This window comes from Vibrio sp. 10N.222.49.C9 (assembly GCF_041474985.1).
In the GTDB taxonomy this organism is placed as follows: Bacteria; Pseudomonadota; Gammaproteobacteria; order Enterobacterales; family Vibrionaceae; genus Vibrio; species Vibrio crassostreae_C.
Map to the genome: position 1 here is coordinate 57,672 of NZ_JBFRVD010000025.1, position 57,671 is coordinate 115,342.

Sequence of the window (57,671 nt, forward strand, 5' to 3'; positions counted from 1 at the left end):
CTTGACAGAACATCCTAGGAAGAACAAAAGCCCTAGTGAACTTAGAGCCTTTGAACGAAGCACCTAGCATTGATGTATCCGCTAAGGTGCTTCTCCCGATTCAATAATATCAATGCTTCATAGTACTGAGACTAGCTTGAGACATTAATCAGCGTGACACTGCCATCGTCGTTTACTTCGGCGATTTGACCGTTAGGCTCTTCCATGAACAGTAGAGTTACAAAGCCAAGTACCGCTGTTGCAGCAATCACTAAGAAGAAGGTTTGGTAGCTCACGAATGACAACACAGTTAGGTAAACTACCGCACCCACGTTACCGTAAGCGCCCGTCATACCTGCAATTTGACCTGTCATACGACGCTTGATTAGAGGAACCGTTGCGAATACCGCACCTTCACCCGCTTGCACGAAGAAAGAACACGCCATTGCCGCGACAACCGCTAGCCATACAGGCCATGTGCTGTCGACTTGACCCATTGCGAAGTAACCCACAGCAAGGCCAATCGTTAGAATAAGCAGTGTTGGTTTACGACCGAATTTATCTGAAATCCAACCACCACCTGGGCGAGACATTAGGTTCATAAAGGCATAAGCTGATGCAACCATACCTGCAAGAACCGGTGTTAATTCAAAGGTTTCAGAGAAGAACAGTGGCAGCATAGAAACCACAGCCAGTTCAGAACCAAATGTCGCGAAGTACAATACGTTAAGTACCGCAACTTGCTTGAATTTGTACTGGTGAATCTCTGGCACTTCTTCTTTAAATACGTTCTTGTTTACTTTCCAAACTTGCGACACTTCGTACACGTAAAGCGCAGCTAAACCGGCATACACAGAGTAAACCGCCATGTCAGACAACATGTTGATGTTGCTTGGTGATAGCTTCCAAGTCAGTAGCGCTAAAGCGGCATACATAGGGATCTTCATAATAAGTAGGAAGAAAAAGTCACCCTTTGATGTCACTTCCATTGCTGTTACTTGAGCAGGCTTGAAGTAAGTCGAACCTTTTGGTGTATCTGACACGTTTTTGTAGAAGATAAACGAGAACGCTAAGCTCATTACGCCAGTAATACCAACCGCATAACGCCAGCCGTCTTCACCACCAAACGCTAAAGCCAGAGTTGGAAGCGTGAATGCTGCCGCTGCTGAACCGAAGTTACCCCAGCCGCCGTAAATACCTTCTGCCGTACCCAGTTCATTGTGTGGGAACCACTCAGACACTAGACGAATACCGACAACGAAGCCTGCACCGATGAAGCCTAATAGGAAACGAGCAATCGCCGCTTGAATAAAAGAGTCTGCCATAGCAAACATAAAACAAGGGATTGAACAGACCGCGAGTAGCGAAGAGTAGACCAATCTTGGGCCGTATCGGTCGGTTAACATACCAATGGCGACACGCGCCGGAATGGTCAATGCAACGTTGAGGATCAGGAGGGTTTTGATCTCTTCAGTAGAAAGACCAAGCGTAGTTTTTACCATTTGCAGTAGTGGGGCAAAGTTGAACCACACAACAAAGGTAATGAAAAAGGCCATCCAGCTTAGGTGTAAGACCTTCATCTTACCCGTAAATGAAAGCAGCGAAAATTTAGTGTTATCCATGGTTTAAATCCTTTAAATCTGGAAAATTACCCGGTTTGTGCACCTGCGTTACTTCCGAACTTAGAACGCTTTTAATGTGCATAAACCCTGTGCCGAAATTGCGCACGCTAATAAGCGTTTGCATGATGGTGTCGGCGGTTTAGTTAACTGGCGATAGCAAGTGGTGCGAGAACTTGAACTTGTTCTCCTTGTTTGCGAACTTCAAATTTCACGAGCTTGAGCTCAGGCTGTTCAAGACATTCGCCAGTTTCTAAGTGGTAATGCTGCTTGTATAAGGGTGAGGCCACGTAAGGTTCTCCGCTTAATGAACCAATTATACCACGTGACATCACATTCGCCTTGCCGATAGGGTCGTAATTAGAGAGCCCATAAAGCGTGTCGCTGCGCTTGCAGTAAAAAATAGCCACTTGGTTATCGTCTACTTTGGCGCAAATTCCCCCGTTTGGGGTTAGATCGCTGGTGCTGCATACGGTTGTCCAATTTTCCATGACTTTCTCCTAGTCTAAAATTGAGTTTTTATTTTTTTATTGATGAACCTGATGAACCTGATGAAATTTATGAAACCTCAGTCACTTCGATTTGGTCTGCTTTAGCGAGCTTTTCATCGCGTTTTGAATTCGAAGCATCACTCAAGCTCGGCTTAGGAAAACGCTGCTCTCGCTCTTTGATGAAAGAGAGGCTAGTGTCCATTTCTTCACTGTTGATGTAGTGCTGGAAGCGCTTCATCTTCTCAGGGTTTTCAATGGTGGTTTTCCATTCACACTGGTACTTCTCGATGTTGAGTGCGATGTCCGCTTCGAGTTCTTCAGCTACGTTGAGCTTGTCTTCAATCACGACTTGCTTGAGGTATTCAATGCCGCCTTCGAGGTTCTCCATCCATACCGATGTACGCTGTAAGCGGTCTGCGGTACGTGTGTAGAACATCAAAACGCGGTCGATGTATTTAAGGAGTGTGGTTTCGTCTAAATCAGTGGCGAATAGGTCTGCATGACGAGGACGCATACCGCCGTTACCACAGATGTAGAGGTTCCAACCTTTGTCGGTGGCGATAACACCAATGTCTTTCGATTGGGCTTCTGCACATTCACGAGTACAGCCTGAAACCGCAAACTTGATCTTGTGTGGTGAACGCAGGCCTTTGTAGCGGTTCTCAAGTCGAATCGCTAAGCCAACACTATCGTCGACACCGTATCGACACCAAGTGCTACCGACACAAGATTTCACGGTACGAACCGATTTACCGTAGGCGTGGCCCGTTTCAAAACCTGCATCAATCAGCTTTTTCCAGATGATAGGCAGTTCGTTAAGCTGTGCGCCAAACAAGTCGACACGCTGACCGCCCGTGATTTTGGTGTACAGGTCGAACTCTTTAGCGACTTCGCCTAAAACAATCAATTTATCTGGAGTGATTTCACCGCCAGCAATACGCGGAACTACCGAGTAAGTGCCGTCTTTTTGCATGTTGCCAAGGTAGATGTCATTGGTGTCTTGCAGCTCGATATGTTGATCTTCAAGGATGTAATCGTTCCAGTACGAAGCCAGAATCGAACCGACAGCCGGTTTACACACAGTACAGCCCAATCCGTTGCCGTGAGAATCTAACAGCTCGTCGAAGGTCTTGATTTTGTTGACGCGAATGATGTCGGTAAGCTCTTGGCGAGAATAAGCAAAGTGCTCACAGATATCGTTAGAGACTTCCACACCCAAGTTAATCAGCTCACTATCCAGAACTTGTTTCGCAAGGGCAGAACAACCGCCACAACCTGTTGAAGCGTTGGTGGTTTCTTTTAGAGCCGCCATCGTGGTGCAGCCAGCTGAAACGGCCTCTTTAATATCGCCTTTGGTCACATCAAAACATGAACAGATCACAGCGCTATCAGGCAGAGCTTCAACACCCATTGCAGAGCCAGAATCATCGGCCACGTTAGGTAAAATTAGCACTGATGGGTTTTCAGGAAGGGGCATATCATTTTGCTTGATTTGCAGTAGCGAACCATAAGCTTCTGCATCACCGACCAATACCGCACCGACAATCTTTGTGCCGTCAGCCGAGATGATCAGGCGCTTATAAACTTGTTCAATTTCATCGTTATAAGTATACGATTGAGCGCCTTCCGTCTTGCCGTGTACTTCACCAATACTGGCCACATCAACACCCAGTAATTTGAGTTTGGTGCTCATGTCTGCACCAGTAAATGAAGCGTCGCTCGTTCCGTCCGATAAGATATGCGCAGCCGCGATTTTCGCCATTGAATAGCCAGGGGCGACTAAGCCGAAGATCTTGTTGTCCCAAAGGGCACATTCACCAATCGCATACACGTTGTCGATGTTGGTTTGGCAGTGATCGTTAATCACAATGCCGCCACGTTCACCAATGGCGATATCAGAGCTGCGAGCTAAGGCATCTTGAGGGCGAATACCCGCAGAGAACACGATCATATCGGTTTCAAGGTGGGTGCCGTCTGCAAAGTTCATACGGTAGCGAGCGTTTTCTCCGTCGACTATTTCAGAGGTCGCTTTCTCGGTGTGAACCTGCACCCCAAGGTCTTCAATCTTTCTGCGCAGTAGCGCACCGCCACCGTCATCTAATTGTACGGCCATCAGGCGAGGTGCAAATTCCACGACATGGGTTTCTAAGCCAAGGTTTTTGACTGCGTTTGCGGCTTCTAAACCCAGCAGTCCACCACCAATCACCACGCCCGATTTGCTGCCTTTACTTGAGAGCTCAATGGCGTCTAAATCTTCGATGGTGCGATAAACGTGGCAGTGTTCTTGGTCGTTACCGGGAATAGGGGGAACAAAAGGGAATGAACCGGTCGCCAAGATTAGCTTGTCGTAACTTTCAACGTGACCACTTTCAGTGATGACTTGTTGATTGGCGGTGTCTAGCTTGGCAACCTTCTGATTCAACAAGTAGTTCACGCCGTTGCTTTGGTAATATTCTTCACTGGTCAATGACAGGTCATCAGCGCTTTTACCATTAAAGTAAGCCGTCAGCTGAACACGGTCGTAGGCCAGCCTTGGTTCTTCACTGAAAGTAATCACATCAAACTCATCACTGTCTGATTGCAGGATGTTGTCGATAAATTTGTGTCCAACCATGCCGTTACCAACAACGACGATTTTCTTCTTGCTCATAATCCATTCCTTATTCTCGGCGCCACCATCACTAGCATCTAATTTCTAGTCGTTAGCAGATGAATACCGGGTTGAGATTCCACTCAATTCATAATCATCAAGAAAAACAAAAATGTTTTTTCTAAGTCTTGGTTTTTAGTGGAGCAAGGAGGATGCCAGATTGCGATTTGTTCATTTAAATAAAATTTAATATATATATTTCAGTGAGTTAAAAATTGCAGGTGGCACGTAATTACCCCTAAAGTGGTATGTAAAATTTTTGTTATATTTATATAAATGAGCGTTTGTGGTGCAACTTTCAGCAAGATGGTGCAAAAATTAAGTTTCTATCTTGGTTAAGTTCTAATTGGTTCATTGCTGATATTTGTGTTTTTATTAAGTTGTTGTTTTTAAATTAAATTACTTACTATTCATCAACTGCTATTAAGTGGCGTGTTATTTGCTTGTTTTCACTTATTACAATTATGGATAATTGAGCGAGAAACGGATGACCGATTCAAACAGCGGCTGGATAAAATCGACCTGTGCTTATTGTGGTGTAGGGTGTGGAATAGAAGCGAGACCGACATCGCTAGGAAAACTAGAAGTACGTGGTGATAAAGATCATCCATCAAACTATGGAAAGCTATGTACTAAAGGGATCGCGCTCGGCGACACCGTCACGCCTTTGGGTCGTCTTACACAGCCTGCTCATATTCAGAATGAGCAAAAACAAGAGCTGGACTGGAACAGTGCCACTCAGTTGGTCGCAGACAAATTCAATCAAACCATCGAAGAATTTGGGGCCGATTCGGTTGCGTTCTATGTTTCTGGGCAGCTGCTGACCGAAGACTACTATGTTGCCAATAAACTGATGAAAGGCTTCATTGGTAGTGGCAACATCGACAGTAACTCTAGGCTATGTATGGCTTCAACTGTGGTCGGGCATAAGCGTGCATTTGGCGCAGACACCGTACCGGTATGCTACGAAGATCTCGAGCAAGCCGATCTAGTCGTGATTACAGGCTCTAACCTAGCATGGTGTCACCCGGTACTTTTCCAAAGATTAAGAGCCGCGAAACAAGCCAACCCCGCATTGAAAGTTATCGTCATCGACCCGCGTTATACCGACACTTGTGAAATTGCAGATATTCACTTGGCATTGGAATCTGGCTCAGACGTGGCGCTGTTTAACGGCTTATTGGGCTATCTCGACGATAACGACAAGCTAGATGCAGACTACATAGAAAACCACACTCAAGGCTTTACTGAATCGATTCGATCTGCAATTCACTACCGTTATACAGAGTCAGGTTATACCGAATCAGGCTGGGGCGACAAAAGTGTTCCTGAACTTACAGGGTTAACAGAGCAGCAGCTAAAACAGTTCTACAGTTTGTTTGCATCGAACGAGAAGGTGCTGACCATTTACTCCCAAGGCGTGAACCAATCGACACAAGGGTGCGATAAGGTAAACGCCATTATTAACTGCCATTTAGCCACCGGGAAAATTGGCAAGCCGGGCATGGGGCCATTCTCTGTAACGGGCCAGCCGAACGCAATGGGTGGCCGAGAAGTGGGCGGTTTAGCCAATACCTTAGCGGCGCACTTTGAATTTGGTGATCCGCAATCACACCAAACCGTCAGCGAGTTCTGGCAAACCGATAGCTTAGCCACACATGCGGGTTTAAAAGCGATTGACCTGTTTGATGCCATGAATGAAGGCAAAATCAAAGCCGTGTGGATCATGGCAACCAACCCAGTTGTGAGCCTGCCTGATAGCGAAAAAATCAAAACTGCATTAGAGAAGTGCCCATTTGTGGTGGTATCTGACTGTATTGCCGATACTGAAACCACTCGCTTGGCCGATGTGGTGCTGCCAGCACAAGGGTGGAGCGAGAAGTCGGGCACCGTGACCAACTCTGAACGCCGAATCTCACGCCAACGCCGTATATTACCAAGCCCAGGGGAAGCTAAACCTGATTGGTGGATCTTAAAAGAAGTCGCACAAAAAATGGGGTTCAACGATCAGTTTGATTACCGCCACGAAGGTGAGATCTTCAAAGAGTATTGCGAGATGACTGCGCTTGGTAATGAAACAGGTAAAGCGCGTGACTTGTGCTTAATCGGACTCACGCAACTGGATGAGAAAGGCTATGGTGAACTCACTCCACAGCAATGGCCAGTATTAGAGTATCAACCAGAGATCATTGAGCAGCGCATGTTCACCAATGGTGAGTTCTTTACTGAATCTGGCAAAGCACAGTTTATTGCAGTTGAGCACGATAAACCGATTGCCGATACTAGCCTTGAATTCCCACTTATCATGAACACAGGGCGAATCCGAGACCAATGGCACACCATGAGCCGCACAGGCTTAGCCGCAGGCTTGGGTGAACACACCCCAGAACCGTTTGTTGCTATGCATCCAGATACGGTTGCAGAGCTTGGCTTAGACGAGTTTGGGTTAGATGCTTTTAACCATGCGACTATTAATCCAGTGGTGAAAGTGCGCAGCGCACAAGGAGAGTGCCAAGCCCGCTTAGTGGTGACCAAAGAGATGCGCCGCGAACAAGTCTTCATGCCGATTCACTGGAATGCACCGACTGCCAAAGACAGCAAACCGTGTGACTTGATCTTGCCTCATACCGATGCCGCATCGGGTCAGCCAGAGTTTAAACATACCCCAGTGGTGGTTGAACCGTGTGGCTATCGCAGTGAAGCCGCACTGGTCAGTGACAAGGTGATGGATTGCAGCGGCTTTGATTATTGGGTTCGCCAAAGAGTAGAGGGCGGTTTTCTGTATCGAATATCTTCCTCTAAGAACCCAATGGAGTTGGTGATTCAGCTTGCCAACACCCTCGATGCATTACCAGAACCTAACGCGGAGGCGATCAAATCACTCCATTATCATGGCAATAAATCATTCAAGAACTACGGCTCTGCCAAGCTGGGTCAGTCTGGCGTAAAGCAAGCCTTTGTGGTCAACAGTAAGCTAGACCATCAAAGCATCGACTGGCTGGTGGAATGCCTAACCCGAGAAGCCGATGAAGAGTTCGAAGCCGAGTTTTTGAGCACCATGGCGAAGTAGTTACTACCTCCCACTCATCATACCTATAGCAAAAACGCCGACAATCATGTCGGCGCTTTTTTTGTTTGAGAATACAACTTCCAAGATACAACCTTCATAGCCTGAACTGCGGTTTACTCACATATTGGGGAGTTTTCTGCATTTTGCCGGAACTATATGGAAAATTTCTGCTTTTCGTCATGTTTGATACAAAGATAAGTAGGTAAGATGATGTTATTAAATGAGTTATTAGACTAAGTGCAGCGAGTCTTGGAAACTAGACAGAATTGTTTCAGGGACAAAATGCAGAATTATTCTGTCTAATATAGCTGTTATAAGAATTTGGTGGGTTATGTACTATCTGAAGAAAAATGTAATTGGAAACGTTCCGGTTGTAGAAATTAAAGAAGCGGAATACTTGGAGATAATTCACTCAAATAGAGTATTAAGATGCGGTTTATCGATAGAAGAAAAATTTGAAATAATGAATTCAAACCTAAAAGAATTTGAATTGGACGTTTGTAATGAAACTATGCTCAATGATGCATTTAGGTCTATGGATTACAATGGCGTATTTAATTTTCGTATTCTAATTGAGCGTAGGCTGGCAAACCTATTAACGTCTACCAAAACATATGTAGATCAAATTCCTTCTGCGGCTAGAGATTCGTTTCATAATCAACCTGAGATATTAAAAGATGCAAAGAAGTACTTTAATGAAATGTATGATGCATCTTTTGAATATCGATTTATGGAAATGATACGTAACCATGTCCAGCACAATGGGATAGCTATCCATACTCTAGAGCACGCATCAGAGCTCACGGAACGAGGAGTACAGAATAAAGTAATGGTATTTTCCACTCAGGAACAACTTGCTCAGAATTCGAAAAATAAGAAAGCAACCTTAAAAGAAACACCCGAGTCAGTTGATCTTTTGCAAGCAAGTAAGGTGTATGTTTCTAGGCTAACTGATGTTCACCACAGGATTCGCAGTTTGACTGCTGCTAATGTCACATCCGCTAGGAAGGTGTTTGAGTCGGCTATAGCCCGTTATGAAAGTGCAGGTGGCGACTGTTTAGGCTTGACGGTATTTACTGAAGATACACATCATGAACCTATTCAAATCGCACTAGAATTCGATGATGTCCGCCTAATGTTACTTGATAGAAACAAGTTGTAAGTATGGCGTCTACATTCTTATAACAAGGCATTTAAACGGAACTAAAACAGTGGGTTACGTTCCGCTTCGCTTCACATTATAACCCACCATTTTAGTCCGCTTAATGCGGCGTTGATACCGCAATCAATCATCTAACCTTTTCATAGCTTTACGGTAAACATCGCTACGTTCGCGTTTTCCGACTGCTAAGACGGTTACAATGATGACATCGTCTTCAACTTTGTAGACGAGACGGTAGCCCGATTGGCGCAGCTTAATCTTATACATGTTGTCAGCACCAGAGAGTTTTGAAGCCGGAACATGCGGGTTATCTAAACGCTCGATTAGCTTTTTCTTAAATTGTTGTTGAAGCGTTGAGCCAAGCTTTTTCCACTCTTTGAGTGCACTCTTTTTAAAGTCGAGTTTATAGGTCATCAATATTTACCGAAATACTCTCTTCAGATTCACGCTCTTTCGCAATAGTTAGTAGTTCAAGATCTTCGAGTCTGTCCATCATCATTTCGTACGCTTCGGCTGGTACGCAATAAAATGCTGGCTCATTTCGGTTCAGTACAGCAACAGGTTCACCGTAAGCACTAGTTGCAACTTTCATAGGGTTAGCTTTCAACTCAGTAATGCTTGCAGCAACATCGGCTAAAATTCTAGTGGTCATGTAATAGGTCTCTTAAGTGGTCTTTGTTTTGGTCATTTTAGCCTCAACCAAGCGGTATAACAAGTTGCTTAAGAATAATTCGCAACGCGTGGCATTTTTACTATGCGTTGGTTTATGTGTTTAAGGTATTATGCGGAGGCTAAGGTATTGGTTTGCTCACACCTTAGCAAGGCGTAAAGTGTCGATATCTTGGGATAATAGTTCTAGATATCTAATTCAGAATAGCTGCGTAAACCTTAATTTAGAGGCTCTTGAACCATGGTATTACTTATAGTTTGGTTGGCTATTTGGGTTTCTTCAGCCAAACCACTTGCTTCTGTCGCCCGACGAACATACCGCATTAGAGTACAAAGTAGTTCGAATGGTTGGAAAAGTATTTTGTTTTCTATATTGGCTCACCTTACCTTTGTTCAACTATTTAGCTTTCCTGTAGATAGTTGGTTTTACTGGGTACTTCCAGTACTAAATGTTTTGTTTGTTATGCACATGCTCTTGCTCTTGGATTTGGTTTTAGATCGTTATAGTGTGGTTGATACTTCACGTTTTACCCATCGTTCAATTGCACCTTTTTTGGTGTCATGTAGTGCATTTATTGCAATGCTTTTCTACTCAGCTTATCTCAATGATGCAATACTGAGGGGAGTATGTATTACTGCTCTCTCAATAGGTTTGACAGGGTTTCTAGTAACTTATAGAAATGTAAAATAGGGTCATACAGCTAACAGAGTATTTTAGGTTGATAAGATTCAACCCAACCAAACAGGGCGCCAATAACGGCGCCCTTTGTGTTAGTTGGACACGCTGTAAGTGTCGTAATTGCGAAGTAAGAAGATTGCGATACAGGCTGCGAGCATTGGCCAAGAGGCGAAGAACAGTAGGTTGTTGAACGGGTCCATGTATTTTCCAAAAGAGGAAAAGGTTGAGCCTGCATGAAGGACTAAAATGGCTCCGTAGGTGTACTTTTTCCACATGCCTACAACGAATGCGCCTAAAAATCCGAGCTGCGCGACACCCAGAGCCATCATCGCATTGTTCGAGATGTCGATGCCGTAAAAGCCAGACAGTACTTTTGTTGCGTGCTCAGGGACAAGGATCTTATCCAAGCCCCAGAATAAGAAGACGATAAAAATGCCGATTCTCAGCAGTAGTAGGCTAGTCGCCAGTTTGGTTTGAAGTGTCTTTTCCATGATATCCCTTGTGATGCATTCAATGATGCGATGATTTAAATGTTCATCAAAGGAGACCCATAGCCTTCGCGTTTTCTTTCGCAGTTTTTCAGTGGCTTATGTAACAGGAAATGTCTGGTTGGTTTGTTCCTCAACGTTATCGGACTCAAAATGCTGCTGCCTGAGTAAGCTGACAGTCAGGTTTATCGGCATCGGCTTATAAAAATAGAAGCCTTGGATATAGTCGACACCGAGCTTAGATAAGATTTTCACTTGGGATTCATACTCGACACCTTCGACGATGACTTGCATGCCTAAGGAGCGTGATAGTTGAAGCATGGACTCTAGCAAAGGGAGACCAAAGCTGGATTCGTCGGATATGTTTTTCACAAACACGCGATCGATTTTGAGAATGCTGAACGGGAACTGTCTTACGAAATCTAACCCTGCGTAGCCTGTACCAAAATCATCAATCGCAACTCTTACTCCCATGTTCGCAAGCTTGGTTAGGTTGTCCCTAATTTTGACCATATCGGCATCAGAACATTCACCATCTTCGGTTACTTCAAATACCACCTGCTTGAGGATCTCAGGGTGTCTTTTAAAGATGCTGATCACCTTGTTAGAGAAGTTACTGTTGGACACAACGTTGCGGCTGATGTTGACGCTGATGTACTTTGATTCGAACACGTCTTGATTGCTTTTCAACGTCATTAATACTTTGCGCAGCACGAAGTAGGTGAGCTCCTCAATCAAGCCTAAGCTTTCAGCAAGCGGAATGAAAATAGCCGGGGAGACGTTACCTTCAATTGGATCGTTCCATCGTAATAGTGACTCACAGCCGACGATCTCGTTGGTATTTTGGTTAACGATAGGCTGCATGTGAACATGAAGGTGTTGGTTTTTTAGCGCACTTGAAAGCGAATACTCTAAGCTACGTTGGCTCTGCTTCTTATGTTTGATGGAAAGGAGAATTATGGTGGTGATTCCGGCTATCAAAAAGCCAAACCATAAATAGCTCAACATGAAGTGAAGATAAAACTGATACCCAATGTATGAGGTGATGGTCAACGGGTAGGTGTTTGATTGTATCCGCACCTTGGCGATTGATGAGTCAATATCGGTAGGGTGGATATCTCTTTTGATCACTTCAACTTTGGCCTGTATTCCATGGCTGCTCAGGTTTGTTTCAACAAGGTCATAGATGAAGTGTGGCGGAATCATCAGGCTCACTCCGGCATCTTCTTTGTTCGAGAAAATGAGCATGATGGACTGAACTTGCGTGATGGCCGAGTTGGAATACGACAGGGTTGTTAAATTCGGGTCGTCATTGAGTCGCTGCCTGATGGTGCTGTATAGGCGAAATGAAACGTCACCATCGGTGGTTGAACAGTAAAATCGGTTCTGTTTATTGAATACCGCTGCTTCTTTTACCCAATCGGCTTCAAAAACGTTTTGTCGAAGCTGTCTAACGATCGCGTCGCAAGACTGTTCAGGTCTAACTTCAGATAAAAAACGGTCGAACCTTGATTGGATCCTTTCTAACCTAGTTTCGACTAACCTTGATGTGTCTTCGGTTAATGTTTGGTAGTGATACGGTGTAAAAGGAATGAGCATTGCCATGGAAAAAAAGAAAGAGATGGCAAAGTAAAATGAAGTCTTGGCAATGTTTTGGTACTTGATATCCATAGTTGGAGAAGCGTTACCGATTTATGTGAGCATTCGATTTAATTTATAAAGTTAGCGTTTAGGTAGCAATATAAATAATTAATAGTGTGAATGCAGGCACGAATTATTGATATAAATAATATGTTTTCTAGTTTTACCAGCAAAATCTGAGCGTTATCTCATTTATTTGAGTTGGCGAGGCGTCATTTTTGATGATTTATGCGGATAACAAATGCTTATATCCTGATAAATTTTATTGTTATTTGCTCTGGCTGAATGAGCTGAATGAGCTAAATATTGAGCCACGTTTAAATAAATAAAGTCACGACACGATTCGTTTTGGTGGTGGCAGCATAAAGGATGATTATGACAAAACTGATATCGGCACTCATAGCGGTGTGCTTCTCATTCTCTGCGTTGGCCTACGAAGGTGTTGTTGATTGCGAGAATGCGATGAATACCATCGAGATCAATCACTGTGCGGCAATTGAGTTGGAATCTGCACAAGCGGAACTGGATAAATACCTTGCAGCCAGCTTTGAGCACAATGCTTATGATGCTGAGCTGGTGGCGTCAATTAAGAAGGCTCAGGAGAGCTGGCAGGCGTACATGACAGCACATTGTGATTCTGTGTACACCCAATGGCGTGAAGGTTCTATTCGAGGGGTTATGGCGCTTTCCTGCAAGATGACGTTAACCAAGCAGCGCACGCATGAGGTGTGGGTGAATTTCTTAACCTATATGGACAGCACGCCTCCCGTTTTACCAGAGCCTTAATTAGCGCCGTAGGCAGGTTTAAAATACGTACAGGACTGTGCACCTGCTTCAACCTTTGGCGGGCGAATAAGAAAGCGATAGGGGATTGCCTTACTCTTTCGTTCTTAGTTCTTAGTCTCCAGCTTGAAGCATTACAGCTTGAAGTTTTACCTAGCAAGGATTCGATTTTGAATAATGTCAGTATCACGCTTATTCAGCTTGAAGTTGAATACAAAAACAAACAAAAGAATATAGATTCGGTCTCTGATCTTTTGCAAGCGGAGCCGTCAGTCGGTGATATTACTTTACTGCCTGAACTGTTCACGACTGGGTATATTTTTAACGAGGCTGAAGAAATTCACGAATTGGCTGAAGACTTCGCCGACAGCAGTACTATTGATTCATTAACTCAGCTTGCAGCGAAGCATCACACCTTGATTGTTGCTGGTATTGCCGAGAAAGATAGCGGCTAATATTACAACAGCGTCGTGGTTGTGGATGCTTCCGGTTTACGACACAAATATAGAAAAATCAGTCAAACCAAATTCGATAAGCAGTATTTCTCGAGAGGGGAGGAACGCCTCTCGTTTGAGCACAAAGGCTTAAAGTTTGGTGTCGCGATTTGCTTTGATATTTGGTTCCCGGAGATCATGAGAGGGTATCAGTCGGTCGACGTTATTCTTCACCCTGCCAACTTCGGTGGGCATCATAGTTTTGCCATTGCTCAAGCGAGAGCCTTGGAGGAAGGGTGTCACATGGTTACTTGTAATCGCGTCGGGCAAGATGTGGTTAATGCGTTTACCGCGACCTATTGTGGTGGAAGCCGAGTCTACTCACCCAAAGGGGAGTTAATGACTCAGCTCAACGAAAGGCAATCGGTAGAAACCGTAAGTATTCAAGATCTCTCGATTGCGCCGCAATACAATGGCGTTGATGTTGAAGATGAGATGCAGCAAATCACCACTCTGTTAAACTGTTAAACTGTTAAACTGTTAAACCGTTAAATCGCTAGAACAGAGACTAGCGCGGTATAAGATCGAAAAACGCAAGGTGATTAAGCCTTGCGTTTTAGCTTGGGAGCGAAGCGTTCTTAAGCTTGATCGTTCATTTGATTCAGATGCTCGACTGAATGGGCGTTTTTCATCCGCTGAGCTTGATGGATATTGACCATAAGGCGATTGAGCAGCTTTTGCAGTCGTTCAATATCCGGCAATTGTTGATTTTTGGCTTCGACTTCTAGTTCCAATGCCTGCTTAGAAAGCATGTTAAGGCCTAAGTTTAGTGACATGCCTTTAATGGAGTGCAGGGTGCGACAAAGTGGCTCTAATTCTTTATCTAAATAGTATTCGATGACACGATCAACCGACTGTTCGAACTCAATAATGGTTGAGTCGATGAGTAAGCTGAACCCTTCCGTGTCGTCTTTCAGTATGTGTATCACTTCTGAGTGGCTGATCTCTTCTTCCGTTAACCTCAGCGTTTCAATAGGCTTACGATGAAGCTCGACAATATTTTCATTCTCACTCGAACCTTCGGCTGCGGTTTGTTTCGGTAATCGACTTGAGAACTGTTGTAGGGCGTCGAAGAAACTCTCTTGCTGCAGAGGCTTGGTCAGAATATGGTCGACACCGGCTTGAATGAAGTTGTCATGCGCCTCACGGAATACATCGGCCGTATAAGCGAATATCAAGGTATCGAGTTTCAGCTTTTCGCGGATGTAATTTGTTGTCTCGACCCCGTTCATTTCAGGCATATGATTGTCCATCAAGATAAGGTCATATTGAGTGGTTTTGAGGCGTTCAATTGCTAGTTTTCCGTTCTCTGCATGATCGACATGATGGCCGAGCTTTTCACAAAAGCCCTGTGCAACAATGGCATTAATACGGTTATCTTCCACCAACAGGATACTTAACGAGTCATAACTGAGAGTTTCTGCATCGACTGTATGGGTTGCGATGTCTTTCGCTTTGCTTTCTTGCCATGTGATAGGCAGAGAGACTTGGAATTTTGTGCCAAGCCCAACAGCACTGGTTAATGTGATTTCTCCATTCATGAGGTTGACTAGGTTCTTGACGATTGCGAGGCCAAGCCCTGTTCCGCCAAACTTCCTTGTTGTGGAAGTGTCTGCTTGTTCGAACGAATTGAATACCTGTTCGTGCTTATCTTTCGGGATACCAACTCCGGTGTCTGTCACGGTCAGAATCAGTTGATTGTTGGGGCGATTGAGGTCAGCTTGAATGGACACATGACCCTCTTTGGTGAATTTGGTCGCATTGCCGCCCAAGTTGAACATGATTTGACGTAGCCTTGCACAGTCTCCGACGAGTTGGATGTTTTTCGGTATGTTATTTTCGATCAACAGGCGAATGCCTTTTTCATCGGCTAAGGGTTTTAGAGCGCTGCATACAGGCTGCATGACTTGAACAAAATTAAAGGGTGCCACATCTAGCTCAAGCTTGTTTTCTTCGACTTTTGAGAAGTCGAGAACGTCGTTGAGTATTGTCATCAAGTGGTGACCAGAATCGAGAATGATGTTGATGTTCTCTTTTGTTTCGGGTTCTTGGGTCTGGCTTGCAATGATTTGAGATATTCCAAGAACGCCGTTCATTGGCGTTCTGATCTCGTGGCTCATGGTAGACAGAAAATCGCCCTTAGCTTTTACTGCGGCTTCAGCTTTGGTTCGTTCGGCGATTAGCTCCCGAGTTTTCGCTTTCATTTCACTGTCATTACTGATCAAATTGTCTGTCATTTTTTGAAAGCTTTGTTTGAGATGAGCGATTTCGTCTTGGGTGTTTATATTTGAACTCAATTCCAGAGTTGCAGCACCTTGATCCAAATGGCCAGCTGCAACTTGGTTAGTGGCCTCAAGTAGGGTGTGTAATCTTCGATTAATACGCTTTGACGCCCACGCAGCAACAAGGAGTGATATGAACACGGAAAACAGTGTTCCGAGGATTAATATGTAGCTGGTTTGATTGGCTGAGTTCTCCGATTTTTCGACCCTGGTAATAATAAGTTTTTGTTCAATTTCAATGAATTGAGCAATCTCTTGGCGGATCTCGTCAATCAATTTTTTTCCGGTTTGCTGCTGAGTGAGGTCGATGACACTTTGTATTTCAGCTTCGCCTTTATTGACAAGGCTGCGTTGATTGATCTCTTTCTCTCCAGACTGTTTCAGCCATGTTTTATGAATATCATCGATTCTATATAGGCGTTCTACTTGAGGTGGGTTATCACTCACTTGATTCGCAAGGGTTTGGAGTTTTTGAGGCCATACATCAAGAGCTAAATGGTAGGGTTCTAAAAAAACAGGATCACCCGTGATCAAGTAACCACGTTCAGCCGTTTCTATGTCGACTGTTAAGCTGAGAAGTTCTTGAGCCCGAGCGATGGTTTTATGTGTGTGTACAACCCAATTATTGTCTTTTACAACCGTTCGGGTGTTTTCATGGACAGAAAAAGCCACGATAAGCATCAAAGCGATAGGAATCAAAAAGCTGACTAATAGCTTTTTCTGTAGGGATATATTGTCAAACCAACCCGCGATCATAAAACAGCGCTCTCCATGTCGTTGTTATTCACTGTTAGTGTAGATGATCATTAGTTGTTAAGTGCGCAAATAGTTGCTGAGTGCGTAAATACATACTTTAGCGTGTAAGTTTCGCATATTAACGGCATTTTAGGGGCGATTAAGCGGCGTTATTATGTTTCAAAGACAAAAAAGCTAGCTCAATAAGCTAGCTTTCAACGGTGTGATGAGTGTGGCGAGTATTAAAGCGCTTTTACGCTGCTTCGTTCAACAAGAGTAGGTTCAAGTTCAACGACTTGCGGATAAGCATCTGGAGTTTGTAATCTGCTCAAAAGCGTATCCACTGCGGTTTTACCTAAACGATGTTTTGGCTGGTGGACAGTGCTTAACGCGGGTGTCATGTACTTCGACAGGTGGATGTCATCGTAGCCAATGATAGACAGATCATTCGGAATCGATGTGCCATCTTGCGCCGCAGCGTGAATCACGCCCATCGCCATCATATCGTTACTGACGAACAAGGCAGACGGCATTTCGCCACGAGTTTTCAATGTCTGATAAGAGTCAAAACCACCGTCACATTCAAAGTTGGATTCAACAATCCACTTAGGGTTGATCTCTAAATTGGCTTCTTCCATTGCTTGCTTGAAGCCTTGATAACGAGACGAAGCTTGATTACGGTGCAGTGGGCCAGTGATACAACCAATTTGAGAATGACCGTTATCTATCAAGTGCTTAGTTGCCATGTAGCCACCTTGGTGCGAGTTGTCTTGGATCTTATCGCTCGCAAACAACATAGGGCCCCAATCCATGACTACAACAGGCAGTTCTGGGTAGCGCTCGAATACATCGATATGTTCGCCTTCAAGGGTAGAACACATTAGCATCAGGCCATCGACTCGCTTTTGCAGCAAGGTATCGATAGAGGATTTCATGCGTTCGCTATCGCCTTCGGTGTTACACAAGATAAGGTTGTAGCCTTTTTCGTAGCAACGACGTTCCACACCTTTTACCACTTCGCCAAAGAATGGGTTGGTGGATGTGGTCACTAGCATTCCCAAGGTTTTGGTTTGCTTCATTTTCAAGCTGCGAGCCAATGCAGAAGGCGCATAGTTGAGTTCTTTAGCCGCACTGTTAACACGCTCAGCAATCTCTTCACTGACAAAGCGTGATTTGTTGATCACGTGGCTCACGGTAGAAGTCGAAACCTTTGCGAGCCGTGCGATGTCTTTCATTGTTGCCATAAAAAATCCTTGTGGGAATAACCTTCCACGTTGGGCGATATTCTGCCTGAAAACAGGGGCTTATTCTTGTTATTTGTTGTTACCGAATTTGAAGGCTAACATCCGTTAACCACGGTTTAGCTCAGAAGTTAGGCCTTCAAATAGGTATCAAACTAAGCAGACAGTTGCTCTGCCAAAAACGCATCGGTTTCAGCACGGCTTGGAATCGACGTTTGAGCACCAAAGCGTGTCACAGAGATAGCAGCTGCAGCATGAGCAAATTTAATCGCACGCTCAAGTGGCATATCTTCAAGCAAGCCTGTCACCAACGCGCCGTTAAAGGTGTCACCTGCGGCAGTTGTATCTGTTGCTTCAACACGGAAACCTGCGATTAATTCACCTTCGCTGGCTTCATTGCCTTGACCGCGATGACTCACCCACACGCCTTTCGCGCCTAGCGTGATCATTACCGTTTCTATGCCTTTAGCATGCAGAGCCAACGCAGCCTGATGAGCAGACGCGTTGTCCGTCACGGTAATGCCTGTCAGCACTTCTGCTTCAGTTTCGTTCGGTGTAATCACGTCAACACAAGCAAGCAGTGAATCCGATAATGGACGAGCAGGAGCCGGGTTTAGAATGACTTGCGTGCCACTCTCTTTTGCTACTTTCGCAGCGTACTCAATACCTTCAATTGGCGTTTCAAGTTGAGTTAGCAGGTATTTGGCTCCGCGAATCTTCTCTAGATGTGGTTCGATTTGGTCGCAAGTCAGCTTGTCATTAGCTTCTGCAGAAAGACAGATGCTGTTTTCACCCGTTGCGGATACTTGGATCATCGCGATGCCAGTTGGCGTGTTGTCTGCCACGATAACACCGTCGATGTTGATGCCGTCTTTAGCGAAGTCTTGACGAATGTTGATGCCGAATGGGTCGTCACCGACACAGGCGATGAAGCCGATATCTGCGTTTAATCGCGCAGCAGCGACTGCTTGGTTTGCGCCTTTACCGCCAGGGATGACCTGATAGTTACCGCCAATCAAGGTTTCACCCGGACGAGGGAACGAAGGAACTTGCAGTACGTGGTCAGCGTTAACGCTACCTAAAACAATCAGTTGAGTCATGATACGAGCCTTATGATATATCGTATTTGAAAATGCATGGGTCTTTCTCATGGTGTTAAGTGCGCTCTCTTTTGTGAGCGGAATGAGAAACAGCGATGCACTGTCGGGGTTTGCTTTTGTTTGAGTCAGCGAGCCAATCAAAGCAGGGAGATAGGGAACTCCCTGCTTTATATCGCGTTACCTAGTAACGATTACTTAGCGATGATTTTTAGAGGTACTGGTACGTACTCGTCTACTGTTTCGCCTTTCAGTACTTTGTCTGCCATTTCGATACCTAGAGAACCGATTAGGTCAGGTTGTTGTGCAACTGTAGCGCCTAGTAGGCCGCGGTTAACAGCAGCGATGCCGTCGTCTGTGCCATCAAAGCCAACGATCATCACTTCTTTACCTGACGCTTGAACTGCGCGAAGTGCACCTAGTGCCATTTCATCGTTTTGAGCAAATACTGCTTGTACATCTGGGTTAGCAGCAAGCAAGTTTTCCATTACGTTCAGACCTTTAGTACGGTCGAAATCAGCAGGTTGGCTTGCAAGAAGCTCAAGGTCGCTGCCGTTTACTGCATTCATGAAGCCTTCACCACGTTCACGAGCTGCAGAAGTACCAGCAATACCTTCAAGTTGGATTACTTTCGCTTTTTCGCCCACTTTTTCCATGATGAAGTGACCTGCCATTTCACCACCGATTACGTTATCAGAAGCGATGTGGCTTACTACGTCACCACGGCTTGCACCACGGTCTAGTGTTAGTACTGGGATGTTTGAACGGTTAGCCATGCGAATTGCGTTAGACACGGCGTCTGAATCTGTTGGGTTGATCAGGATTGCCTTAACACCACGAATGGTTAGATCTTCAATGTTCGACAGCTCTTTGCTTGGGTCGTTTTGAGAATCAAGAACGATAAGCTTGTAGCCTAGCTCTTCCGCTTTCGCTTCTGCGCCATCTTTCATGGTTACGAAGAATGGGTTGTTCAATGTAGACAGAACGATTGCCATTGTATCTTGCGCCTGTGCAGACACAGATACCGTTGTAGAAAGAAGAGCAGCAGAAATAAGAGTCGCTAATTTTTTCATGGTGTAAGTCCTTTGTGTAGGGTGAGCTAGGAGGTGAGTCCTAGCTCGTAGTTACATTATTTATAGATTCTAATATTTTAAGGTAAAACAGGGTGTTACTTGTATTAACCTAGGATGTGAATAGGTTTTATTTGTTTTTGTTGTCGACCAATACCGCCAGAAGAATAACCACTGCTTTTGCAATCATCTGGTAGTAAGAGGATACGTCTAATAGGTTTAGGGCGTTGTTTAGGAAGCCGATAATCAGAGCACCAATCAATGTGCCCATGATGCGACCACGACCGCCGGCTAAGCTTGTTCCGCCAAGAACTACGGCTGCAATGGCGTCTAATTCATAACCCATACCTGCGGTTGGTTGAGCAGATGACAAACGCGATGCCACGATGATGCCTGCCACTGCAGCTAGCAGACCACAGATTGCGTAAACGCCGATTTTTACTTTGTCTACGTCGATGCCTGATAGGCGAGTTGCTGATTCGTTGCCACCCAGTGCGTAAACGTAGCGACCAAAGCGTGTGTGGTTAAGTAGGTACCATACTGCTGCGAATACCACGACCATGATCCATACTGGAACCGGTACACCCATTGCGTAGCCAGTACCGAACCAAGCGAATGCGTCTGCTGTGTCTGTGAAGCCTGTTGAAATAGGACGACCATCTGTGTAAACCATGGTTACGCCGCGAAGTAGTGTCATGGTGACAAGCGTTGCGATGAAGGCTTGAACCTTACCCTTAGCGATAATCACACCACTAATCGCACCTAATGCTGCACCTGCTACAAGAGCGGTTGGTACTGCGATCATCACAGGGATTTCCATGCCAATCATGCTGGCTGCGAACGCACCACAAAGCGCCAGTACAGAACCAACACTCAAGTCGATACCCGCGGTTAAGATAACCAGCGTCATACCTACAGCGATAATTGCGTTAACCGAGGTTTGGCGCAGAATGTTTAGGATGTTGTCGACAGTAAAGAAGTTCGGGTTTAAGAAAGAAACGACAACAATCAGGAAGAGCAAAGCAATCAATGACTTTTGATCAATCAGCCACTCTTTGCTGATTAACGGTTTTTTCTTTGGAGCTTCAGTTGTTTTGCTCATGGTTTTAGTACTCATGCTGCGTCCTCGTTGATCTTTTTACCGACCGCACACGCCAGTAATAATTCTTGGTTTGCTTCTTTAGCATCAAATTCACCGCTTACACGGCCTTCATGCATCACCATGATGCGGTCACTCATTCCTAACACTTCTGGCATTTCAGATGAGACCAAAATAATGCTCATGCCGTCGGCTTTAAATTTATTAATGAGTTGGTAAATCTCTTTCTTGGCACCGACATCGACACCACGCGTTGGTTCGTCGAGAATCAGTACTTTTGGTTTGGTCATCAAGCCTTTCGCAATAGCCACTTTTTGTTGGTTACCACCAGAAAGGTTGCCAATAATTTGCTCGCGAGTTGGGGTTTTGATGTTGAATAGCTTGATGAAGTCATCTACTGCAATCACTTCGTCTTTATGTTGGATTTGACCGCTCTTAGTCAGCAGATCCAGTGAACATAGAGACATGTTTTCTTTAACAGAAAGCCCCAGAACTAAGCCATCGCCTTTACGGTCTTCAGAGATGTAAGCAATACCATTAGCAAGACCATCTTTCGGGCTTACAGGGTTGATGGTTTTATTTTCTAGGTTGATGACGCCGCGTTCACTTGGAAGGGCACCGTAAATCACTTTCATCAGCTCGGTACGACCTGCGCCCATTAGGCCAGATACACCCAGGATTTCACCGCGTTTTAGCGTAAAGCTCACGTCGTGAACACCAGAACCCGTCAGGCCAATCACTTCAAGACAAGTTTCACCGTGGCTCTGGCCGATACGTGGATATTGCTCGTCTAGCTTACGGCCAACCATCATTTCGATTAGGCCATCTTCGTCGGTGTCTTTTACTTCACACTGACCAATGAACTTACCGTCACGAAGCACTGTGATGTCGTCACAGATCTCGAAGATCTCTTTCAAACGGTGAGAGATGTAAACAATGCCACAGCCTTCATCGCGCAGTTCGTTAATCACCTTAAACAGAGATTCAGTCTCGGTATCGGTTAGCGCATCGGTTGGTTCATCCATGATGATGACCTTAGATTCAAACGATAGGGCTTTCGCTATCTCTACCATTTGCTGCTCACCAAGGCTCAACTGACCTAATGGTGTTTTCGAGCTGTGTTTCACGTTAAGGCGTTTAAGTAACTTGTCTGCTTCTTGGTACATCTCGTTCCACAAGATGCGACCCATGGTGCCCGTGATTTCACGACCTAAGAAGATGTTCTCGGCGATGGTCAATTCAGGGATTAGATTCAGCTCTTGGTGAATGATGCTAATGCCTGCTTGTTGAGAATCACGTGGCCCTTTAAATGCAGCAGGTTTTCCTTGGTAGGCAATAGTGCCGCCGTCCAAGTGGTAGATGCCTGTCAGCACTTTCATAAGCGTTGATTTACCCGCACCGTTTTCACCCATTAACGCCATTACGCGTCCTGGATAAACGTTGAGGCTTGCCTTATCCAGTGCTTTCACACCAGGGAAGGCTTTCTCAATTGAGCTAAGTTCTAAAATGGCTTGAGTCATGTCGGTTCCTTTACTCGGGGCCAGTTGTATTTGATTGTTCTGTCTATGTATTGTTTTGGTTCAGTGATGTCACTGAGCTGTCGTTGCGTTTTGCTTGAGCTAAAAGGTTACGCCAGCTTGGAAAATAACATTTGCGTATGGTGTGCACTCACCGGTGCGAATTACCGCGCGGCTTTCATGCGTACGCTGTTTGAATTCTTCATGAGTGATGTAAGTAATAGAAAGCGATTTGCCACAACGCGCTTCTTCTGTCTTGATTAAATCAATCAGCGCAGCGTGGTGCTCTGGGCTTACTTTCGCAAACTCTTCTGCAATCACAACACCTTCGATTTGAGATTCATCCAGCATGGTTTTTACCGTTTGCTGAAAGCTTGGGACACCGTGAGTTAAAGCAAGATCAATACGAGTTACGTGGTCTGGAATTGGTAAGCCCGCGTCACAAATCGTGATTTCATCTGTGTGGCCAAGAGTCGCCACTAGGTAAGAGAGTTCAGAGTTTATTAGAGTACTTTTTTTCATATCACGACCTATCGAAAAATAACGCTTGATGGGTTGAGAACAACTCAAGAAAAGCCATCGAAACGTTTCGATAGTGATAATAGTGTCTGATTTATCATTTGCACGTTTGATTGTTTTAGAGTGTGATAATGATCATCGAAACGTTTCGATGGGGCGTTTTTTGGTGATCTTAGTCACCGCCATTGATTGCATAAATCCTTTTACGTGGGTTCAATCGATAGCGCATATCCGAACTTACTAATGGTAATGATCTGGACGTTGGATGCTCTTAATCGCGCGAACACATTGCGTAGGTTATAGACTACGTTTGCAAGAACATGTGGTGACGAGAGTTGTCCGTCCCAACACACATCAACAATATGCTCTCTTGAAATCGGTCTTCCCACATTTTCCAATAACAAGCAGAGCACTGCTAATAGGCGAGGGCGCAAAGTGATTTTGTTTCCTTGCTGGTTGGTAATCGTTCGAGCGTCGATATCAATGATTAAGCCGTTGAAGTCTATTGTGTGGTTCATCGTGTTTTCTGTTCGTCTTATTCTAAATTGTGGAGATTGAGCAAATTGGCCTGCTGTTGGAGCGGGTAATTATTTAAGTGTGCTAATGGTCGAAGTGGGCGGGTTAACTGACACGATCAGTGAGCCTATTACTTTTAAAGCCGAAGACAATACTTACCGATTAATTGCTGGTTACAAATTTAACCGTATTGTATCGGTTGAAGCTCAATACACAGATTTTGGTGATATAGCCCTGAAAACGAAATCTGGTAATAAGGTTTTCACTTGGACACCTCAAATCTTTTCGGTAACGGCGAACCTCGGTTACACGTTTGATAATGGCATTCGTCCATTTGGCACTATCGGTCTGTCGGCTATTGATCTAGACATGAAGCTTGCTGATGGCTCTCGCCCGTCAGGAGATGGTTTTGATGATTCGGGAGATGGCATCCGTATGGGTGTTGGTGTTGAATACACGCCACCTACAATGTCTTCGTTGAGCTTTCGCTTAGCATACGAAGCCGATGCTTTTGATATCGAAGATTACGAAAACGGACACAAGACAGAAGATACTGTTGTTCTGGACTCTTTCTACTTAGGCGCAATGTACACATTCTAAGTTTCACACTTTGCTAAACGGTAAATCGGTTTCTAAATGGGGCGTCGGTTGGCTCAACCCGTTTAACTAAAGTGGAAGGCCGCAGTTTTTGACTGCGGCTTTTTTATGTTTAACTCTAGGCTTCACGAATATGAGCGGTGACAGACACGATGGCATGGTCGGTACTGAATTGGTCGTGTTCAAAACTAGGATTAATCAGGTGATGGTCTAACACTGTGTAGCTAGAGATCTCCATTAAGCTTGAAGAGTTCTGACAATCAAACTCGTTCGACATCAAAATGTAGTCCAGTACAGATCCAGAAGCGCCGTAGTAATGGGTTGGCTTTCGCTGTTCAAGCAAGTCTTCTTCATGCAGTTGATGGTAAAGATCCCAGCTGTCTTTCAAGCGAAAGTGGGATAGCCAATGCTTGCTGTTTTCGTCTCGGTTGATTGAGTAATTCAACAGCCCTTTAAACTCATCATTAAACAGTGGCTTATTAAAGTCACCCATCAACACAACAGGTTGCTCGGTTTGGTAGCGTTGGTTGGTGATGTATTGATGCAGCATCTGAGCTTCTAGACCGCGTTGGACACTTGATAGCCAAGAGCCAAGCTGTTCTTGGTGAAAACGAGTGAGCGTGTCACTTTGTGGTTTTGCACCTTGCTGAGTGTTGTCCGCATCGACAGATTCTGCTTTTGGCTCTGTCGGACGTTGTGATTTGAAGTGCACCACATAACAGTCGGTTGAACCTAAATGGGGTAACGTAATCGTCGCGTGAACAGGCGTTCTGTTGAATGAGAATTTGTCGTCAAGGTTGAATGCTTTCAGTAACTTCGAATCTGGCGTAACAGGCTGCACGTTTTCAATCGGGTAACGGGAAGCGATCCCAACGACTGGTGAGGTGTATAGGTAATCATCTTCAACGTTGGCGCTATCGACCACTGCAAAGTATGGATAACCTAGCTCGTTCATCAATAGCTCTAAAGATTGCGGGCTAAATATCTCTTGGAAGCCAATCACATCGCAATCTAATGAGCGAATCGCTTCAGCCATCCAATGTTGCTTCTTCTGCCATTCTTCGAAGCTGTAGATGTTCTCAAAATCATAATAAGCATTCGGTGGCTCGAGATAGTTCAGAAGGTTGAACGTTGCGAATGTTATTTGGTTTGGTTTGTTCAAAGTGTCATTCCATTTAGACCTAGGCTGCAAGGATACTCCAGTAAAAGTATAGTTTGTTGATTATTTAGAGCCTAAATTTCACTTTAGAAGCCAACCAAAGGAATCTTAGCCGTTGAGGCTCGTGTCATTCAGGCTAAGCAATCAAAGCTCACTGCATCCAATAACTTCGAGTGGTGACGAGTAATTTGTAAATAAACCGTCAGAGATAGAGTGCTGATGGTTTTATTAGTTATTACATGATGTTAGATTTGAACCTATACTTGATTTAACGGCATGCATTCAAAGCCGATAAATCAACTTGAATATAGAATTCATGACATTTGAAGGGAGAGTCAAATGGGAACAGTTTTTCGACGCAAAGCCTCGCAACGCACTCAGTTTTTCAGGTTTAATTTGAAGTCATGTGCAATCATGTTGCCGCTTATTGCTTTACAACCCTCCGTTACTTACGCTTCTGAAACCCAATCAACTCCTGCTGTCACCGTTATTGAAACCACACAACTGGTTGGTTTTGGTGAAGCAAAATATCCAGCCGATTTCACTCACTTCGATTACGTTAATCCTGATGCGCCAAAGCAGGGCAAAGTGACCTATGGCAGCATAGGTACGTACGATAGCTTTAATCGATTCGGTTCCCGCGGCGTTGCTGCAAGTTATACCGGAGAGATTTACGATACCTTGATGTTTTCTCCGAGTGACGAGATTGATGCGTACTATCCATTGATCGCTTCAAAGGTTCGCTACTCCAGTGATTTCACTTGGATGGAAATCGACATCAACCCAAATGCTAAATTCCAAGATGGCGAGCCTATCACTGCGCATGATGTTGCCTTTACTTTTGACAAGTTCTCAACCGAGGGCGTGCCTCAGTATCGTGTGTATTACAAAGAGATTAAGTCAGTAAAAGCGGTCTCTGATTTGGTTGTTCGTATTGAAATGAACAGTCCAAACCGCGAAAAACTGTTTAGCTTCGCGCAAAGCACTCGTGTATTGCCGAAACATTTCTGGAAAGACAGAAAGCTGTCTGAGCCTCTAAGTGAGCCACCAGTCGGTAGTGGTCCTTATAAGATCATCAGCTACAAATCAGGCCAAAGTGTTACCTATGGTCTAGATGAAAACTACTGGGCAGCAGACCTACCAGTTAACGTTGGCCGCAATAACTTCAAGCAGGTGCAATACGATTACTACCGTGACGACACGGTAATGTTGGAAGCGTTCAAAGCAGGGGAGTTCGATCTTCGAACCGAGAATTCGGCTAAGTTCTGGGCTAACTCTTATACGGGCGCGAACTTCGATAAAGGCTACATCATTAAAGAAGAGATCAACCACGAGAAGCCTGAAACGACTCAAGGTTTCGTCTTCAACATTCAATCACCTGTGTTCTCGGATCCTAAAGTGCGTGAAGCGTTAACCTATGCGATGGACTTTGAGTGGATGAACAAGAACATGTTCTATGGTCAGTACAAGCGTACTCGTAGCTACTTCCAAAATACCGACTACGAAGCGAAAGGCTTACCAAGCGAAGCTGAAGTCGAGTTGTTGTCTCAATACAAAGATCAGATTCCACCGCGAGTTTTCACCGAAGAATTCCAACCACCCGTCACCGATGGTAGCGGTCGTATTCGTAGCCAAATGCGTACCGCTTTCAAATTGTTGAAAGAAGCGGGTTGGGTGCTGAAAGACAAAGTCATGACCAACGAAAAGACTGGCAAGCCGATGTCATTTGAGTTGTTGATTTACAGCCCAACCACGGAACGTATCGCAACGCCGGTTCAAAAGAACCTTAAGCGCATGGGTATTGAGATGAAGATCCGTACCATCGATACCACTCAATACATCAAGCGCTTGCGTGATCGTGATTTCGACATGGTTTCGTCGTCATTTTCCGCAAACCCTTATCCTAGCCCGAACTTAATGATCGTTTGGAACTCTAACTACATTGATTCTACTTACAATACTGCAGGTGTTATCGATCCAGTGGTTGACGCGTTAACAGAAGAAATTGCGCGTAACCAACAGCACCCTGAAAAGCTTCTTACACTAGGTCGTTCACTAGACCGAGTATTGCAGTGGAATTTCTACAACATCCCGCAATGGCACGTTGGCGAGTATCGCGTAGCAATGTGGGACAAGTTTGAGCGTCCAGATGTATTGCCTAAATACGATTTAGGTATCGATACATGGTGGATTTCAGAAGAGAAGGCGGCTTTGCTTCCTGAAAAACGTCGCTAGGAGTTAGTTAGCATGGCCGCGTATATATTTCGACGTTTATTGTTGGTGATCCCCACGCTGTGGGCGATCATCACCATCAACTTTTTCATCATCCAGATAGCGCCTGGAGGCCCGGTAGAGCAAGCTGTTGCTCAATTAGAAGGGCATAACTCTGGCATTATGGAGCGTTTTTCTGGTGGTGGACAAGAAGTTGATTTAAGTGAAAGTGATCAAGCGTCTGCCAGTGGCTATAAAGGCTCACGCGGGCTTGATCCTGAAGTGGTTGAAGAGATCAAAAAGCAGTTTGGTTTTGATAAGCCGATTCACGTTCGCTACTTTGATATGTTGAAAAACTACGCGACCTTTAACTTTGGTGAAAGCCTGTTTAAGGGCGGAAACGTGATTGATTTGATCATTGAGCGTTTACCTGTCTCCATTTCCTTAGGGTTGTGGAGTACGTTAATCATCTATGTGATTTCGATACCCTTAGGCATCATGAAGGCGATACATCACGGCTCGCGCTTTGATATTTGGTCGAGTGCGGTGGTGATTGTTGGTTATGCGGTGCCGGGATTCTTGTTTGCGATTATTCTGATTATCTTATTCGCGAGTGGTAACTACTTCAGTTGGTTCCCATTGCGCGGGTTAGTCTCGAGTAACTTCGACCAGCTTAACTGGTATCAGCAAATTGGCGACTACTTCTGGCACTTAGCGTTGCCTATTTTCGCCATGGTCATCGGCGGCTTCGCCACGCTCAGCATGCTGACCAAAAACTCCTTCCTTGATGAAATCAATAAGCAATATGTGGTGACCGCGAGAGCGAAAGGTTTGGACGAGAGCAGCATTCTCTACAAGCACGTTTTCCGTAACGCGATGTTGATTATTATTGCCGGTTTCCCGAGCGCATTTATTAGTATTTTCTTCACGGGTTCTATGTTGATTGAGGTAATGTTTTCACTCGAAGGCATTGGTCTGCTTGGCTTTGAGTCCACTATTCAACGTGATTACCCAGTGGTATTTAGCTCTTTGTATATTATGACCTTACTTGGCTTGGTGCTGAGCATTATCTCCGACCTGACTTATACCTGGGTTGATCCTCGAATTGATTTTGAAGCGCGTTAATGGCGAATGAATAACAAGGTATTGATAATAAATGTTTAACAACCCTTTAGCTGAAGCTCGTTGGTTACGTTTTAAAGCAAACAAGCGTGGTTTTATCTCCCTTTGGATATTTACCATATTGTTTGGATTGAGCTTGTTCGCTGAGATCATTGCCAACGATAAACCATTATTGGTTTCGTATGATAATCAGTGGTTTGTGCCCGTCATCAATGAATACGCCGAGACGGAATTTGGTGGTGAGTTTGAAACCGAGGCCGACTACAAAGACCCGTATGTTATCGAACTCATTGAAGACAGTGGTTATATCGTGTGGCCAATCATTCCCTTTAGCTACGACACGATAAATTTCGATATTTCAGGCGCTGTGCCTTCGGAACCTGATTCAGTGAATTGGCTCGGAACTGATGATAAAGGGCGAGACGTATTGGCTCGCATCATTTATGGGTTCCGTATCTCTGTTTTGTTTGGTTTTATTCTGACGATTGTGTCGAGCGTGATAGGTGTGGTTGTCGGTGCAACACAAGGGTACTACGGTGGCTGGGTTGATCTATTCGGGCAGCGCTTCATTGAGGTGTGGTCTGGTATGCCGACCTTATTCTTGTTGATCATTCTGTCGAGTTTTATAGAGCCGAACTTCTGGTGGCTGCTTGGAATTATGGTGCTATTCAGTTGGATGAGTTTGGTTGGGATTGTTCGAGCTGAATTCTTACGCTGTAGAAACTTTGATTACGTACGAGCCGCGCAAGCCATGGGTGTTGATGATAAACGTATTATGCTTCGTCACATGTTGCCCAATGCGATGGTTGCTTCGTTAACCATGATGCCATTTATTCTCTCTGGATCGGTGACCACGTTAACTTCGTTAGATTTCTTGGGCTTTGGTCTTCCTGCGGGTTCGCCTTCATTAGGTGAGCTATTGGCGCAAGGTAAAGCTAACTTGCAAGCGCCTTGGCTTGGCATTTCAGCTTTCGTCGTGCTTTCACTGATGTTGACGTTACTTGTCTTCGTTGGTGAAGCAGTACGTGATGCCTTCGACCCACATCAACAGAAGTAAGGATTGGTTATGACTTCAAATACAGTTCCTGCTTCTCCAGTTTTGACGATAGACAAACTGTCTGTCGGTTTCGGACGGAAAAACTCGATAGAACAAGTGACGCAAGATGTCTCTTTAGAAATATACAAAGGTGAGACATTAGCGTTGGTGGGCGAGAGTGGTTCCGGTAAATCGGTTACGGCTAACTCGATTTTAAAGCTGTTACCAAAAGGCTCGTCTCATTACTTAAACGGTAAGATCAATTTCTCTGGCACCGATATTCTGAGTTGTTCTGAAAGACAGCTACGTGGGATTCGTGGTGGTCGTATTGGAATGATCTTCCAAGAGCCTATGGTTTCCCTAAATCCGCTTCATCGAATTGGAAAACAGCTTGTTGAAACCTTAGCAATTCATCGTGGTATGCGAACCAACAAAGCACAAGCCTTGGCGATAGAGTGGCTTTCAAAGGTTGGCATTCGCTATCCTGAGCAAAAGATTTCAGCCTATCCGCACGAGCTATCTGGTGGAGAACGCCAGCGCGTGATGATCGCGATGGCACTGATCAATGAACCAGAGCTGCTTATTGCTGATGAGCCGACAACGGCTTTGGATGTATCGGTGCAAGCGCAGATCCTCGACCTTCTAAAAGACCTGCAGCAAGAGCTGGGTATGGCAATGCTTTTCATTACTCATGACTTGAGTATCGTTCGTAAGATTGCCGACAGAGTAGCAGTAATGAAAGATGGTCGCTTGGTCGAAAGTAACGACTGTCATACCCTGTTTAACGCGCCTGCTCACCCTTACACTCAAAAACTTATTAACTCTGATCCGAAAGGTTTGCCCGTTCCTGTGTCACCCGAAAGCAAACCGCTACTCGATGTAAATCAACTTCGTGTTTGGTTCCCGATCACGGGCGGTTTATTCAAGCGCACCATTTCTCATGTTAAAGCTGTGACCGACATGGAGTTCACTTTGAAGAAAGGGCACTCAATCGGTTTGGTTGGCGAAAGTGGTTCTGGTAAATCGACGACCGGTATGGCGATACTTAAGCTGGTAGATAGTGAAGGGTCAATCACCTACTCGAGTGAACAGCTTCAAGGTTTAGATCGAAAACAGATGCTTCCGTTTAGAAGCCGTATGCAAGTAGTCTTTCAAGACCCGTTTTCTGCGCTAAACCCGAGAATGTCGGTCGCTCAGGTGATTGGCGAAGGTTTGTTAGTGCATCAACAATTGGATGAGCACGAACTCGACCAACGCATCTGTGACGTAATGAAAGAGGTTGACCTCGATCCTGAAACGCGTCACCGTTACCCAAATGAGTTTTCTGGCGGTCAAAGGCAGCGTATTGCGATTGCTCGTGCTTTGATTTTAAAGCCAGAGTTTATCCTGCTCGATGAACCAACATCGTCATTGGACAGAACCGTTCAAGCTCAAGTATTGGATTTGCTGAAGTCACTTCAAGAAAAGTATGGCCTGACCTATTTGTTTATCAGTCATGATCTGAATGTCGTGAAATCCTTGTGTCATTACACCATCGTCATGAAAGCTGGCGAGGTAATAGAGAAGGGCGACACTGAGACTTTGTTTGGTAATCCGCAGCATGAATATACTAAGCAGTTGGTGAGTCTTTCGAATGTTGGTGGTGTTTTATAACGCAGAGGGTTTGTTTAAAACAAATGGGCTCTGGTTGAATTCAACATGGTCATTTCGTTGTTTTAAGATTACACTGCGCCCAATATTTCAGAAGTACATATTTAGGTAGAGGTCACCATGGACCAAGAACATTACGAAGACGCTGATTACGAAGGCCAAGAGCTGGGCGAAGAAGGCGAAGAGATTGAAATTGAAGCAATTGGTATTGATGTTTCATCACAGCCAATCGAGCTCTACAAAGTGTTTAAAATTGCTAACCTAGTGAGTGGTGGCGGTGAAGCTAAGCACATCATCTCTGAAGGCTACGTAGCGGTAAATGGTGAGCTAGAAACCCGTAAGCGTCGTAAAATGTACGATGGCGACTTCTTTGAATTCAACCAAGAATACTATGTAGTGGTGTGTGATCAGCCAGTACAAGAAGAATCAGAAAAGCCGAAAAAGAAAGAAACGCCTAAAAAAGAGAACAAGGCGAAGAAAGGTCAGTCTAAAAAGGATTCTAAGAAGAAGGAATCTAAGAAAAGCAAAGCAGAAATGCTAAGCGCAAAGGCTGAACCAAAGAAAGAGAAAAAAGAGAAGAAACCGAAAAAGAAAGCGGATACGCCAAAGCCAACACGTGATGACAAAAGCGGCCGTAATTCGATTGAGTTCTTTTAAACTACAGTTCTAAACGACTGCTCTAAACTGCTTTTCTAAAACGAATCTTTTAAAACTATTCGTTTGAAATCAAGCAACGTTAGACCTAGGTTTTACGTTACGCAGATATCAAAAGGCTCACTAGTTAGTGAGCCTTTTTTGTATTTGTTTGCTAGCACAGCTAACGGCCAATAACGCTTATTCTCAGTGTCTTGTGTGAGAAGAAGTTAGCTCTGATGCACGTAACTGAGCAACGGCTTTCGCTAATTCTAGCTGAGCTTGTGCAAAGTTAATGTCTATGTTGCCCTTGTTGATGTTCTCTAGAGCGGCATATTTCGCTTCTTCTGCGCGAGCGCGGTCAATGTCTTTACCATGCAAGGCCGTGTCGGCTAATAACGTAACCACATCCGGCTGAACTTCCAGCATCCCACCAGAGACATACAGCACTTGGCCTTCTGATTTAGGGTCTGTAACGAACACGGTTACGCCCGGTTTGATCTTACTGAGAAGCGGGGAGTGACCGGGGCGGATCCCCAGTTCACCGTCAGCGCCAGAAACGGCTAGGGCATACGCTGGACCTGAAAACAGCGTACCTTCCGCACTTACAATATTAAGTTGAAATGTATTATCTGTAATTCCGATAGCCATGGTGCACCTGCCTCTTAGAGTGATTTTGCTTTGTTAAGCACTTCGTCGATAGAGCCACAGTACAAGAACGCTTGCTCTGGGATATCGTCATATTCACCGCTCAATAGACCTTTAAAGCCTCTTAGTGTTTCGCTTAGCGGTACAAAGACACCTTTCTGACCGGTAAACACTTCGGCTACGTGGTAAGGCTGCGTTAAGAAACGTTCAATCTTACGAGCGCGAGATACGGTCTGTTTGTCTTCAGTAGACAGCTCATCCATACCAAGAATCGCGATGATGTCTTTTAGCTCTTTGTAGCGTTGCAGCGTTGTTTGTACTTTTTGTGCAATGTCGTAGTGCTCTTGACCAACCACAAGTGGGTCCAATTGACGAGAGGTTGAATCCAATGGATCAATCGCAGGGTAGAGACCCAATGCCGCGATATTACGAGACAGTACAACGGTCGCATCTAAGTGAGCAAAGGTTGTTGCTGGTGATGGATCGGTTAAGTCATCCGCAGGTACGTATACCGCTTGGATAGAGGTGATAGAGCCTTGTTTTGTTGACGTGATACGCTCTTGAAGTACGCCCATCTCTTCAGCCAGTGTTGGTTGGTAACCTACTGCTGAAGGCATACGACCTAGCAGAGCTGATACTTCAGTCCCGGCAAGCGTGTAACGGTAGATGTTATCAATGAACAGAAGTACGTCACGACCTTCATCACGGAAGCGCTCAGCCATAGTCAGGCCTGTAAGTGCAACACGTAGACGGTTTCCCGGTGGCTCGTTCATTTGACCGTAAACCATGGCTACTTTGTCTAGTACACCTGCTTCTTTCATCTCGTAGTAGAAGTCGTTACCTTCACGAGTACGCTCACCTACACCGGTAAACACAGAAAGACCTGAGTGGGCTTTGGCGATGTTGTTGATAAGCTCCATCATGTTGACGGTTTTACCTACACCAGCACCACCGAACAGACCAATTTTACCACCCTTAGCGAATGGACAGATAAGGTCGATAACCTTAACGCCTGTTTCTAGAAGCTCAGTGCTGTTTGCTTGTTCTTCATAAGAAGGGGCTTCACGGTGAATCTCGTAGTTTTCTTTCTGACCGATTTCACCACACTCATCGATAGGTTGACCAAGCACGTTCATGATACGGCCTAGCGTTTCTTCGCCGACAGGAACCGTGATTGGAGAGCCTGTGTTTTCAACCGTTAGGCCACGACGTAAGCCATCTGACGTACCCATTGCAATACAACGAACGATATTGCTACCCAGTTGTTGTTGTACTTCCAATACTAACGAGCTTGCTTCGTCGCTAGTCACTTTCAATGCATCATAAACGCGTGGGCTGTTGCCGCCGCTGAACTCGACGTCAACCACCGCGCCGATTACTTTAACTATTTTTCCAACACTCATTCTTAAATCCTCAAATTCTGTTCTTGACCCAGTCTTTTCTAGCCCTAGACAGCTTGGGCACCTGAGACTATTTCACTCAGCTCTTGGGTAATGGCAGCCTGACGCGCCTTGTTGTAGACCAACTGCAAGTCATCAATGAGTTGGCCTGCGTTATCAGTCGCCGCTTTCATAGCGACCATTCGGGCTGCTTGCTCACAGGCAATGCTTTCAACAATGCCTTGATACACTTGCGATTCGATGTATCGATGTAACAGTTCTGAGAGTATGTCTTTGGGTGCTTGCTCATAGATGTAGTCCCAACGACGCGCTTTTTTAGGCTCACCACCTTCCTCAGAATCCGAAGGGTGGGGGAGCAACTGCAAGGTCGTTGGCGCTTGAACCATGGTGTTGACGAACTGGTTGTAAACGAGATACAAGCTATCGATTTTACCTTCGTCGTAATGCCCGAGCATCGCATTCACCGTACCTAAGATGTCTTCTAACTTAGGTGTATCGCCAAGACCTGACGTTTGTGCAATAACGTTGCCGCCGCGTTGGAAGAACGAGATAGCCTTAGATCCCACTAAGGTTGTTTCTACCTCGACTCCCTTGGTGCGCCATTGCTCCATTTCTTCTAACACTTTCTTGAACAAGTTTGAGTTCAAGCCACCACACAAGCCGCGATCGGACGAGATAATGATGTAAGCGACACGCTTAGGTTCACGCTGTTGCAGGTAAGGGTGCTGGTACTCCAGGGAACCCGATGCAACATGAGAGATAACTTTTCGCATGTTCTCGGCGTAGGGGCGAGTTAGCGTCATGTTGTCTTGAACCTTGCGCATCTTACTTGCTGCAACCATTTCCATTGCGCTAGTGATTTTCTGAGTGTTACTAACACTGGCTATCTTGGTGCGAATTTCTTTAGTACTTGCCATAATCTGCTCCTATTTGTTTTGATTTCCAGCTAACAAACCGGAGCACTTACCAAGCTTTCATCCCAACAAAACCTTCTAGGATCTCTTTAAGAGCACCGTCGATTTCGTCATTGTAATCGCCTGTCGCGTTGATTTTTTCGAACAACGCAGGGTTCTGACCTTTGGCATAAGCAATCAGCTCTTCTTCAAAACGGGCAATGTTGTTTAGCTCAACACCGACCAAGTAGCCTTTCTCTGCTGCGTAGATAACCGTTGCTTGCTCAGCGACTGACATTGGAGAGTATTGTTTTTGCTTCATTAATTCGGTAACACGCTCACCATGGTCTAGCTGTTTGCGCGTCATCTCATCTAAGTCAGAAGAGAACTGAGCAAAGGCCGCCAGCTCGCGATATTGAGCTAATGAAGTACGGATACCACCAGACAGTTTCTTGATGATCTTGCATTGCGCCGCACCACCCACACGAGATACCGAGATACCTGGGTCTACTGCAGGACGTAAGCCTGAGTTAAACAATTGGGTTTGAAGGAAAACCTGACCATCGGTGATTGAGATTACGTTGGTTGGTACAAACGCTGATACGTCACCCGCTTGAGTTTCAATGATCGGAAGCGCCGTTAATGAGCCAGTTTGACCTTTCACTTCACCGTTAGTGAACTTCTCTACATACTCTGCATTCACTCGTGCTGCACGTTCTAGAAGGCGTGAGTGAAGGTAGAATACGTCGCCAGGGAAGGCTTCACGACCCGGTGGGCGTTTCAATAGCAACGAGATTTGACGGTAAGCAACGGCTTGTTTTGATAGGTCATCATAGATGATCAATGCATCTTCACCGCGGTCACGGAAGTACTCACCCATAGTGCAACCGGCATAAGGTGCTAGGTATTGAAGTGCTGCAGACTCTGATGCTGATGCCACGACTACGATGGTGTTTTTTAGCGCATCGTGGTCTTCGAGTTTACGAACCACGTTAGCGATAGTGGAGGCTTTTTGGCCAATCGCCACATACACACATTTGATGCCAGAATCTTTCTGATTGATGATCGCATCGATAGCTAACGCTGTTTTACCCGTCTGACGGTCACCGATGATAAGTTCACGTTGACCACGACCGATTGGCACCATGGTATCAACCGCTTTATAGCCAGTTTGAATTGGCTGATCAACAGACTTACGTTCGATTACACCGGGTGCAATCACTTCTACAGGGTCGAGTCGGTCACAACTTACTGGGCCTTTGCCATCGATTGGCTCGCCTAATGTGTTCACAACACGGCCAAGAAGACCGTTACCGACGGGGACTTCCAAGATACGACCTGTACCTTTCACTTTCATACCTTCAGATAGGTCAGTGTAGGGGCCCATAACCACCGCACCTACTGAGTGCGTATCGAGGTTAAGTGCGAGTGCGTATTTGCCACCTGGTAGCTCAATCATCTCGCCTTGCATAACATCAGCAAGGCCATTGATTGTGATGATGCCATCACGAACCGATACGATAGTGCCTTCATTGCGAGCCTCGGTGCTCACATTAAATTTCGAGATGCGTTCTTTGATTAGATCGCTGATTTCATTTGAATTTAATTGCATAATTGTTACCTATCTCGCGTGAAGTTGATGAGCCAATCGGTCAATTGATGTGTTTAAAGAACCATCGATAACGGTTTCACCCGCCTTGATGACCATTCCACCTACTAACGTGTCATCAATAACCTGCTTCATTTCAACCTGACGCTCTAATTTCTTCTCAAGTGCAGCTGTTAGTGACGTAACTTGATCTTGTGTCAGCATTTCTGAACTGGTGACAGTGACAGGCACTACACGTTCATGTTCGTCCTTTAGCTCGCAGTACAATTCAAACAGGTCTCTTACAACAGAAAGGCGGCCGTTCTCGGCCAAGACTCGAATAAGATTAATGACGTGGTCATCAACGAGTCCTTGGCAAATATGAATGATGAGGTTTGCCAGCTCTTCTGTTTGGTGTGTAGAAGCACCTTCTGCTGAAGAAATCTGACTAGCGATCGTTTCTTCTTCCGCGACAGCCACAAGAATGGACAGCATTGAGTGCCACTCTTGTAACTGGTTTTCACCTAAAGCAAATTCAAACGATGCTTTGGCGTAGGGATGAGCAATATTGGTGTAATCTGACATATTGCCTCTCCTTAGAGTTCGCTAATCATTTGGTCAACTAGCGCTCGGTTCGTTGCGGAATCTAGGTTTTTGCTAATCAGTTTCTGTGCACTTTGAATTACTGCGTCTGCCATATCTGCCTGAAGTTCACGGCGTATCTTTTGGCGTTCGCCTTCTAGCTCAGCTCTACCTTGTTCTAAGATGCGTGCCTTTTCTTGCTCGGCTTCTTGTTGCGCTAAGCTGATGATTTCATTGCGGCGTTTTCGGCCCTGTTCAACCAGTTCAGTCACATCTTTTCTTGCATCTTCGATGAGTTGCGCGCCATTTGATTTTGCTAGTTCTAGCTCTTTCGCAGCGTTCTCTGAGTGGCGTAAACCATCAGCGATTTCTTTTTGGCGCTCGTCTAACATCGCGGTGAGAGGGGGCCATACATATTTCATGCAGAGCCAAACAAAAATCACGAATGAGATTGCTTGTCCAAACATGCTTGCATTTAAGTTCATACCTTCCTCACTAAATCTTGATTATTTACAAATCGATCTTTCAAAGCGGTTTGATTAAGCCACGGCGAAGATGATGTATAGACCGATACCAACACCGATCATCGGTACTGCATCCACAAGACCCATCATGATGAAGAATTGAGTACGAAGCATTGGAGTAAGGTCTGGTTGACGCGCAACACCTTCAAGGTATTTACCTGCTAAGTTACCAATACCAGATGCTGCACCTGCTGCACCTAAACCGATCAGTAATGCACCTGCTACATATAAAACTGCGCTTACGATATCCATTTGTATCTCCGATAAATAATTTGTTAGTTAAATTTTTTAGTTATTAATTAGTGGTGTTCTTCTGTTGCCATACCTAAATAAACAACGGTCAGTACCATAAATATAAATGCTTGCAAGAATACGATTAATATGTGGAATAGTGCCCAAGGAACACTCAGTGCCCATTGCATCCACCATGGCATTAATGCGATCAGAATAAATATCATCTCACCTGCATACATGTTTCCAAATAATCGTAAGCCTAGTGATATAGGTTTTGAAATTAATGTTATTAATTCAAGAACTAAGTTAACAGGGTATAAAAGAGGGTTATCAAATGGCTGCGTAGTAAGCTCTTTGATAAAGCCTTTCAATCCTTTATTTTTAAATGTATAAGTCAACAGTAAGATAAATACACCGAGTGCCATCGACATTGGAATATTTACGTCCGCCGTTGGTAGATCTCTAAAGTGTTCTAGACCCATTGCACGACTTAATGCTGGTATGAAATCTATTGGTAATAAATCGACCGCGTTCATTAACAACACCCAAACAAAAGTGGTTAATGCCAGTGGCCCTATTAATTTATCCTCCGCTTGAAAAATCTCTTTTACTAGGTTGTTTACAAAATCAAATATCAGTTCGATAAAACATTGAAATCGACCTGGAACACCGCTGGTGCCCTTAGTCACTACGTATCGAAAAGCTCCAATAAACAGTAAACCCGTAATCCAAGATACCAACATCGAGTCGATATTGAACGCCCAGAAACCATCACCTGTAGTTAAGAAGGTTAAGTGATGCTCTATGTATTCGTGAGCGGTAGTTACTTGATCCATACTACACGTACTCCGATCTTGTAGAGGCAGTAATAAATGGTGTTAAGAAGTACCCAACCATAGTGAGAATATATGCGTACAATATTACTGGGTTATCCAATTTGAAAAACTGGAACGCCAAGATAAACATTAAGAACGTATAAGTTATTTTCACGACACGACTCATTTGCATTAAGTCACGTAAACTATAATTAGGATTCTTGCGCACCTTTAGGCTTGCATATATAAAACCAAACAGCGGAGGTAGCATCGCAATTCCGATACCCAAAGCCGACGATTCCATATCTACTTTATTACCAAAAAACACTTCATATAAAACTACACCGACGGCTAATACTACTTGGCAGAGAACAACTCTTTTAGCAGCAACAAGAATGTCACCACTTATCCCATTAAGCCTCATAATAAAACCTTATATTTAACAGTGTAAGCTCATATAAAACACAGTTTGAATATGTCTTGCTACTCGCATTTACTTGTTAATAAAACTTTGCTTGTTAACAAAGAGATAATCTTGCTGGTTTTATATCTCCTGACGAAATAGAACGATATAAACTAGTTCGCTCTCGTTTCGACAAAATATAAACTACGCCTAAAATTATGTGATCAAAACGACAAATATTGATATCAATAATTCCATTTTTGAAATGAATGTTTTTCATTTATGAAAGTAATAGTTCTATCACTTTATTCATGAATATTTAAGATGCTTTATCCTTGTGAAAAAGAGGGTCTTTTTAGAAGGGAGTAGCGAGCTAAATTTTCAACTTATGATCTTATCAATTAAGACTATTCAAACACTTAGGTTCATTTACAAGCTGAGTTGTGAAGTGTGATTTTGGTAGGGGTTAAGCTTGTTTGAGGCAATGATGGAAGATCTGGTTTTTCTGGTAAATTAAACGTACGTCGCTCCTTATCAATAAGCGAATATTTTTTATATTGTCGTCAGCTTGTCACTATTTGCGTGCGCGAGAGTGTAAATTCAGCGCCTAAATGTTGATGATATAGGAGTGAAATGGGGGACTGGGTGTGCGAGAAGCATGGTGCGGAGAAGAAACACCGAGTTTTGAGGAAGTTAATGGCAGCATAGCGCTGCCTAATTTACTTAATCTAGGCTCTCTTATGACTCTTCATAACTGAGGTATTGAATACATAAGTCATGGAAAGCCTGTGCTTGTGGCGAGATCGTACGATCAGACAGTCTGAAAATGCCGATTTGTCGTTGCAAGGGTGGGTCAATTAGCGGAATCCACACCAAGCGGGTTTCATTGGTTGGGAAAGCCAGCTTAGGTAGCGTGGTCACGCCTATCCCGAGCTCTAACACCGAAAAAAGCGAGGTAATGTTCTCGACAGAGTACAGGGCTTGTTCGCTGAGCATGCGCGCAGGTGTTGGGTCCAGTAGGGTGCAAGTCCCGTTACGAATGAAGGGCTGCTTTAACAAGGTTTGCCATTCGATTCCTTCCCGTTGAGAGGCGATAGGGTTATCTTTGAGGCACACCACACCGATAGGATCAGAAAGCAAAGGCGTGAAGTCGATGCTCTCTTCTTCTAAATGGGAGCTATTACCGAGGGCAACATCCACCTCGCCAGAGAGTAATCTTGCTTCTACCCCTGCCGCATTATCATCAATCAAACTCACTTCTACATTCGGGTACTGCTCACAAAATGCCCCTAAAACACTAGGGATGAGTTTTGCGGCCACCGAAGGCACGCTCGCTATTCGAACTCTTCCTTGTTGTCCTGCTGCCGCTGCGCGTAAGTCATTGTCTAATGCTTTGTACACGTTCAGAAATTGAATGATCTTGGGCAAACATATTTCTCCAAAAGGCGTCAGTGTCGATTTGTTGCCTGTTTCAAACAGAGGTTGGCCGAGTATTTTTTCCAACTCTTTTATCGAAGTCGAAAGTGCCGCTTGCGATCGATTTGCACGGTGAGATGCCGCTCTAAATCCACCTTCTTCGACCACCAAAACGAAATGTTTTAACTGTTGTAGCTTAATACTCATGACTCCGATCCTTCTCTAGCCCTTGCTATACCTTACTTTTTTAAAGGTGATAGATTTTATTTATCAAATGCACAAAATTTACCGTTAGATTTATCAGGCGTCAAGGTGCAGTATTTAACCATCTTGAAACATAGTTGTTACAAAGTTGGATGAAATCGTGAACGCACAAACTAAAAAACACCCAGTAAAAACCTCTCTTTTTGCTTCAAAAGCACCACTAGAGTGGGCAATCGTTAATAACGGCACTCTATACACTGCGCAGATTCCAATCGATGAAACGGGCGCAGTAGTAGAAGGCGGTATTGAAGCGCAAACGCGTCAGACTTTTAACAACCTTGTTCATACCTTGGAGTGTGCAGGCGAATCGATGGATTCTGTGCTGCAGGTTCTGATTTACGTGACTGACCGTGAATACCTGAAAACGGTAAACAGCGTATACGGAGAATACTTCAACGCACCTTATCCAAATCGTGCAGCAGTCGTTGTTGCAGGGCTAGCTAGAGAAGAGATGTTGGTTGAGTTCGTGGTTTATGCATCGGCGTCTCAACCTGAATAAATGGACTGTGAACTGAGGCAATTTGCCAGTCAAAGCTGTTTGTCTACGCAGATCTTTACTAATACAAGCGAATAGTTTTACGTCTAGATACAAAATTAATACTTATTCTCTATATGAATTAACAATTTATTAATTAATCCGATGGTTGCCAGACTCAACCGCAACCTAACGTTACAAGGACAGAATGATGACTCACTTACAGAATGTTCAAGCAGAAAACGCACTTTACATTGGCGGCGAATGGCAAGCGGGTGTAAGCACCGTAGCGAACATTAACCCATCAGATATTTCTGAAAATATTGGCAACTTTGCACAAGCAAGTGCTGAACAAGTTCAACAAGCGATTTCAGCGGCGAAACACGCTCAACCAGAGTGGGAAAAAACGCCGATTGAACGCAAGCAAGCGGTGCTTCAAGCTATTGGTGATGAGCTGATTGCCCGTTGTGATGAGCTGGGCACTTTGCTATCTCGTGAAGAAGGTAAGCCTTTTGCTGAAGGTCGCGGTGAGATTTACCGTGCAGGTCAGTTCTTCCAATACTTTGCGGCTGAAGTGCTTCGCCAAATTGGTGACAACGCAGATTCTGTACGCCCGGGTGTTTCTGTTGAAGTGACTCGCGAAGCGGTGGGCGTTATCGGCATTATCTCTCCTTGGAACTTCCCGACAGCAACAGCAGCTTGGAAAATTGCTCCAGCATTGGCTTTCGGTAACAGCGTTATTTGGAAACCAGCAAACCTAACACCAGCAAGTGCGGTCGCGCTTACAGAGATCATCCACCGCCAAGGTATCCCTGCAGGTACGTTTAACCTTGTACTGGGTAGCGGTTCAACAGTAGGTGATGCACTGATCAACTCTAAAGAAGTGAACGGTGTGAGCTTTACCGGTTCTGTTGATACGGGTCGTAAAGTGGCAGCGGCTACAGCGCCAAACTTCGTTCGATGCCAACTAGAAATGGGCAGTAAGAACGCACTTGTTATTGCTGACGATGCTGATATCCAAACTGCGGTTGATGCAACGATTGCAGGTTCGTTCTCGGGTGCTGGTCAAAAATGTACCGCGTCTTCTCGCCTTGTGGTTATGGATAGCATTCACGACCAATACGTTGAAGCACTGATTAAGCGTATGAGTGAGCTGAAAGTGGGTCACGCACTGGAAGAGGGCGTGTTCATGGGCCCTGTTGTTGACGGCAACCAACTTGAAGCGAACCTAGGCTGGGTTGAGAAAGCACGTCAAAGCGGCGGTGAGCTGGCATTTGGTGGTGAACGCTTGAGCATGAAACACGAAGGTTTCTACATGTCTCCAACGTTGTTCTTGAACACTAAGAACGATTGGGAAGTGAACCAAGAAGAAGTGTTCGCACCAATGGCAAGTGTGATTCGTGTCGCTGACCTAGAAGAAGCGATTGCGACAACCAACGACACTCGCTTCGGTCTAACAGGCGGCATCATCACTCAGAGCTTACGTACGAGCGCAATGTTCAAGCAACAAGCGCAGACCGGTTGTGTGATGGTCAACCTACCAACAGCAGGCACGGATTACCACGTACCGTTTGGTGGTCGTAAAGAGTCTAGCTTCGGTCCTCGTGAGCAAGGTCAATACGCGAAAGAGTTCTACACAGTGGTTAAGACGGCTTACCAACGTCCTTACTAATCCACTTTCTAAATAAGAATTGGATAGCTGAATTAACTTCCTAGCTATCCAGCTATCGAATTGGCCTGATTTACAGAGTCAGGCCAACATTCAAACCAAAGCAGCAAACGAACTTAGATAAGTGATTTAACCCATTTTTGAAAACATGTTGTTTGAGCGTGTTTTCAAAACCGAGCTAGAACACTGAGCTTTCAATAGGAGTGGTTATGTACCAGCAACGGATTGTTATAGATGGATTGCAATACTGCAATTGGAACAGAGAATATTTCCAAACACTAAAGGCGAGCGGCATTACAGCAGTTCACGCTACCGCGGTTTACCACGAGACGGCTCGTGAAACCTTATCTCGCTTTGCAGAATGGAACTTAAGATTCGAGCAGAACGCAGACCTTATCATGCCGATTCACTCAATGGCTGATGTCGAGACTGCAAAAGAGACTGGCAAAGTCGGCATTTTACTTGGTGCTCAAAACTGTTCTCCAATCGACGATGAGATCGGTCTTATCGAAGTGATGCGTAAGCAAGGCCTTTTGATCATGCAACTGACGTACAACAACCAGAGCTTATTGGCGACGGGTTGCTACGAGAAGAACGACACAGGTATTACTCGCTTTGGTAAACAAGCCATCGAAGAGATGAACCGAGTGGGCATGATCATCGATATGTCTCACAGTGCCGAGCGCTCAACACTTGAAGCAATCGACTTGTCTTCTCGTCCTATTTGTATCAGCCATGCGAACCCAACGTTTGCTCATGATGCACTACGAAATAAATCAAACGATGTGATTAAAGCTCTAACCGCACGCGGCGGCTTAATCGGATTCAGCTTGTACCCATTCCACTTACCAAATGGCAGTCAATGTACGTTGGAAGATTTCTGCCAGATGGTTGCGACTACGGCTGACATGGTTGGCGTAGAGCACCTCGGTATTGGCAGTGACCTATGCTTAAACCAACCTCAAGCCGTTCTTGAATGGATGAGAAATGGTCGTTGGTCTAAAGCAATGGACTACGGCGAAGGCTCTGCAAGCAATTCAGGTTGGCCTGATGCACTGCCTTGGTTCTGTGGTAGTTCAGGTATGGAAAACATATATAACGGATTGATGCGTCACGGCTTTAGCGAGTCTGAAGCGGGACAAGTCTTAGGAGAAAACTGGTTTAACTTTTTGAAAGATGGCTTAGAGCCTCAAAGCCAAAGTTAAGCTGCGCTTCTTACTAATAAGCATCTAACGAGCAGTCTGCTAAACACGTTCACTTAGTGAGAATTGCTTCATCAAATTCACAATTTAAAAGGAACAACGGTCTATTTCGCAACGCGGTAACCCAAACATGGATTAGCCTGCCCAACACAAAAAATAATAGGGCAGGTGTTAAATACACCCTTGTAGTCATCATTTTTATGACAGCTGCAAAGAAACCTCTGGAGTCAGAGTATGTCTGATTTAACCAATAGCGTGAAATCTCCAAGCTTAAATGCGGGTCAAGCACACACAACAAGTAATGCAAAAAGCAACACAAACCAGTCTGAATCTACGTCAGACAAATTAGGGTTATCCAACCCAGCACTTTGGTACAGCGGCGGTTTTATCGCTCTGTTCGTGACACTGGCCCTATTTGATGGCGAACTGCTATCAACTCTGGTTAACACGGGCTTTGCGTGGTCGGTAAAAGTATTCGGTCCTTACTGGCAAATGCTACTTCTTCTGACTTTTCTTATTGGTCTTGGCCTGGCGGCAGGGCGAACAGGCAAGGTTATCCTAGGCGGCATCGCTAAACCTGAAATGGATGGTTTCCGTTGGATGGCGATCATCTTCTGTACGCTACTTGCGGGTGGCGGCGTATTTTGGGCTGCAGCAGAACCGATTGCTCACTACGTTAGCCCACCACCATTGTACGGTGCACAAGAAAACGCACAGCAAGGCGCGGTTAATGCGTTATCACAATCTTTCATGCACTGGGGTTTCCTAGCATGGGCAATCGTCGGCAGCTTAACGTCTATCGTGGTTATGCACCTTCACTACGACAAAGGCTTGCCACTTAAACCGCGTATTTTGCTTTACCCAGTATTAGGCGAACGTGCACTGAAAGGTCACACCGGCGCTTTGATTGATGCATGTTGTATTGTCGCTGTAGCGGCGGGCACCATTGGTCCTATCGGCTTCTTGGGCTTGCAAGTGAGCTATGCACTGAATGCACTGTTTGATATCCCTGACGGCTTCACGACGCAGCTGATCATCATCTTATTCGCTATCGTTCTATACACATTATCGGCATTGAGCGGCCTTAACCGTGGAATGCAAATGCTAAGCCGTTACAACGTGATTCTGGCAATGGCATTGATGGTCTACATCCTGATCTTTGGCCCTACAAACTTTATCTTTAACGGCTACATTCAAGGTGTAGGCAGCATGATCGATAACTTCATCCCAATGGCGACATACCGTGGTGACGAGGGGTGGTTGAGCTGGTGGACAGTATTCTTCTGGGGTTGGTTCCTAGGTTACGGCCCAATGATGGCAATCTTCATTGCACGTATCTCTCGCGGTCGTAGTATTCGCCAACTGGTTTCAACCATCAGCTTAGTTGCACCGTTTGTTACTTGTTTCTGGTTCACGATTGTTGGTGGCTCTGGCCTTGCGTTCGAAATCGCAGATCCAGGCAGCGTAAGTAAAGCGTTTGAAGGCTTTAACTTACCAGGTGCTCTTCTAGCGGTAACTCAGCAATTACCAATGCCGATGCTTATCTCTATCTTGTTCCTGATCTTAACCACGATTTTCATCGTAACGACTGGCGACTCAATGACTTACACCATCAGTGTTGTGATCAGTGGTGAGACAGAGCCGAATGCAATCATCCGTACTTTCTGGGGCGTGATGATGGGCGTAACGGCGTTGATTCTGATTTCTCTAGGCTCTGGTGGTATTTCAGCGCTGCAATCTTTCATCGTAATCACAGCGGTTCCGGTGTCCTTAATCTTACTGCCATCGCTTTGGAATGCGCCTCAAATCGCAATCAAGATGGCGAAAGAGCAAGGTTTGTAGAAAGCAGAGTTTGTAGAAAAGCAGAGTTTGTAGAAGCGCAGGATCTGTAAAGAAACTGTAGAGGAAACGCTCTCTAAAAATTAAAGAGAAACAAAGTATCAGCCTTTGAAATAAGGCTGATACCAGATTCCGAAAGGAAGAGAAAACCCGTACTGGTGAAGATACATCGGACGGCAACTATTTAGGTCAAGAGATCTAGTCAGGACAAATAATAAGGGGCGAGTTCGCTTGCCTCGATAACATCAATAACGATTAAAACGTGAAAGCTAACCAACATACTGTCGCTATATATGCTTCAAAAGACAGCAACGATCGGTTCTGAATGGCTAGCAAAATCCTATAACTATTAAGGTGGTGAGCAAAATGGATGCACATCGTTCTACCTACACTGAATCAGCACTACGTGACGCAACGGTCGTCATGGCACCGGAAAGACTGGGTGCTATGCACCAAACACGCATCAGCTTCGTAAGAACTCTGATTCGTAAAATGGCGCAACAGCAATGGAAAGTGACTAAGCATGAGTGGCAACTAGACGCTCGAGGTTTTGGTCATGTTATCTATAAGCTAGAGACGCCAAATCATGTTTATCATTTGGTTGTTTTCTGCGATGAGATTGCAGACGACGAACGAAATGACCGTGTAATTGCTGAAAAGTGGGACGTAACGTTTGCTCTGGTTCTTGGTGATGTTGATGTCACCCTACTTGAGAGACTTCGTGCGAATGTACCGCTACAAGAAGCAGGCCGTAACCCTAACAATGTGCTTGTTTTAGCGCGTGCCAACAAAAGTGTACGAGTGTTTGAACATATTGTTAGTCACTTGGCTAAAGGTGTTCAACCAACGCCAAAAGAGCTAGCGGAAGTTGGCTACATCCTACGAACCACAGCGGTTTATGGTAATGGTAAGTTTGGTATTGCTGACTTTAAAATCTTGGAAAAGAATCCAGATTTTAATCAATCGTTCAGTGCTCAAATGTGTGCTGTTTATATGCTGCGTGAGTTCAGCCTAGATTGGGTTCATTACCTAGCGGAGCAACAAGGCGGTGAACAAGCGATTACCTTGCACAGAGGCTTACAACGCTACCTAGGTGTGGGTAATGCCACAGGTTTAGGTATGGCGCCATATCTGATTAACCACCCAAGTATTGTCGATCAATGGATGACAACCCGTGAGCATGCATTAGCTGACGTGTTAGCTAATCACACGGATACGGCATTGATTGAGCCCCTACGTACATTAGTTAAAAAAGCGATTTGTCATTTAGAACAAGTTGTTACCATCAATGAAAATCAGCAAGAGTTGAACAAAACCGCTGTTGATGAGTTGAAACACGCAGAACAGTCACTAGAAGCTTCTGTAAACCATTGCGATACATGGGCGCAGTTAGTTGAACAATCTAAGCACATGAGTATGGAAGCCCAAGAAATCCTTATCTCATGCTTGATGGAATTGTACCCAGAATTAGTGGACGCCCATCAAGAGCAAATGAATTGTAGCGAAACACTCTCGCTTCCTAGTGGCAAAAAGATCCAAGACCTATTGGTTGTGTTAGAAGAAAAGTACCGTTGGGCGATCACGACCGACTTTACGAAAGCAGAAAATAACTACTGGTTCTGGTATCGCTCTCAGGACAAAGAAGAGCCAAGGCTCGGTGTTCGAGGCGAGGAACTCGGCGAAGAGCGCGAACTGCCGTTGGATATCGGCCGTCAAGCTTACCGTCTGTACCATGCTTTATTGCAATTCGCGCCAGAGCTTTCATTGGCTGAATTCCTTGTTAAACAACCGCAGCATCGTGCCATTGCGCGCCGTGTGTGGACGTTAGGTAACAAGGCGATGGGCGACATTCAAATGAACGTGCTGCACCAAGACTCGCCACCAATGCATTTGCTGCGTTGTAAGCTAGCGATGTTTGGAGCGACTAAGTTTGATCCTCGCTCAGACCGTTGGGTACGAGTGACGTTTTTCCAAGGTGCACCGTTGCTTGATGAAATTCATCAGGACGAATGGGTGTTCCCAATCTTACCAAGTGAAGCGGAGATCGCTGACTCAAATAAAGTTCCTACACATATCAACGCTCAACATGGAGGTAAATCGTTATGATCGTTTCTCACAATGAACTGGTAGCGGCCGTTAATAAAGCCTTTCTGGGTATGCGTCGTACATGTGGTGAAGCCGATGTGATAGCGAACATGGTGGCAGATTTACAAATGGTTGGCTTGGATGGTGTTCGTCATTTTAACAATGCGAGCAACTTTATGGGGCTAGAAGACGATTGCCCTGTAGACATCCAAGTGACAAGCGACAACACAGTTGAAGTGGACCTGCACAAGGCGAGCTTAGCGTGTCATCTTCCTGTGGTGATGGATTACGCCATTGAAAAAATGGTCGGTAAAAAGACGCTGAAAATCGAGCTAAACAACTGCCATAACCGTTGGTTAGCGTACAGTGAGCTTGTAAAACTGGCAGCGAAAGGCATCGCATGTACCGCACGTTGGGATAATGGCTCAAATCCTAAGAGCACCTTGTATGTGCTTAACCGTGGTTGCGTTGCACCAGAACTGTTTTTATCAGATTTGCCTCTGGCATCGGACGATCATATCCACAATATGACCATCGAGCTTTCCGTCCAGGATTTCGATATCGAACGTTTGTCAGATGGCTACCAAACACACATTGAATCGGAAGCGCTTTTTAAAACTCAAGAGAAGGCGTGGAACGAGGGCATTGAAGTTGACGATGGAGAGTGGGGCGCGTTGAAAGAAACGGCGACGGCTATCCTTGTTGAAAACAGCCAACGTTCAATTCAAGGTGCAGGTGAGCTCGAGGCTTCTTAGCTTTGTTTTATAGAGCTATAAGTTACAGAAGCTCAGTTTATAGATCTTTGGCTTATAGAAACTAAACCTATAAAGCCTGAGCTTGTTCAACCTAAAAACCTCATTTACAACAGATAAAACCAAAGAGCTTAACGTATCCTCACCTCGTTAAGCTCTTTTTATTTGTGTCCCACTTTTGTTCTTCTTCTCAATAGATCACATCTTAAACTCTCTGTTTTGACACAAGTTGTTACGCGTATAAAGCTAATTTGGCGATTTAATGAAGTACCTTCACATTCAGGTTCAACAAACGGTTTCATTTACAAGCTAGTATGCGTATCTTGCTAACTACGGTGCCAAAGGGTGCCATTTTTATTCGTACCAATGACTTTAGAATCAGATAAAAAGGAATGAAGCGTGCAAGCTAACTTTATTGATGGAACCACCCTGTACCGTCAGCACTCTTTCGAGTTGCCACTTGATTATCAAGCCAAAGATGGACAACAGATCCAAGTCTTCGCACGTGAGCTGGTTGATCTCGCTAAAGATGAGCAAGAGCTGCCGTGGTTGATCTACTTTCAAGGCGGCCCAGGTTTTCCTTCTCCACGGGTGAGTGGTCAATCGGGTTGGCTAAAGCGTGCATTACAAAACTACCGTGTTCTGCTTCTAGACCAACGTGGTACTGGCAACAGCACGGTTATCAGCCATGAAACTTTGGCGCATTTGTCTCCAGAACAACAAGTCGAATACTTAACGCATTTCAGAGCGGATAACATCGTTCGTGACGCTGAAGCGATTCGTGAACAGTTTGGTATTAAGCAATGGTCGACGATTGGTCAAAGCTTTGGTGGCTTCTGTACACTGAGCTATTTGTCACTGTTCCCACAGAGCTTGCAGCGTTGTTATGTGACGGGCGGCATTCCTTCTATTGAACGAGAAGCTGACGATGTTTATCGTGCGACTTACAAGCGTGTAGAAGACAAAAACAGAGCTTTCTTTGCTCAGTTCCCACAAGCACAAGCTATGTGTCGCGAGATCTCTGATTACCTGCTCAACAACGATGTGAGACTGCCAAACGGTCAGGTGTTCACAGTTGAACAGTTCCAGCTAATAGGTATTAATCTTGGTGGCGGCGAAGCAAACCTTCCAATGTATTTCACACTGGAGAGTGCGTTTGTTGAAGTGAACGGTAACAGACAGCTGAGCTACAGTTTCCTAAATCAAATGCAGCAAGAGCAGGGTTACTTAACTAACCCAATTTACGCAATCTTGCATGAATCGATTTACTGTCAAGGTACAGCGTCTAACTGGTCTGCACATCGTGTTCGTGAGCAGTACCCACACTTCAACTACCAATCGGGCAGTGAGTTCTGGTTTACTGGTGAAATGGTGTACCCATGGATGTTCGACCAACTTGAAACGTTGAAGCCACTGCGTGAAGCCGCGAACATGTTGGCTGAAAAGTCGGACTGGGGCACTTTGTACAACGCAGAGCAGTTGAGCAAGAATACAGTGCCAATGGCGTGTGCCGTTTACGCCGATGACATGTACGTTGAGTTGGATTACAGCCGTGAAACATTGGCGAACATTCCTAACTCGAAAGCGTGGATCACCAATGAATATGAACACAATGGCTTGCGAGTAGACGGCGAAAGGATTGTCGATAAATTGATGACGATGGTTGAAGCGTTAGAAAATCTGCCAAAGTAATCAAGCTATTTGCACTAGAAACAAGATGCGTTAGAAGCTTTCTACTTTAGAAACTATCTACGTTAGAAATACGATACGCCAGAAACAAGAAAACGCTGCACCCATGCAGCGTTTTTTTATGTCATCGAACTATTCGATTTAAGGAACTAGGAGGGGTAGCCCTTGAAGCCATTAAGGTTGGATGACGATATCTTGATTTTCAGTGGTCGATAAGCTGGCGCGGTTCTGTTCGATAAGCTGAGCCGCATAAGAGGGAGTTACAGCTTGAATTTCGCCTTTTGAACGAATCGTTAATGCTTCCCACGCATGATCACGGTATTTGCCTGTTTGTCTATATTCAATAAGTACTCTCATGATTCTTCCATCCGATGTGTGGTTAACGTGCTACTAACATTAGCGCCATTATTGTGGTTACACACCTGTTAAAAATGGAACATAAGATTAACCAAATGAGAATGCGTGTAACTTGAAAAACAGACCTAACTGCACTTATCTTCTTAACCGCGTTTATCGCAACTAACCGTATTTATCGCAACTAACAGCATTTATCGTAACCAACCTTACTTATCGTAAATAGCGTCCATAAAAAAACGCTGCACAATGGCAGCGTTAAAGTTGAGATAGGTTAAAGGTTGCTTAGCTGTTTTCTAAGCCAACAATCTTGCGTGCAGACATCACTGCACTATCCAAATCGGTCAATCTACCAGCACTTGCTGGACCAAGAACTGATGAATACAAAGCCAACTGCTTCTCAAATGATAAATCTAATTGGTTATATAGATTTTGGCGGATTTGAGCGTGTTGCTGTGGCTTTGCGCTCGATAGGCCTTCCAACGTATCGTAGATGAGTGTAGTTGTATCCATAACTGTCCCTAGTACATCTTTAGAAAATTTTGCATATTATGCACTTGGTATCATCTTTGTTCTGCGAGATTGATCGCATTATGTGCAGCTCTGCTTAATTGTGTAATCAGTTAGTTACAATTGTGTTGTACGGCAAAGTGTCGGAACTCGGGTTTGGGCAAAAGAAAAGGAGACACAGTGGTCTCCTTTTGGCTTGTTAGCAAAGATAAAAATTACGTGCTGTTCGCTGTTTATTGAGCCAATCGGCTACGCACAGCTACAGCGCCTATCGTATGTTAATGTTCTTATCTCGATTTTCGTACATTTCAGGTGTGGTGTGTAATCCACCTGCATAGCCTGCTGCTTCAAGTGTTTCTCTTACCTCTCGAACATGCTCAGCCGTGACCGGTTCATTTCTGTCGCCAAGGTTTAAACGCACAAATGTGATTAACTCAGCTAAGCGTTGATCCGACAGTACATCCTCAAAACTTGCCATTGGCATGAAATTTCTGTCTTTGTCGAGATAGGTGGGTTGCAAGCCGCGCACCGTTACCGCAATGGTATTGAATGGGTCGCTGTGCATGATAATACCGTTGTTCAACAGAGTAGGGGCGATTGGATCGCGACCTTTACCATCGTCACCATGACAGGCCCCACAGGTTTGACGATACGTGGTGTAGATTTCACTGGCATACGCAGCTTCATCAAACCCTTTAGGCTGTAACTGAACGGCATCACTGGCAATGGTGTTGTTGATGTCCCCACTGAGTAGGTAATAGGACATCGACTCAATATCTTCACGCGTCATCAAGCTTAGGCTGTTTTTCACTACATCAGCCATACCCGCAAAAGCGGTGCCTTTGTCTGAATGTCCTGTGTGTAAAAAGTCTGTGAGTGTTGCTTCATCCCAATCATCGATATAGAGCTCATTGGCTGTAATATCAGGCGCGTTCCAACCGTCGATCAAGTTACCTTGGAAAATACGTTCTGGTATCAGTGCTTGGGCAATATTTCGAGGTGTATGGCACTCCGAACAGTGACCAAGTCCTGCGACCCAATATTTGCCTTGTTGCCACTTATCGACATTCTCAATTTCTCCTTTGAGTTCCTCTGGCACTTCATAATCAATAGGGTCGGTATCCATGAATACGATGTTCCAGCCAAGCAAACCTAAGCGAATATTGGATGGAAACATCATGCTGTTGTCATCATTGCGTCGCGGCACGGCGGTGATTGACTGCATGTATTCCCATAAATCCACCATGTCTTGGTCGGTGAGGTATTGATAGGAGGTGTAAGGCATTGCAGGGTACAGGTAACCATTCTTGCCTTTACCTGCGACTAACGCCGCTCGGAAATCATCGAAGTCATAAGTCCCAATACCTTCGGTAGTGTGTGGCGTTATGTTGGTTGAATACACGGTGCCGAAGGGGGTGACAAAGGGTAGGCCGCCAGCAAAGGGTTCGCCACCTTCTGCACTATGACAAGCCACACAGTCACCGGCATAAGCGAGATATTCTCCGCGCTCAACAGATGATGCTTTCAAACTCGCGAGCCGTTGTTGCTCTACGTCACCAGCGTGTCGGATATAAGCCCCAAGCGCGAGTATCTCGTTCTCACTGAGCTGCTCATCAAACGCAGGCATTAGGTTGTTCAAACCGTAATTGATGGTGTGCTGAATCTCTTCAATACTCCCTCCGTGAAGCCAGATATCATCGGAAAGATCAGGTACGCCAATCGCTGGGTTAGCGACAGCACCATCGGCATGACAAGACGAACAGTATTGGACGAACAAGGTTTTACCGAGCTCGACTTTAATCTCCGGCACATCGGTATGACGTTGGTTGAGGGAGGCTAGATAGTAGGAGACTTTTGCCACCTCGTCTGGGCGCATGATTTCACTCCAACCCGGCATCGCTCCATTTCGCCCTTTGGCAATCGAATGGATCACAGCTTCATCACTGCCGCCGTATAACCATTCTTGGTCGATAAGATTAGGGAAGTGTTTCTGACCTTGTGCATTATCTCGGTGACAAGCGGCACAGTGAGTTTGGAATAGAATCCTACCGCTGTTCACGATCTCTGGGACAGCAGCTAATCCCTCTAACGTGGTTTCGCTGGTTTGTGCAAATTGCTCATTGAGAGTGGTGGATGGTGAACTGAGCTTATCGTCGCTTTGTTCCCAATCGACTAAGCCTTCCCATTCTCCAAGCCCGGGGTAGAGCACCAAATAACCCGCAGACAAAAGAAATGCCACTGCATAACTGATAAATAACAGCTTAGGTGGAGGCGCATCTTTCTCTTCAATACCATCAAAGGTGCCAATGGTGTGGTCGTGATCGGCCTTGTGATTGCTACGCCAGTATTTAACGACAACAGACACCATCAGAACAAAGAATATTAAGGTTAAGAGTACCGCCCATAGATTCCAGAATGTGCTCATTGTGATACCTCCTGTGACGTATCTTTACCCAGGCTTTGTAAATAGCGAATCAGAGCTTCACCTTTGGTTTTGCCTCTTACTTGCAAACGGGCATCACCAATTTCTTGATCGGTATAAGGCACACCTAAGGTACGTAACACTTCCATTTTGGCGCTAATATCATCGCCAGTCAGAGTCTGCTCAAATAGCCACGGGTAAGAGGGCATGATCGAGGTCGGTACGACTTTTCGAGGGTCAATTAAGTGAATAGCATGCCATTGGTCAGAATACTTTCTACCTAAGTTAGTGAGGTCAGGACCAGTACGTTTAGAGCCCCACAAGTTAGGAAACTCATAGATATCGTCTGCTTCTTGGTTCGGGCGACCATTACGCTTCACTTCTGGCTCTAGAGGGCGAACCATTTGTGTGTGACAAACATGGCAGCCTTCACTGATGTATGTGTCTCGGCCTGCTAACTCAATCGGTGTGAGAGGCATCGCTAAGCTGCCTTTGGCAATATCATCGCCACGGACAATGCTTGGCACTACCCAGACCAATAAAGAGAAGGAGGCCACGACAACAGTGGTCAAAATTAAAATGACGATTGAATGTGTAAAGTCTTTACTCATCATTTAAGCTCCTTCATTAACAGTGTGTTTAGCATCATTTGTTACGGGCATACGAACCGTTTTGTACAAGTTGAAAGCCATTAAGAACAATCCAAGTACAAACAGCGCGCCACCAAAGAAACGCATGAATAGCCAAGGTGCTTTAAAGTCCATAGCTTCTACAAAACTGTAAATCAGTTCGCCATTTTCATTTTGAGCGAGCCACATATATCCCTCGCCGATGCCTGCGATCCAAAGTGCTATTGCATAGATGGCGACGCCAGCATGAGCAAGCCAAAAGTGCCATTTAATCAGTCGTCGTGACCATAGATCGGTTTGGCCCCATAAGCGTGGAATGAAGTAGTAAAAAACCGCTATCCCTGACATCCCAACCCATCCGAGAGCCGCGGAATGTACGTGCCCGATGATCCATTCGGTGTTGTGTGCCACCATGTTGAACCAGCGAATAGCGAGTAGCGGACCTTCGAATGTTGCCAAGCAGTAGTAAAGAATCGCTGAGAAAAAGAATAAAAGAACGTAGTCGGACTTCAGCTTTTCTTTATTTTGTAGGAGGGTCATTGCGCTATTGAACGCGCCTGCCCAAGAAGGGAGCCACAGGATCAAAGACATAACGATGCCGATGTTCTGAATCCAGATGGGAACAGAAGAATAAACCAAATGGTGCGTTCCGGCCCACGTGTAAAAGCCGACCAAGCCCCAGAAATGGATCACAGACAAACGGTACGAGTAGATAGGTCGATCCGCCGCTTTGGGTATGAAATAGTAGTTCATACCAATCACACCAGCGGTCAGCAAGAAACCGACGGCATTATGTCCCCACCACCATTGAACAATCGCATCTTGAGCGCCTGCAAACACAGAGTAGGACTTCATCGCCAACACAGGCATCGCGAGGTTGTTGACGATGAAAATCATTGCAACGACGATAATGAATGCAGCAAAGAACCAGTTAGCCACAAAGATATGGCTGACCTTTCGTTTAGCAAGGGTGCCAAAGAACAACACCGCGTACAGCACCCAAACCAACACAATCATCAAGTCGATTGGCCATTCAAGCTCCGCATACTCTTTTGAGGTAGTGTGGCCTGCGGGTAAGGAAATGACCGCAAGTAACAGGATGAATTGCCAGCCCCAAAATACCATCCATGAAAGGCTTTTGTTGAACAAGTCACAATGGCCTGTTCGCTGGGCAATGTATAAAGACGTCCCCATCAAGATATTCACGACGAAGCCGTAAATTACTCCAGAGGTATGTAGCGGACGCAGTCGACCAAATTGGAAATACTGAGAATCAAAGTTTAAGACTGGCCAATATAATTGCGCGGCGAGAATCACGCCGATGATCATACCTACAATCGCCCACACTAAGGATGCAATGATGAAGTACTTCACGACCTTAATGCTGTATTGCGTTGTCACTTGTTCCATAACAAGGCTCCTTGCCTAAAGCTTTTATTCGCTGACTGAATTTGATTCGTTGAGTGAGTTTGAATCGTTGCCGAGCATTGAATAGAAATAGGAAATATCGCGGATGTCTTGGTCTGAAAGGGTGTCGGCTTGTTGTTGCATGAGAATTGCCAAACCACTGGTTCTTTCCCTTGTCTGATAGTCTTTTAACGAGGAGATGAGATATCCCACCTTTTGACCGCGAAGGTTCGGGTAGGGGTCTTGCGTTGAGATGCCGTCAACGCCATGGCAGGTCATGCACACCTTTGCTTTCTGCTTACCTAACTCGAATTGTTCTTGATTAACGTCAGCAGAAACAGGAAACATGACAAACGTCATTACTAGGGTTGAAAGTGTCGTCATGGGGTTAAATTTTTTTTTATTCAAACTCATTCTCGATTCCCTTGATTATGAAATGAGTAAGCTTTTTAAGAGCGACACACGATACCTGCTGGTGGAATAGAAGTGACAGATATTAGAAAAATAGGCTCTCAAAGCTGCTTACGTTCGATTAAAGGTTATGCAGCATCCAGCATTCTCGCTACTGACTTGCTCATATTTATTGTTAATTTTGTTGTTTCATACGTATTCATAGGGCTTATTGGTTTACTTACGCAGAGTAAAATACGAGTTTTTGTTACTAGACGGTTGAGAAGGAATACGTCAAGCGGGTAGGGAGTGCTGAACGAGAGCGGTGATGGAAGAGACAGAGAAACGGCGAAGTTATTGAAAAACAGCGAGGTGTAGGGGCATTAGGGATAAAGCGATACCAATCAATCTGAGTGGTATCGGTACAAGTTAAATGGTCAATTTATACTAGACTCAAATTAGTGACCTTTTTAAATGGAGTTTAGAATGAGAACTGTATTCTTGTTGATGCTTTGGCTTTGCTCGTTTTCGATTTTTGCAGCCTCAGAGTTAACGGTTTTCGACCACTCCGGGCAAAAGCATGGTTTTAGTAGAGAGCAACTCCTGTCACTTCCTCAAAAAGAAATTACTACCACCTTGCCTTGGGTCGAGGGTCTGACCGTTTATAGTGGTGTGACGTTACAAACGGTGCTTGAAAATATGGATCTACCGATATCATCACAAGTCACTTTCGTAGCATTGAATGACTATAAAATTGCGGTGCCCAAAGAAGATTTTGATACCTATGAACCCATCATTGCGATTAAAAAGAATGGGGAGTTTATGTCTGTGAGAGAGAAAGGCCCGTTTTGGTTGATTTACCCAATCTCTGCGAACCCTGAAACCAATACCCCTGATTTCCATGCCAAGATGATTTGGCAGATTCGTGATATTCACCTGTAGAGGCTAATTATGAAGAAGCTGTTGTCTATGGCCGCAATCAAAGTCGTTGTTTTGTCTTTGGCCGTGGTTGTTCTATCCGTCAATATCTACAGTGTCACTCGAATTAATGACATCAACAAGAGCTTTTCTAACCGCCAAAATGAGGCCACTTGGTTTGTTTTTCAATTGGTAAAGGAATACGCGAATTTCTTGATGGTGAGCCGTTCGGATAATCTCAATTACGACGATTTGTGGTTAGCCTATGATATTACGTGGAGCCGCTTTGATATTCTGATCAACAGTACCGAATCTTCTAACTTCATTAAATCTGCCAACTTCAAACCTTATTTC

Annotated in this window: 50 protein-coding genes and 2 pseudogenes (1 of these 52 only partly in view); 20 read left to right on the forward strand and 32 right to left on the reverse strand. The window is 44.9% G+C overall.

Annotation, left to right across the window (positions count from 1 at the left end):
- Positions 1–131 precede the first annotated feature (131 nt).
- The 3 genes from AB4585_RS11490 to nirB form a co-directional block, all read right to left on the reverse strand.
- A complete protein-coding gene (locus tag AB4585_RS11490; RefSeq protein ID WP_102479073.1) occupies positions 132–1,601 on the reverse strand; it encodes a NarK family nitrate/nitrite MFS transporter in 1,470 nt (489 codons plus the stop codon).
- Between the two features lie 143 nt (positions 1,602–1,744).
- Positions 1,745–2,089: a nitrite reductase small subunit NirD gene (gene nirD, locus AB4585_RS11495; protein ID WP_012600889.1), complete on the reverse strand. Its 345-nt coding sequence runs from the start codon at positions 2,087–2,089 to the stop codon at positions 1,745–1,747.
- Between the two features lie 67 nt (positions 2,090–2,156).
- Positions 2,157–4,739, reverse strand: coding sequence for a nitrite reductase large subunit NirB (gene nirB / locus AB4585_RS11500; RefSeq protein ID WP_372169857.1), 2,583 nt, complete (start codon positions 4,737–4,739; stop codon positions 2,157–2,159).
- 472 nt (positions 4,740–5,211) lie between these two features.
- On the opposite strand from nirB, the gene AB4585_RS11505 reads away from it, so the two are divergent.
- Positions 5,212–7,809: a molybdopterin oxidoreductase family protein gene (locus AB4585_RS11505; protein ID WP_372169859.1), complete on the forward strand. Its 2,598-nt coding sequence runs from the start codon at positions 5,212–5,214 to the stop codon at positions 7,807–7,809.
- 331 nt (positions 7,810–8,140) lie between these two features.
- Positions 8,141–8,971: a hypothetical protein gene (locus AB4585_RS11510; protein WP_102428321.1), complete on the forward strand. Its 831-nt coding sequence runs from the start codon at positions 8,141–8,143 to the stop codon at positions 8,969–8,971.
- Between the two features lie 123 nt (positions 8,972–9,094).
- On the opposite strand, the gene AB4585_RS11515 is transcribed toward AB4585_RS11510, so the two are convergent.
- Positions 9,095–9,385, reverse strand: coding sequence for a type II toxin-antitoxin system RelE/ParE family toxin (locus AB4585_RS11515; protein WP_005377002.1), 291 nt, complete (start codon positions 9,383–9,385; stop codon positions 9,095–9,097).
- On the reverse strand, positions 9,375–9,623 hold the full coding sequence (locus AB4585_RS11520; protein ID WP_004730320.1) for a type II toxin-antitoxin system Phd/YefM family antitoxin: 249 nt from the start codon (positions 9,621–9,623) through the stop codon (positions 9,375–9,377). Before AB4585_RS11520 ends, AB4585_RS11515 begins: the two co-directional genes overlap by 11 nt.
- A gap of 258 nt (positions 9,624–9,881) precedes the next feature.
- Between AB4585_RS11520 and AB4585_RS11525 the strand changes: the two genes are divergently transcribed.
- Positions 9,882–10,331: a hypothetical protein gene (locus tag AB4585_RS11525; RefSeq protein ID WP_372169862.1), complete on the forward strand. Its 450-nt coding sequence runs from the start codon at positions 9,882–9,884 to the stop codon at positions 10,329–10,331.
- An 80-nt stretch (positions 10,332–10,411) separates the two neighbouring features.
- Here AB4585_RS11525 and AB4585_RS11530 read toward each other — a convergent pair whose 3' ends face one another.
- Positions 10,412–10,810: a hypothetical protein gene (locus AB4585_RS11530; RefSeq protein WP_017064752.1), complete on the reverse strand. Its 399-nt coding sequence runs from the start codon at positions 10,808–10,810 to the stop codon at positions 10,412–10,414.
- A 96-nt stretch (positions 10,811–10,906) separates the two neighbouring features.
- Complete coding sequence (locus AB4585_RS11535) at positions 10,907–12,478, reverse strand: EAL domain-containing protein (protein ID WP_372169864.1); 1,572 nt, start codon at positions 12,476–12,478, stop codon at positions 10,907–10,909.
- Positions 12,479–12,823: 345 nt separating this feature from the next.
- On the opposite strand from AB4585_RS11535, the gene AB4585_RS11540 reads away from it, so the two are divergent.
- Together AB4585_RS11540 and AB4585_RS11545 are read left to right on the forward strand one after the other, a co-directional pair.
- Positions 12,824–13,234 (forward strand): lysozyme inhibitor LprI family protein, encoded by a 411-nt coding sequence (locus AB4585_RS11540; protein WP_017067713.1) that lies wholly within the window; start codon positions 12,824–12,826, stop codon positions 13,232–13,234.
- Between the two features lie 167 nt (positions 13,235–13,401).
- Positions 13,402–14,193, forward strand: a pseudogene (locus AB4585_RS11545) (carbon-nitrogen hydrolase family protein).
- Between the two features lie 110 nt (positions 14,194–14,303).
- Here AB4585_RS11545 and AB4585_RS11550 read toward each other — a convergent pair.
- The 8 genes from AB4585_RS11550 to AB4585_RS11585 form a co-directional block, all read right to left on the reverse strand.
- Entirely contained in the window at positions 14,304–16,763 is a 2,460-nt protein-coding gene (locus AB4585_RS11550; protein WP_372169866.1) for a CHASE3 domain-containing protein, read from the reverse strand.
- A gap of 221 nt (positions 16,764–16,984) precedes the next feature.
- Entirely contained in the window at positions 16,985–17,986 is a 1,002-nt protein-coding gene (locus tag AB4585_RS11555; RefSeq protein WP_017071159.1) for a substrate-binding domain-containing protein, read from the reverse strand.
- A gap of 152 nt (positions 17,987–18,138) precedes the next feature.
- A complete protein-coding gene (gene rbsK / locus AB4585_RS11560; RefSeq protein WP_017064747.1) occupies positions 18,139–19,083 on the reverse strand; it encodes a ribokinase in 945 nt (314 codons plus the stop codon).
- Between the two features lie 191 nt (positions 19,084–19,274).
- Entirely contained in the window at positions 19,275–20,153 is an 879-nt protein-coding gene (gene rbsB / locus AB4585_RS11565; RefSeq protein WP_017060856.1) for a ribose ABC transporter substrate-binding protein RbsB, read from the reverse strand.
- Positions 20,154–20,280: 127 nt separating this feature from the next.
- The gene (rbsC, locus tag AB4585_RS11570; protein WP_017060855.1) at positions 20,281–21,267 is read right to left on the reverse strand and encodes a ribose ABC transporter permease; all 987 of its coding nucleotides are present in this window, start codon (positions 21,265–21,267) and stop codon (positions 20,281–20,283) included.
- Positions 21,264–22,769: a ribose ABC transporter ATP-binding protein RbsA gene (gene rbsA / locus AB4585_RS11575; RefSeq protein WP_009844906.1), complete on the reverse strand. Its 1,506-nt coding sequence runs from the start codon at positions 22,767–22,769 to the stop codon at positions 21,264–21,266. The genes rbsC and rbsA overlap by 4 nt, the downstream gene beginning before the upstream one ends.
- A 99-nt stretch (positions 22,770–22,868) precedes the next feature.
- Positions 22,869–23,288 (reverse strand): D-ribose pyranase, encoded by a 420-nt coding sequence (rbsD, locus tag AB4585_RS11580; protein ID WP_017060853.1) that lies wholly within the window; start codon positions 23,286–23,288, stop codon positions 22,869–22,871.
- A gap of 200 nt (positions 23,289–23,488) precedes the next feature.
- Positions 23,489–23,803: a winged helix-turn-helix domain-containing protein gene (locus tag AB4585_RS11585; RefSeq protein ID WP_017060852.1), complete on the reverse strand. Its 315-nt coding sequence runs from the start codon at positions 23,801–23,803 to the stop codon at positions 23,489–23,491.
- A gap of 85 nt (positions 23,804–23,888) precedes the next feature.
- Here AB4585_RS11585 and AB4585_RS11590 point away from each other — a divergent pair, with 85 nt between their 5' ends.
- The gene (locus AB4585_RS11590; protein WP_372169869.1) at positions 23,889–24,401 is read left to right on the forward strand and encodes an outer membrane protein; all 513 of its coding nucleotides are present in this window, start codon (positions 23,889–23,891) and stop codon (positions 24,399–24,401) included.
- 115 nt (positions 24,402–24,516) lie between these two features.
- Here the strand turns inward: AB4585_RS11590 and AB4585_RS11595 are convergent, their stop codons facing one another.
- Positions 24,517–25,560: an endonuclease/exonuclease/phosphatase family protein gene (locus AB4585_RS11595; RefSeq protein ID WP_372073216.1), complete on the reverse strand. Its 1,044-nt coding sequence runs from the start codon at positions 25,558–25,560 to the stop codon at positions 24,517–24,519.
- A 336-nt stretch (positions 25,561–25,896) separates the two neighbouring features.
- Here AB4585_RS11595 and AB4585_RS11600 point away from each other — a divergent pair, with 336 nt between their 5' ends.
- The 5 genes from AB4585_RS11600 to AB4585_RS11620 all read left to right on the forward strand — a co-directional run bounded on the left by AB4585_RS11600 (position 25,897) and on the right by AB4585_RS11620 (position 32,233).
- Positions 25,897–27,792: an extracellular solute-binding protein gene (locus AB4585_RS11600; RefSeq protein WP_017068488.1), complete on the forward strand. Its 1,896-nt coding sequence runs from the start codon at positions 25,897–25,899 to the stop codon at positions 27,790–27,792.
- Between the two features lie 12 nt (positions 27,793–27,804).
- The gene (locus AB4585_RS11605; RefSeq protein WP_004730359.1) at positions 27,805–28,893 is read left to right on the forward strand and encodes a microcin C ABC transporter permease YejB; all 1,089 of its coding nucleotides are present in this window, start codon (positions 27,805–27,807) and stop codon (positions 28,891–28,893) included.
- 31 nt (positions 28,894–28,924) lie between these two features.
- Positions 28,925–29,947, forward strand: coding sequence for an ABC transporter permease (locus AB4585_RS11610; RefSeq protein WP_048608646.1), 1,023 nt, complete (start codon positions 28,925–28,927; stop codon positions 29,945–29,947).
- A 9-nt stretch (positions 29,948–29,956) separates the two neighbouring features.
- Positions 29,957–31,579 carry a microcin C ABC transporter ATP-binding protein YejF gene (gene yejF, locus AB4585_RS11615; protein WP_372169871.1) on the forward strand — a complete coding sequence of 541 codons (1,623 nt, stop codon included), beginning with the start codon at positions 29,957–29,959 and terminating at the stop codon, positions 31,577–31,579.
- A 117-nt stretch (positions 31,580–31,696) separates the two neighbouring features.
- The gene (locus AB4585_RS11620; RefSeq protein WP_017064730.1) at positions 31,697–32,233 is read left to right on the forward strand and encodes an RNA-binding S4 domain-containing protein; all 537 of its coding nucleotides are present in this window, start codon (positions 31,697–31,699) and stop codon (positions 32,231–32,233) included.
- A 183-nt stretch (positions 32,234–32,416) separates the two neighbouring features.
- Here AB4585_RS11620 and AB4585_RS11625 read toward each other — a convergent pair whose 3' ends face one another.
- From AB4585_RS11625 to AB4585_RS11670, 10 genes are all read right to left on the reverse strand, one after another.
- Positions 32,417–32,860, reverse strand: coding sequence for a F0F1 ATP synthase subunit epsilon (locus AB4585_RS11625; RefSeq protein ID WP_017060844.1), 444 nt, complete (start codon positions 32,858–32,860; stop codon positions 32,417–32,419).
- Between the two features lie 14 nt (positions 32,861–32,874).
- The gene (gene atpD / locus AB4585_RS11630) at positions 32,875–34,260 is read right to left on the reverse strand and encodes a F0F1 ATP synthase subunit beta (protein ID WP_210441835.1); all 1,386 of its coding nucleotides are present in this window, start codon (positions 34,258–34,260) and stop codon (positions 32,875–32,877) included.
- Positions 34,261–34,304: 44 nt separating this feature from the next.
- Positions 34,305–35,174, reverse strand: coding sequence for a F0F1 ATP synthase subunit gamma (gene atpG, locus AB4585_RS11635; RefSeq protein ID WP_017064727.1), 870 nt, complete (start codon positions 35,172–35,174; stop codon positions 34,305–34,307).
- 46 nt (positions 35,175–35,220) lie between these two features.
- A complete protein-coding gene (gene atpA, locus AB4585_RS11640) occupies positions 35,221–36,762 on the reverse strand; it encodes a F0F1 ATP synthase subunit alpha (RefSeq protein WP_017060841.1) in 1,542 nt (513 codons plus the stop codon).
- Between the two features lie 9 nt (positions 36,763–36,771).
- Positions 36,772–37,323, reverse strand: coding sequence for a F0F1 ATP synthase subunit delta (locus AB4585_RS11645; RefSeq protein ID WP_017060840.1), 552 nt, complete (start codon positions 37,321–37,323; stop codon positions 36,772–36,774).
- 11 nt (positions 37,324–37,334) lie between these two features.
- Positions 37,335–37,805 carry a F0F1 ATP synthase subunit B gene (locus tag AB4585_RS11650; RefSeq protein ID WP_017060839.1) on the reverse strand — a complete coding sequence of 157 codons (471 nt, stop codon included), beginning with the start codon at positions 37,803–37,805 and terminating at the stop codon, positions 37,335–37,337.
- A 54-nt stretch (positions 37,806–37,859) separates the two neighbouring features.
- The gene (gene atpE, locus AB4585_RS11655; RefSeq protein WP_004730405.1) at positions 37,860–38,096 is read right to left on the reverse strand and encodes a F0F1 ATP synthase subunit C; all 237 of its coding nucleotides are present in this window, start codon (positions 38,094–38,096) and stop codon (positions 37,860–37,862) included.
- Positions 38,097–38,143: 47 nt separating this feature from the next.
- A complete protein-coding gene (gene atpB, locus AB4585_RS11660) occupies positions 38,144–38,914 on the reverse strand; it encodes a F0F1 ATP synthase subunit A (protein ID WP_017060838.1) in 771 nt (256 codons plus the stop codon).
- Between the two features lies 1 nt (position 38,915).
- The gene (locus AB4585_RS11665; protein ID WP_017060837.1) at positions 38,916–39,317 is read right to left on the reverse strand and encodes a hypothetical protein; all 402 of its coding nucleotides are present in this window, start codon (positions 39,315–39,317) and stop codon (positions 38,916–38,918) included.
- A 717-nt stretch (positions 39,318–40,034) separates the two neighbouring features.
- The gene (locus tag AB4585_RS11670) at positions 40,035–40,919 is read right to left on the reverse strand and encodes a LysR family transcriptional regulator (RefSeq protein WP_017060836.1); all 885 of its coding nucleotides are present in this window, start codon (positions 40,917–40,919) and stop codon (positions 40,035–40,037) included.
- 157 nt (positions 40,920–41,076) lie between these two features.
- Here AB4585_RS11670 and AB4585_RS11675 point away from each other — a divergent pair, with 157 nt between their 5' ends.
- The 7 genes and pseudogenes from AB4585_RS11675 to AB4585_RS11705 all read left to right on the forward strand — a co-directional run bounded on the left by AB4585_RS11675 (position 41,077) and on the right by AB4585_RS11705 (position 50,690).
- On the forward strand, positions 41,077–41,475 hold the full coding sequence (locus AB4585_RS11675; RefSeq protein WP_017060835.1) for a RidA family protein: 399 nt from the start codon (positions 41,077–41,079) through the stop codon (positions 41,473–41,475).
- Between the two features lie 187 nt (positions 41,476–41,662).
- A complete protein-coding gene (locus tag AB4585_RS11680; RefSeq protein ID WP_017060834.1) occupies positions 41,663–43,123 on the forward strand; it encodes an aldehyde dehydrogenase family protein in 1,461 nt (486 codons plus the stop codon).
- A gap of 206 nt (positions 43,124–43,329) precedes the next feature.
- Positions 43,330–44,325 carry a membrane dipeptidase gene (locus AB4585_RS11685; RefSeq protein ID WP_372169875.1) on the forward strand — a complete coding sequence of 332 codons (996 nt, stop codon included), beginning with the start codon at positions 43,330–43,332 and terminating at the stop codon, positions 44,323–44,325.
- Between the two features lie 231 nt (positions 44,326–44,556).
- Positions 44,557–46,164, forward strand: a complete 1,608-nt coding sequence (locus tag AB4585_RS11690) for a BCCT family transporter (RefSeq protein WP_372169878.1) — start codon at positions 44,557–44,559, stop codon at positions 46,162–46,164.
- Positions 46,165–46,454: 290 nt separating this feature from the next.
- Positions 46,455–48,267 (forward strand): annotated as a pseudogene (locus AB4585_RS11695) (hypothetical protein).
- Positions 48,264–49,001, forward strand: a complete 738-nt coding sequence (locus AB4585_RS11700) for a DUF3726 domain-containing protein (RefSeq protein WP_017064722.1) — start codon at positions 48,264–48,266, stop codon at positions 48,999–49,001. The pseudogene AB4585_RS11695 and the gene AB4585_RS11700 overlap by 4 nt, the downstream one beginning before the upstream one ends.
- A 396-nt stretch (positions 49,002–49,397) precedes the next feature.
- Positions 49,398–50,690, forward strand: a complete 1,293-nt coding sequence (locus AB4585_RS11705; RefSeq protein WP_017064721.1) for an alpha/beta fold hydrolase — start codon at positions 49,398–49,400, stop codon at positions 50,688–50,690.
- Positions 50,691–50,861: 171 nt separating this feature from the next.
- Here AB4585_RS11705 and AB4585_RS11710 read toward each other — a convergent pair whose 3' ends face one another.
- From AB4585_RS11710 to AB4585_RS11735, 6 genes are all read right to left on the reverse strand, one after another.
- Positions 50,862–51,044 carry a hypothetical protein gene (locus AB4585_RS11710; RefSeq protein WP_372169881.1) on the reverse strand — a complete coding sequence of 61 codons (183 nt, stop codon included), beginning with the start codon at positions 51,042–51,044 and terminating at the stop codon, positions 50,862–50,864.
- Between the two features lie 282 nt (positions 51,045–51,326).
- The gene (locus AB4585_RS11715) at positions 51,327–51,554 is read right to left on the reverse strand and encodes a PAS factor family protein (RefSeq protein ID WP_004730426.1); all 228 of its coding nucleotides are present in this window, start codon (positions 51,552–51,554) and stop codon (positions 51,327–51,329) included.
- A 265-nt stretch (positions 51,555–51,819) separates the two neighbouring features.
- On the reverse strand, positions 51,820–53,976 hold the full coding sequence (locus AB4585_RS11720) for a c-type cytochrome (RefSeq protein WP_372169884.1): 2,157 nt from the start codon (positions 53,974–53,976) through the stop codon (positions 51,820–51,822).
- Positions 53,973–54,587, reverse strand: a complete 615-nt coding sequence (locus AB4585_RS11725; protein ID WP_017066458.1) for a cbb3-type cytochrome c oxidase subunit II — start codon at positions 54,585–54,587, stop codon at positions 53,973–53,975. The genes AB4585_RS11720 and AB4585_RS11725 overlap by 4 nt, the downstream gene beginning before the upstream one ends.
- On the reverse strand, positions 54,588–56,012 hold the full coding sequence (gene ccoN / locus AB4585_RS11730; RefSeq protein WP_017066459.1) for a cytochrome-c oxidase, cbb3-type subunit I: 1,425 nt from the start codon (positions 56,010–56,012) through the stop codon (positions 54,588–54,590).
- A gap of 24 nt (positions 56,013–56,036) precedes the next feature.
- Entirely contained in the window at positions 56,037–56,423 is a 387-nt protein-coding gene (locus AB4585_RS11735) for a cytochrome c (protein ID WP_372169887.1), read from the reverse strand.
- 462 nt (positions 56,424–56,885) lie between these two features.
- Between AB4585_RS11735 and AB4585_RS11740 the strand changes: the two genes are divergently transcribed.
- Together AB4585_RS11740 and AB4585_RS11745 are read left to right on the forward strand one after the other, a co-directional pair.
- Positions 56,886–57,341 carry a hypothetical protein gene (locus AB4585_RS11740; protein ID WP_017069847.1) on the forward strand — a complete coding sequence of 152 codons (456 nt, stop codon included), beginning with the start codon at positions 56,886–56,888 and terminating at the stop codon, positions 57,339–57,341.
- A 9-nt stretch (positions 57,342–57,350) separates the two neighbouring features.
- Positions 57,351–57,671, forward strand: partial view of a GGDEF domain-containing protein gene (locus tag AB4585_RS11745; RefSeq protein ID WP_017060027.1) — the beginning only. The gene runs 705 nt beyond the window's last position; only the first 321 of its 1,026 coding nucleotides appear in the window; the start codon lies at positions 57,351–57,353; its stop codon lies off the right edge, out of view.

Excerpts from the sequence above, each read along its gene's own strand:
- AB4585_RS11490 (WP_102479073.1), bottom strand. The coding sequence starts at position 1,601 with ATGGATAACACTAAATTTTCGCTGCTTTCATTTACGGGTAAGATGAAG.
- nirD (WP_012600889.1), bottom strand. The coding sequence starts at position 2,089 with ATGGAAAATTGGACAACCGTATGCAGCACCAGCGATCTAACCCCAAAC.
- nirB (WP_372169857.1), bottom strand. The coding sequence starts at position 4,739 with ATGAGCAAGAAGAAAATCGTCGTTGTTGGTAACGGCATGGTTGGACAC.
- AB4585_RS11510 (WP_102428321.1), top strand. The coding sequence starts at position 8,141 with ATGTACTATCTGAAGAAAAATGTAATTGGAAACGTTCCGGTTGTAGAA.
- AB4585_RS11515 (WP_005377002.1), bottom strand. The coding sequence starts at position 9,385 with ATGACCTATAAACTCGACTTTAAAAAGAGTGCACTCAAAGAGTGGAAA.
- AB4585_RS11520 (WP_004730320.1), bottom strand. The coding sequence starts at position 9,623 with ATGACCACTAGAATTTTAGCCGATGTTGCTGCAAGCATTACTGAGTTG.
- AB4585_RS11525 (WP_372169862.1), top strand. The coding sequence starts at position 9,882 with ATGGTATTACTTATAGTTTGGTTGGCTATTTGGGTTTCTTCAGCCAAA.
- AB4585_RS11530 (WP_017064752.1), bottom strand. The coding sequence starts at position 10,810 with ATGGAAAAGACACTTCAAACCAAACTGGCGACTAGCCTACTACTGCTG.
- AB4585_RS11535 (WP_372169864.1), bottom strand. The coding sequence starts at position 12,478 with ATGGATATCAAGTACCAAAACATTGCCAAGACTTCATTTTACTTTGCC.
- AB4585_RS11540 (WP_017067713.1), top strand. The coding sequence starts at position 12,824 with ATGACAAAACTGATATCGGCACTCATAGCGGTGTGCTTCTCATTCTCT.
- AB4585_RS11550 (WP_372169866.1), bottom strand. The coding sequence starts at position 16,763 with ATGATCGCGGGTTGGTTTGACAATATATCCCTACAGAAAAAGCTATTA.
- AB4585_RS11555 (WP_017071159.1), bottom strand. The coding sequence starts at position 17,986 with ATGGCAACAATGAAAGACATCGCACGGCTCGCAAAGGTTTCGACTTCT.
- rbsK (WP_017064747.1), bottom strand. The coding sequence starts at position 19,083 with ATGACTCAACTGATTGTTTTAGGTAGCGTTAACGCTGACCACGTACTG.
- rbsB (WP_017060856.1), bottom strand. The coding sequence starts at position 20,153 with ATGAAAAAATTAGCGACTCTTATTTCTGCTGCTCTTCTTTCTACAACG.
- rbsC (WP_017060855.1), bottom strand. The coding sequence starts at position 21,267 with ATGAGTACTAAAACCATGAGCAAAACAACTGAAGCTCCAAAGAAAAAA.
- rbsA (WP_009844906.1), bottom strand. The coding sequence starts at position 22,769 with ATGACTCAAGCCATTTTAGAACTTAGCTCAATTGAGAAAGCCTTCCCT.
- rbsD (WP_017060853.1), bottom strand. The coding sequence starts at position 23,288 with ATGAAAAAAAGTACTCTAATAAACTCTGAACTCTCTTACCTAGTGGCG.
- AB4585_RS11585 (WP_017060852.1), bottom strand. The coding sequence starts at position 23,803 with ATGAACCACACAATAGACTTCAACGGCTTAATCATTGATATCGACGCT.
- AB4585_RS11590 (WP_372169869.1), top strand. The coding sequence starts at position 23,889 with ATGGTCGAAGTGGGCGGGTTAACTGACACGATCAGTGAGCCTATTACT.
- AB4585_RS11600 (WP_017068488.1), top strand. The coding sequence starts at position 25,897 with ATGGGAACAGTTTTTCGACGCAAAGCCTCGCAACGCACTCAGTTTTTC.
- AB4585_RS11605 (WP_004730359.1), top strand. The coding sequence starts at position 27,805 with ATGGCCGCGTATATATTTCGACGTTTATTGTTGGTGATCCCCACGCTG.
- AB4585_RS11610 (WP_048608646.1), top strand. The coding sequence starts at position 28,925 with ATGTTTAACAACCCTTTAGCTGAAGCTCGTTGGTTACGTTTTAAAGCA.
- yejF (WP_372169871.1), top strand. The coding sequence starts at position 29,957 with ATGACTTCAAATACAGTTCCTGCTTCTCCAGTTTTGACGATAGACAAA.
- AB4585_RS11620 (WP_017064730.1), top strand. The coding sequence starts at position 31,697 with ATGGACCAAGAACATTACGAAGACGCTGATTACGAAGGCCAAGAGCTG.
- AB4585_RS11625 (WP_017060844.1), bottom strand. The coding sequence starts at position 32,860 with ATGGCTATCGGAATTACAGATAATACATTTCAACTTAATATTGTAAGT.
- atpD (WP_210441835.1), bottom strand. The coding sequence starts at position 34,260 with ATGAGTGTTGGAAAAATAGTTAAAGTAATCGGCGCGGTGGTTGACGTC.
- atpG (WP_017064727.1), bottom strand. The coding sequence starts at position 35,174 with ATGGCAAGTACTAAAGAAATTCGCACCAAGATAGCCAGTGTTAGTAAC.
- atpA (WP_017060841.1), bottom strand. The coding sequence starts at position 36,762 with ATGCAATTAAATTCAAATGAAATCAGCGATCTAATCAAAGAACGCATC.
- AB4585_RS11645 (WP_017060840.1), bottom strand. The coding sequence starts at position 37,323 with ATGTCAGATTACACCAATATTGCTCATCCCTACGCCAAAGCATCGTTT.
- AB4585_RS11650 (WP_017060839.1), bottom strand. The coding sequence starts at position 37,805 with ATGAACTTAAATGCAAGCATGTTTGGACAAGCAATCTCATTCGTGATT.
- atpE (WP_004730405.1), bottom strand. The coding sequence starts at position 38,096 with ATGGATATCGTAAGCGCAGTTTTATATGTAGCAGGTGCATTACTGATC.
- atpB (WP_017060838.1), bottom strand. The coding sequence starts at position 38,914 with ATGGATCAAGTAACTACCGCTCACGAATACATAGAGCATCACTTAACC.
- AB4585_RS11665 (WP_017060837.1), bottom strand. The coding sequence starts at position 39,317 with ATGAGGCTTAATGGGATAAGTGGTGACATTCTTGTTGCTGCTAAAAGA.
- AB4585_RS11670 (WP_017060836.1), bottom strand. The coding sequence starts at position 40,919 with ATGAGTATTAAGCTACAACAGTTAAAACATTTCGTTTTGGTGGTCGAA.
- AB4585_RS11680 (WP_017060834.1), top strand. The coding sequence starts at position 41,663 with ATGACTCACTTACAGAATGTTCAAGCAGAAAACGCACTTTACATTGGC.
- AB4585_RS11685 (WP_372169875.1), top strand. The coding sequence starts at position 43,330 with ATGTACCAGCAACGGATTGTTATAGATGGATTGCAATACTGCAATTGG.
- AB4585_RS11690 (WP_372169878.1), top strand. The coding sequence starts at position 44,557 with ATGTCTGATTTAACCAATAGCGTGAAATCTCCAAGCTTAAATGCGGGT.
- AB4585_RS11700 (WP_017064722.1), top strand. The coding sequence starts at position 48,264 with ATGATCGTTTCTCACAATGAACTGGTAGCGGCCGTTAATAAAGCCTTT.
- AB4585_RS11710 (WP_372169881.1), bottom strand. The coding sequence starts at position 51,044 with ATGAGAGTACTTATTGAATATAGACAAACAGGCAAATACCGTGATCAT.
- AB4585_RS11715 (WP_004730426.1), bottom strand. The coding sequence starts at position 51,554 with ATGGATACAACTACACTCATCTACGATACGTTGGAAGGCCTATCGAGC.
- AB4585_RS11720 (WP_372169884.1), bottom strand. The coding sequence starts at position 53,976 with ATGAGCACATTCTGGAATCTATGGGCGGTACTCTTAACCTTAATATTC.
- AB4585_RS11725 (WP_017066458.1), bottom strand. The coding sequence starts at position 54,587 with ATGATGAGTAAAGACTTTACACATTCAATCGTCATTTTAATTTTGACC.
- ccoN (WP_017066459.1), bottom strand. The coding sequence starts at position 56,012 with ATGGAACAAGTGACAACGCAATACAGCATTAAGGTCGTGAAGTACTTC.
- AB4585_RS11735 (WP_372169887.1), bottom strand. The coding sequence starts at position 56,423 with ATGAGTTTGAATAAAAAAAAATTTAACCCCATGACGACACTTTCAACC.
- AB4585_RS11740 (WP_017069847.1), top strand. The coding sequence starts at position 56,886 with ATGAGAACTGTATTCTTGTTGATGCTTTGGCTTTGCTCGTTTTCGATT.